This is a genomic window from Sphingobium cupriresistens (assembly GCF_004152865.1).
Lineage (GTDB): Bacteria > Pseudomonadota > Alphaproteobacteria > Sphingomonadales > Sphingomonadaceae > Sphingobium > Sphingobium cupriresistens.
In genome coordinates this window covers 1-55,637 of the sequence record NZ_SEOO01000015.1, presented here as the reverse complement: position 1 = coordinate 55,637, position 55,637 = coordinate 1, and the positions used below count along the sequence as shown (strand labels likewise).

The window sequence follows — 55,637 nt, the reverse complement described above, 5'->3', positions numbered from 1 at the left end:
CATGTGCCACAGCGATCTGCGGCTGGGCAATTTCATGTTCGAGGAGCCAAGCGGCAAGTTCACCGCCGTACTGGACTGGGAACTGGCGCATATCGGGGATTTCCACGAGGATATCGCCTGGGCCATCCAGCGCCTTTTTGGCACTTGGACGGACGATGGCACCTTCCTGGTGTGCGGGCTGATCGCGCGGGACGAGTTCCTGCGCGCCTATGAAGCAGCGTCCGGCAATCGCATCGATCCGGTGAAGCTGCGCTATTATGAGGTGCTCAACGCCTATAAATGCGCGGTGATCGACCTGGGCCAGGCGATGCGCGCCGCGACGCAGAGCAATAATCACCAGGATATCATCCTCACCTGGCTCGGCTCCGCCGGCGCCGTGTTCCTGGAACAACTCGTCATGCTCATTCGGGAGGCCTGATCCATGCTGCCCAATATCGACCTGCGCATCGCGAACATGATCAAGGCGCTGGAGCAGGTAGTCCTGCCCGCGCTGCCGCGCGACCAGCGCCTGGCCCGCGATCAGGCCATGCTGGTGGCCGGTCACTTGCGCATGATGGGCGAACAATGGAAGTCCGCGCTCCGTTACGAGCAGGTGGCGCTTGACGATTTGCAGGGACTCGCCCGGCAATTGCTGCCCGCTGCGTCGGCCTTGCTGGCGGACGATCTGAAAGCCGCGCTGGCCATGGCGCAGGCGTGCGATCGCGCCAGCGTGACCGCGATCGAACGGGCCAATATCGACCTTGGCCACGCCGTCGATGCGGTCATTCTGGGCGGAACGGATCATGCGCCGCTGCCGCCCGCCTCGATCGACGCGCTGCTCGACTATGCGCTGCGCCATGCCCGGCGGGAGCGAAGCTGGTTCAAGGCTAACCGGCTCGACCCCGACCAGAACGACCTGCCTGACCTGGAGACGATGCTGGCTGACGCTGACTGAAGGCGCAGCCGAAGAACAGAAAATACAAGGAGAAGCCGAAGATGCCTGAAACCACAGAGCCGTTCGCCGACTATCCCGTCAAAAACGCTTATCGCCATAAAATGGCGGACGATGGCCGGGAATCCGCTACCCACCAGTTCGTCTTGCCGCAATATGGCATTGCCGGCTTCTATTATCCCACGGTGCGCGCCAACGGCCATGCCAAGGGACGCCTTCACCTGTTCGGTCCCGGCCTAAGCGCGCCGATCGAGGAGGAAGTCGAGCAGATGGTGTCGGACGACATGGACTTTGACGATTGGCGCTTTGGTCCCTTGCTGATGGCTGTGCGCGAGCCGTTCAAAACGATCGATCTGGGCTGGGTGGGCGATCGCATCCAGTTCGAAGGGCAATGGAGCGCGATTCATCCGCCCTATGCCTTCAGTATGCATCCCAAAGGCAACCCGCCCTATTATGGTGATGATCGCACCGAGCAGCATGGCAGGATCAAGGGCAATCTGCGTATCGACGGAAAGGATTTCGCGCTCAACGATTTCATGATCCGCGATCATAGCTGGGGGCCGCGCGTCTGGGGCCTCAACCAGCATTATAAATGGTTTCACGCCACCACGCCGAGCGTGTCGGTGCATTTCTTCGAGATGATGTCGTTCGGCAAGGTCGAAACGCGCGGATATCTGTTCAAGGACGGCGTCATGCAGCATGTCCAGAACATCGACTATGACATCGATTATGACGACGACATGATGCAGGAGCGCTTCCGCGTCACCGTCACTGACAGCGACGGGCGGTCGGTCTTCGTCGATTGCCGGGCTTTCGCGAAATATCAGCTCGACCTGGACCCGGCCGTACTGTTGAACGAAGCCGTGGTTACGGCCACGGTCGACGGAGAACAGGGCACCGGCTGGTGCGAATTCTGCTGGAACCGCGACTATCTCACATTCGCCAGGCCCTATGTTCGGCGCTTCGCCTGGTGAAGGAGGATATCGCCATGCCGATGACGCTTGCCAGCCGCGAGGACGTGGACGTCTGGGACAGGTCCGAGATGGAACCGCGCATCCGCCATATATTGGAACGAACGGTTCGCTTGCGCGATACCGGTCCCTATCGACCCAAGTCCGACGCCGAAGTGATGGCGATGCTCACCGGATTCTTCGCGGCCAAGGGGCTGGAGGAAATTGCGATCAGCGACGTCGAACGCATGTCGGGCGGCGCATCGAAGGAGCAGTTCGCCTTCACGCTGAACCATCGCGAAGACCCGCAAGGCGAGCGGCTGGTGCTGCGGATGGACCCGCTTGAGGCGATCGCCCAGACCTGTCGCGGCCGGGAAGGGGAAATCCAGGCGATCATGGGCAACCACATGCCGGTCGCGCCGGTTCGGTGGTTCGATGCAGATGGCGATCTGTTGGGGCAGCCGGCCGTCATTCTGGGCTTTGTGCGCGGTGTGACGCAACCCAGCGAGGGCGGAAGCGGCGGTGTGTCCGGCATGGGGGGGCGGCTGGGCAGCCTGATCGACAGGTTGGCGCCGCAATATATCGACGCGCTCGCCACCACCCATCGTTTCGACTGGTCGCGGGCGCGGCTGCGCTTCTTCGACGCGCCGCGCGGTGGTGGCAATCAGGCGGCGATCTGGCAGGTCAACTGGTGGTCGCAGGTCTGGTGGGATTGTCTGGTGGAACCCGTGCCGGTCGTCGCGCTCGCCGAGCGGTGGCTGCGCGAAAATGCCCCGGTGTGCGATCGGCCGATGCTGGTGCATGGCGACCTGCGCATGGGCAATTTCATGTTTGAGGAACCGAGCGGCAAATTCACCGCCGTCCTCGACTGGGAACTCGCCCACATCGGCGATTTTCATGAGGATATCGCCTGGACCATGCAGAAACTGTTCGGCGCCTGGGGCGACGACGGCGTCTTTCTGGTCAGCGGCCTTCTGCCCCGTGACGATTTCGTCACGCAATATGAGGCTGCTTCCGGCAATCGGATCGACCCGGTCAGGTTGCATTATTATGAAGTGCTCAACGCCTATAAATGCGCGGTGATGGATCTGGGGCAGGCCATGCGCGCCTCGATCGCCAGCAACAATCACCAGGAAGTCGTGCTGACTTGGCTTGGCTCCGCTGGCGCCGTTTTCCTAAGCCATATCGTCCAACTCATTCGGAAGGGCTGACCCATGCTGCCGAGTATCGATTTGCGCATCTCGAACATCATCAAGGCGCTGGAACAGGTGGTCCTCCCGGCGCTGACCGGGCGCGAGCGACTCGCCAGGGACCAGGTCAATCTGTGCATCGGTCATTTGCGGATGATCGCGCAGCAATGGCGATGGGCGGCAGCATTCGAAGCCGGTTCCTTTCAAGCCATGATCGCGCTGGCGGAGGAGATGCAGCCTGTGGTCGATCCCGGCTATGCCGAGGAACTGGCGCAGGCGATCGCATCGGCCAAGGCGGTGGAAGGGCGAGATCTGGCAGAGGTCGAACATGCCATCGTTGCGCTGGGCGGCCTGATCGACCGCATCATCCTGGGCGAAGATGGCAAGGTGGCGCTGGCCCCCGCCGTCTGGGAAGCCGTGCTGGACTATGGCGAAAAACAGGCGTTGCGCGAACGCACATGGTTCGCCGCCACCGGCCTGGACCCCGACCGGCAGGAATTGCCGAGCATCGCGGGGATGATGGCGGGATGAAGCACGAAAACCCCGTCCTGCCAGAGCATGATCCCGCCGGCGCGCTGGCGCAGATGGTCGCGGATACGCGCTACGCCGACTTGCCGGCTGGCGTGATCGATCTCGCCAAGCGGGCAATCCTGGACACGCTGGCGGTGACGATCGCGGGTTCGGGCTGGGAGGTCAGCCCCGCCATCGCCGATCAGGTGGCGGAATGGGGCGGGGCGCCGCAGGCGACCGTGCTGGTCCATGGGCATAGGGCGCCAGCACCGATGGCGGCGTTCGCCAACGGGGTGATGGCCCGCGCCATCGACATGGGCGACGTGCATGAGACGGGCGGTCATGTCACCGAATGGAATGTGCCGGCCATGCTGTCCGTGCTGGGGATCGCGGACGGGCCGGTCAGCGGCCGGGATTTTCTGACCGCTTATATCACCGGCGCGGAAGTGGGCGTGCGCGCCAGCGCGGCGCTGAACCTTGTCCGCTATCATACGACCTGGGGTATGCCGGGCGAATGGAACGGGCCGCTATGCGCCGCCGCATCGGTCGCGCGCATCCTGGGTCTGAACGCCGACGAGACATGGAACGCGATGGGCATGGCCTATACCGTTCATGGCATGTCGGAATATAATAAATATTCCGAAGGCACGCAGATGGCTCGCGTCCAGCACAGCTTCGCCGGCGATACGGCGGTCAAGGCCGCGCTGTTGACGCGGCGTGGCGTGACGGCGCCGCGCGGCATATTTCAGGGCGTGCCGAGCGGCATATTGCGGCATGTCGCCTGGGACGACGTGCGGCCCGAATTGCTGACCGACGGTCTGGGCACCCGCTGGCAGCTGGCCGAAGGGCTGTCGATGAAGCCCTATTCCGCGTGCAAATTCACCCACAGCTTCATCGCCAGCACGGTCGCCATCATGCAGGGCGAGGGGCTGGACTGGCGCGACATCGAGCGGATCGACTGCGTCGGCAGCAACAGCGCGCGCATGACATTCGAGCCAGCGGCGGCGAAATGGAACCCGCGCAGCGTTCCCGAAGCGATGTTCAGCGCGCCCTATACGATCGCGACGGCGGCGATCACCGGCGGCTTTTTCCTGCAGGATCTGCATGTCGACCGGATCATGGACGAGGAGCGGCGCGCATTGATGCAGCGCGTCCACATCATCGCCGACCCCGCCCATGTCGATCAGTTTGAGGGCTTTTCCGTCACGATCGTGCTGACGGACGGCCGCCGTTTCACCCATGTCACCCCCTATGTGAAGGGCCATAGCCGCAATCCCATGGACTGGGACGATTTGGCCGACAAGCTGGGTCGGTGCGCGCCCTTCGCCGCCGTCGCGCTGCCGCAGGCGAAGCTCGACCGGCTGGTCGCGCTTTGCCGCGCCATGGAAGAGGTGGAGGATATGCGCGACGTCCTGACCTTGATGACCGCCTGACATTCCGACCTTTTCGCAACATTGGAGAACATCATGAAGGCCGCCATTCTCAATAGCCTCGACGGCTCATTCCAGATCGAGGAGATCGACATCGATGCGCCGCGCGGCCGCGAGGTGCTGGTGGAGGTGAAGGCGTCGGGGCTGTGCCATTCCGACCTGCATTTCGCCGAGCAGGACTTCGGCGTACCCTTGCCGGCTGTTCTGGGACATGAGCTGGCGGGCGTCGTCCTGGCGATCGGCCCGGAAGTGCGCGAGTTCGTGGTCGGCGATCATGTGGTGGGATCGCTGATCCAGTTTTGTGGTCATTGCCGCGCCTGCATCGGTGGGCGGACCTATCAATGCACCCATCCGGAAGAGACGCTGCGCGACGATCCCGACCATGCGCATCGCCTGACCCGCAATGGCGAGGGGGTCGCGCAGGTGTTCGGCACGGGCGCCTTTGCGGAACGCGCGCTGGTGCATGAAAACCAGCTTGCCAAGGTGCCCAAGGAACTGCCCTTCGCCCAGGCATCGCTGCTGGGTTGCGGGACGATCACCGGCGCCGGCGCGGCGATCAATACGGCGTCGGTCCGGCCGGGCGATACGGTCGCGGTGATCGGCATCGGCGGGGTCGGGCTGAACGTGATTTCCGGCGCGCAACTGGCGGGCGCGGCGCGGATCGTCGCGATCGACATGCAGCCGAAGAAGGAAGAGCTGGCGCGCAAGTTCGGCGCGACCGACTTCATCGATGCATCCGCAGGCGACAGCGTGGCCGCGGTGCAAGCGTTGATCGAGGGCGGCGTCGACCACGCATTCGAGGTGGTGGGCATCAAGGCGACGTCGGAACAGGCGATCAAGATGGTCCGCAAGGGCGGCGGCGCCTATCTGATCGGGGTGCATTCGCCTGCCAATACGATCGACGTCAATGTCACGATCGACCTGCTGACCAATCAGGTCGACCTGCGCGGCGTCTATATGGGGTCGTCCAACATCAAGCATGACATACCGATGTATGCCCAACTATATCTGGAGGGTAAGCTCAATCTGGACGACCTGATTTCGCGCGAGATTAACCTGGCCGACATCAACGACGCCTATAAGGAATTGAAGGGCGGCGCGATCGCGCGCAGCGTCATCACATCCTTCTAAAGCCTGCATGTTGGCGAGGCAAAGCGCGTAAAGTGACAAAGTCGCCGCAAATGGCACCGGACTATGTCACCTTATGTCGCCTTTGACAGCCGCCGCAGCCTTTGGCGTTACGAGAAGGACGTTGGGAATCGTCCTGACGCGAGGCGCAGTGTCGAGGCTGACGATGTCAAAGAAGCCGCGTTGGCTTCATTGCATAAGGGAGAGGCTGTAGGACAGCGGGAATTTGATCCGATTCGATCCCGCTCAAGAGGGACGATGGCGTTGACGACATTCGCATCGCAGCGCTGCTCGTTCATGGGCCGCCTCAGCCCGGAATTTCGAACAGGCCGGCGGACCCCATGCCGCCGGCCACGCACATGGACACGATCGCCCAACGCACGCCGCGCCGCCGCGCCTCGATCAGGGCATGGCCCGCGATGCGGCTGCCGGTCATGCCGAAGGGATGGCCGAGCGCGATGCCGCCGCCATTGACGTTGATCTTTTCTGGATCGATGCCCAGGAAATCGCGGCAATAGAGATATTGGCTGGCGAAAGCCTCGTTGATTTCCCACAGGCCGATATCCTCGACCTTGAGGCAGGCGCGATCCAGCAACTTGGGTATGGCGAAGATCGGGCCGATGCCCATCTCCTCCGGGGGGCAACCGGCCGACTGGAAGCCGCGATAGAGGCCGAGAATCTCGCGTCCCTCCGCCTTGGCCGTCGCATGGTCCATCACGATCTGGGCGGAGGCGCCGTCGGACAGCTGGCTGGCGTTGCCCGCGGTCACGAACCTGCCTTCCTTCACGATCTGGCCGTCGCGCCAGACCGGCTTCAGCCGGGCCAGCCCTTCCGCCGTGGTGTCGGCGCGGATGCCTTCGTCCACCGACAGCGTCAGCGTTTCGGTGCCCGACATGCTGCCGTCTTTCTCGACGATATTCTTGGTGACGGTGATCGGCGCGATCTCTTCCGTGAAGCGCCCGGCCGCAACGGCGGCGGCGGCGCGCTGATGGCTGATGGCGGCGATCTCGTCCTGCGCCTGGCGGCTGATGCCGTAGCGTTCGGCGACGATCTCCGCCGTTTCGATCATCGCCATATAGGCGTGCGGCTTGTGGTCCAGCACGGCCGCCGGGCGGGCGCGATGGGTGGGCGCATAGTCGCGCGTGTGGGTGATCGATTCGACGCCGCCAGCGACCGCGACATCCATGTCGCCCGCGATGATGCCGCGTGCGGCGAAGGCGAGCGCGGTGAGGCCGCCGGCGCATTTGCGATCGACCGACGCGCCGGGGATCGAATCCGGCAGGCCGGCGGCGAACACGGTGGTGCGGCCGATGTTGAAGCCCTGATCGCCCCATTGCGAGCCCGCGCCGAAGATGACGTCGTCGATCCGGGCGGGGTCGATGCCCGCGCGGGCGATGGCGGCGTTGACCGCATGACCGGCCAGCGCCGGGGCGTCGGTATCGTTGAAAGCGCCGCGCGCCGCCTTGGCGATGGGCGTGCGGGCGGTGGAGACGATGGCAGCTTCGCGCATGGACATTCTCTTTTCAGCGGATGGTTTCGAAGAAATCGGTGAGCGCGGTCAGGAAGGCGGCGCGCGATTGATGGTGCAGCCAGTGACTGGCGCCGGGGAAGCGGATCAGCCGGTGATCGGCGATGCGGGCGAGCCGGTCGGCCGAGGGTTCGGGAATCCAACTGTCCCCGCCATAGGCCAGCAAGGTGGGGCAGGCGATGGCCGCCAATATCTCGTCCAGATCGACGCCATGGGCGTCTTCGGGCGCGCGATTGCGGCAGGCGTCGTCATATTTCCAGCGCCAGCCGCCTTCGACGGTCCGGGTGACGCCATGTCGGGCGAGATGGGCGATGGTTTCTGCGTCCACACCCGGATTATGCGCCGCCATGCGCGCCGCCGCCTCTGCGACATCGGCATAGATGCGGGGCGTGCGTCGCCGGTCGCGGCGCTGGCCATCGATCCATTCGCGCAGGCGGACGGGGTAGGGTTTGGGCGCTTTCGCCTGATCGCGGATGATCGGCAATTCGACGCCCTCGATGCTGCAGAGCGATCGTACGTGTTCGGGGAAGGTGGCCGCGAAGCGCAGGGCGATGTGGCCGCCCATCGAATGGCCGACGAGATGGAGACGATCGAGGCCAAGCGCATGGACGCAGTCGGCCAGGTCGATCACATGGTTGGACAGGGCGTAGGAGCCGCGCCCGGTCCAGTCGCTGTCGCCATGGCCGCGCAGGTCGATGGCGACGACATGATGGCGGTCGGTCAAGGCGCTGGCGATCCAGTCCCAATTATATGCGTGGTCCAGCAGGCCATGCACCATGAGCACCGGAGCCGCCGCCGGATCGCCCCATGTCAGGACATGGCGGCGCGATCCGCGGATATCGACGAAGGCGGAACGGGGCGCGATCATGGGTCAGCCCGCGACCGGCTGGGGTCGCAGCGCGCGGCGCAGTATCTTGCCCGTCGGCCCCTTGGGCAGTTCGTCCAGAACGGTGACCGTGACGGGCACCTTGTAGGCGGCCAGGTGGGTGCGGCAATGGGCGAGCATTTGATCGGGCGTCGGGTGGCGGCCGGGCTGAAACGCGACAAAGGCGACCGGGACTTCGCCCAGCATCGCGTCCTCGCGCGCGATCACCGCCGCTTCCGCGACGCCGGGCACCTGATAGAGTATCTCCTCTATGTCGGCGGGGTAGATATTCTGGCCGCCGCGAATGATGACGTCCTTCTTGCGATCCACGATAAAGGCGTAGCCGTCCGCGTCGAGATGGCCGATGTCGCCGGTTCGCAGCCATCCGTCGCGCAGCGCCATCGCGCTGTCGATCGGCGCCCGATAATAGCCCGCCATCAGGTTCGGCCCGCGCACGACGATTTCGCCGTTGACGCCGGTTGGGCAAGGGGCGCCGCCATCGTCCATGATGACCAGATCCATGCCGTCCAGCACGCGGCCGATGGTGCGTTCCCGCTCCATCGCGCCGTCGGCGCCGAGCCGGACCTCAGTCAGGGTGACGAGCGCGGTCGCTTCGGTGAGGCCATAGCCGGTGAGCAGTCGAGCGTCCGGCGCGACTGCCAGCAGCCGTTGCAGCAGGGCGGACGGCACCGGCGCGCCGCCAGTCATGATCGTGCGGAGCGAACCGAGCGAATCACGGTTGGCGGAGGGATGATCGAGGATTTTCTGCAGCATCGTCGGCACGGCGGGCAGGAAGGTGCAGCGGTGCGCCGCGATGGCGTCGATGCAGGCGGTCGCGTCGAAGCGCGCGTGCAGGACCAGCGTGCAGCCGGTCACCAGCATTGCGTTGATGCACTGGTTAAGGCCGAACGTGTTGTAGAGCGGCAAGGCGCACAGGATGACGCTGTCTCCGTCCAGGCCCAGCCAGCCCGGCGTGCTGTCATAATTGGCGGCGAGATTGGCGGCGGACAGCATGACGCCTTTCGCCTTGCCCGTGGTGGCGCTGGTGAGAAGGAGCATGGCCATCTCCTCCGGCTGGAGCGGAACGGGCGCAGGAAGGGGTGTGGCCTGCTCGATCGCGCGCGGTAGCGACCGGCGGTTCGCGTGGTCCCCCGGCGCGTCCAGCAGGATCAGCGGGCAATCCATGTCGGCGTCCAGCGCATCGGCGAGGTCGCGGGTGGTGACGATATGGCCGAGCGCGCAGCAAGTTACGGCGTGGCGCACCTCGCCCGCGCGATAGAGGATGTTGATGGGAGTCACCACCGCGCCGAGCGCGAATAGCGCCTGTTGAGCCAGAATGAAGTCGGGCGAGGCGCGCAGCAGTAGCCCGACATGGTCGCCATGGCCAATACCCAGCGCGGCAAGGCCGCCGGCCATCGCCTGCACACCTTGCGCCAGCCTGGCGAAGCTGTGCGTCGCGCCCTCGAACACCAGTGCCGTCCGGTCGGGCGACTCGGCCGCGAGGCGAAAGAGGCGGGTGGCGCGATTAGCCATTGTGCGCATCGGCCAGAGCGGGCAGCGACAGGCCATAGCCGGCGGTCGCCGTGCCGGCGAACAGGGCGTGCTTTTCCGTGGCGCTGGCGCCGGCGGCCAGCCGCTTGAAGGCGTTCCAGAGCGTGGCGTAGGAATACATCGCCTTGTCGACGGGGAAATTGCTTTCGAACATGCAGCGGTCCGCGCCGAACAGGGCGATGCAGCGGTCGACATAGGGGCGCCATGCGTCGGCCAGTTCGATCGAAGATGGCGGCGCGTCGCGTTCATGCCAGCGCGCCCCGCAGATGATCATGCCGAAGCCGCCGATCTTGACGCGAACATTGGGGCAGCGGGCAAGATCGGCCATGTCCTGCGACCAGCGCTGGAAATTCTCGTCCGCGCGTCCTTCATAGGGGCCGACGCCGATGATGCAGCCGATATGGTCGAGGATGATGGTCAGGTCGGGCATGGCCCGCGCCAGCGCTATCAGTTCGGGGATCTGCCGGTGATAGAGCATCGCGTCATAGACGAGGCCCGCCGCCTGCACCCGCGCGAGTCCGGCGCGGTAGGCCGGGTCGGCCAGCATCCCTGCGGGAGAGGGGCGCAGCACGATGCCGTCGGGGAAGAGTTCGTCGCGGGACACCGAATGGCGGATGCCGCGCAGTCGGCCGTCGGCGGCGTCCATATGGGCGGCCAGCACCTCCTCCACCGCATCGCCCAGCATCAGGTCGGCATGGGCGACGATGCCCGCGGCGACCGCGGTGGCCGCGCCGCGTCGCGCCGCCTCCGCAGCGATGGCGGCGACCGCTTCGGTCTCGCCCACCGGCGCCAGATGGCGCGGCCCGCCTGCGCGATAGGCATAATGGGCCTGGACGAAGACGGTCGCATCGATCCGGTGGCCTTCGCCCAGATCGGCCAGCAATTGGTCGAGCAAATAGGGGATGCCCGCTTCCACCCACAGATGATGATGCGGGTCGATGATCGGCAGGTCGGGATCGATGGCCTCTTCGCGGGCGTGGGCCAGCCACGCCGGATTCGGCGCCGGATAGCGATAGCGGCCCGTTACGTCCAAACCCATATCCTACCTCTCCATTTTGCTTTGCCCGATAATGTTTCGGATAAAAGTAAAAAGCAATCTCCTTATTCCATCATCATAATCGCCAATTTCGCCGGGGAATAGGCCATTTTCATTCCCATCATTAAAATCCGACTAATCGTCGAATTATCTTGACTAGGGCATGGAGGGCGGCATAACCAGGGCTACAACGCCGTTCACCGCTTCAAGCATGGGAATGGTGCTGGGATGAGGAATGCACTGATGGCGCTAAGCAAGGTGGGGGTCGTGGCGACCGCCCAGACAGAATTTCGACCTGCCTGGAACAATGCCCAGCATATCGATCTGATCTCTTCGGTGGTCACGTCGGTATTCAAGGGTTCAGGCCTGACGATCGATGATGTGGACTTCATCATCGATTCCGGCAGCGACGTGCTCGATGGCCGGTCCATTTCCAACTGCGGTTTTCTCGGCGCGCTCGGCGCGCACCACAAGGAAGAAGCGCGCGTCGAGGAAGACGGTCTTTGGGCGGCGCTCTACGGCGTTAACAAAATCCGCTCCGGCTCGTCCTCGGTCGGTCTGATCGTGGCCTATAGCAAGCCGTCGGAATCCAATGTCGACCTCTATTGGAACGCGCAGGTGGAGCCGTTCTACCAGCGTCCCGTCGGCTTCGGCCAGCGCGCCGCCAACGGCATATTGGCGCAGCGTTATCTGGCAGAAAGCGGGCTTTCGCGCCGCGATCTGGCTGACCTTGTCGCCGAACGCTGGGCCGCTGCCGCAACGTCGGGCAAGGTGGCGATCGACGACCTGCCTGACGCAGATGCGGTGCTCGCCGCCGAGGAAGGCGCCGCCCCGCTCACCGAACTGATGTTCGCCCGACCCGTAGACGGCGCGGTCGCCGTGCTGATCGCGCGGGAAGATATTGCCCGGCGGGTCAGCCGCAATCCCGCCTTCATCACTGGTATGGGCACGTCGATGGACACGCACAGCCTCGCTGCGCGCGAGGCCGGCCGACTGTCGTCCGCCGCCACGGCCGCCGCCACGGCCGCCGCCATGGCCTACCGCAATGCCGGCTGGGCGTCGGCGGATGCGGACATTGCCGAAATCAGCGGATCGTCGGTGATCGGCGAATTGCTGGCGATCGAGGCGCTGGGCCTGGCGGAAGCGGGCAAGGGCCTGTCGGCAGCGCGCGACGGCAAGGTCGCGATCAACCGGTCGGGCGGCGCTTTGCCGGCCGATCCGATCATGGCGACCGGCCTCGTCCGACTGGCGGAAGCCAGCCGGCAATTGAGCCAGCCGGAACTGTTCGGCGGCGGCGCCCCCCGCCGCGCGATCGTCCACGGCGCTGGTGGCGTCGCTATGCAGAACAACTGCGTCTTCACTCTCGAGGTTTGATTATGGGCCGTCACGTTGGAATTGTCGGGGTCGGGCAGACCCATCATGCACGCCGCCGGACCGATGTCAGCCAGGCGGGCCTCGTCCGCGAGGCGGTGGACCGCGCGCTCGCGGACGCCAAGCTGAGCATGGAGGATATCGACACCGTCGTCGTCGCCACCGGTCCGGTGCTGTTCGCCGCGGTCAATCAGCCGGAAAAATGGGTGGTCGATGCGATCGGCGCGCAGGGCAAGTCGGTGGTCCGCCTGACCAGCGGCGGCGGTGCGGGCTTCGCCGGGGCGCTGGCCGGCTATTATCAGGTTGCGGGCGGCTTCTCCGAACGCACTTTGGTGGTCGCCTATGACAAGCTGTCCGAAGGGCAACTGCAATATTCGATCTCCACCCTCTACGATCCCTTCTGGGGCCGGGAGTTCGCAGTCGGCATCATGGGCTTTTCCGCCGCCTACTGGCGCGCCCGCATGGATGTGCTGGGCCATACGGAGGAAGCCGCCGCCATGGTCGCGGCCAAAAACCGCAAAAATGCGATCGCCAACCCCTATGCGCATGTGAAGAAGGAGGTGTCGGTCGAGGACGTCCTCAATTCCAAGCCGCTCTGCTGGCCGATCAAACTGCTCGACGTGCCGCCCATTTCGGATGGCGCCGCTGCGATCGTGCTGTCGTCGGAAAAGATGGCGCATCATTCGACCAGCCGCCCGGCCTGGATCAGGGGCATGGCCTATTGTTGCGAAGCGGATAATGCGCCCGAACGGTCGCTGATGCTGTCGGAGCCGTTGGCGATCGCCAGCCGCCAGGTCTATCGCGCCGCCGGCATCACCAATCCGCGCCGCCAATTCGACGTGGTCGAGGTGCAGGAGCCATATAGCTGCTTCGAACTCAATTATTATGAGAGCCTGGGGCTTTGCCCGCCCGGACAGGCGGCCGAGCTGATGGCGTCCGGCGCGACGCAACTGGACGGCGACATACCCGTGAATCCGTCGGGCGGCTGCATGGGCGCGAACCCCATCGGCGCGGTCGGCGTGATCCGCCTGATCGAGGCGGCGACGCAGGTCATGGGCAAGAATGAAAGCCACCAGATCAAGGACGCCAAGACCGCGCTTGTCCAATCGGGCGGCGGTTGGGCCAATCTGCGCGGTTGCGCCGTTCTGAGCGCATAAGGAGAGACACGATGTTTTCCGCACCGGACAGTTATCCGATCGACCTGCCGACTTTCCACAGCGAGATCAACCTGCCCTATACGCTGACGCCAGGCCGCGCGGCGGGCACTTTCCTGGCGGAGGTCAAGAACCGCAGGATCGTGGCGTCGCGCTTCGCGTCGGGGCAGGTCGTCGCACCCGCGCAGGATTTCTCCTCCACCGGCGGCGAAGAACCCGAAGCCTTTGTCGAAGCGCCCCATACAGGCGTGCTGACCGCCTTTACCCGCGTCGATGGCCAGGTGATCGGCTTCATCCGGCTCGATGGCTGCGACAATGATTTCCCGCACCGCATCCTCGCCGAACTGGACGACCTGTCGATCGGCCAGCGGGTCGAGGCGGCATGGGACGACAGCGTCGAACAGTCGATCCTGGCCGTCAAGGGTTTCAAACCCGCACCCGACGCCCCGCTCGGTACGGTCAAGCCGCTGGAGACGATGGAAGAGCCGCTGGGCGTCATCCCCTATGCTATGAAGCTGGACTATGAACATGCCTATGGTCCCTATTATGGCCGCATGTTCGATGAAATCCGGGAGAATGGCCGCTTCATGGGCGTGCGATCGCCCGGCAGCGACGTCGCTTTGCTGCCCCCGCGCGAGATTGACGATGTCGCGCACAGTCGCACCGGCACCTGGAAGGCGTGTGAGGACACCGGGACAATCCGCGGCTGTTCCATCATCAACATGGAAGTCTATGGCCAGACCCGCAAGGTGCCCTATGTCTATGCGGAGATCGTGCTGGACGGCGCATCGACCCGCATGATCCATGTGATCGAGATCGACAGCCTGGAAGAGGCCAAGGAGAAGATCAAGCCGGGCACCCGTGTCCGCGCCGTGTGGACGCAGGGCGAGCGCAAGGGCCGCGTGTCCGACATCGAACGCTTCGAGGTTATCGAGGAGTGAGCCACTATCGCATCACTTCCCTCCGGCTGGGCGAGCTGTATCTGCCGCATGGCGGATCGGTTATGCGCGATCCGGTGCATTGCTGGCTGGTCCGGGGGGAGGGCCGCACTATCCTGGTGGATAGCGGGATGGCGGACATCCCGACCATCCACAAGCGGTTGCGAGTGCAGGGCACAGGCGGCGGTCATCCGGCGCTGATCGCGGCGCTCGCGGCGGAGGGGCTGACGCCGACCGACATCAGCCATGTCGTCCTGACCCATATGCATTTCGATCATGCCGACAATCTCGACCTGTTCCCCGATGCTTGCGTCGTCGTGCAGCGGGCCGAGTTGCTGGCGGCGGTCGATCCGGTGCCATCGCAGCGGATATTCTATTGGAAATCGACGCTCGACAATCTGATGGCGCGCAAACGCCCGGCGCAATTGATGCTGCTGGACGGCGACCATCAGTTGTTTCCCGGCATCCGCCTGCTGTCCCTGCCCAGCCATACCGAAGGGATGCAGGTCGTCATCGTCGATACGGCGAAGGGCAGGGCGGCGATCGTATCGGACCTTGGCGACCATTATCGCTACTGGTTCCCCGCCGACGCCCGCGCCACCAGCCATCCGCAACGGTCGCTGACCGGCGCCTATCTGACCGGCAACATCCGCAGCGAGAGCGAGCGCGACTGGCAGCGAGCGATGCGCCGCGTGCAGGACAATAGCGACATCGTCATTCCCGCCCATGATTTCCGTATTCCGCGCAACATTCCCGAACAATGGTTCGCGATCCCCGATTCCACCGACGGCGACCTGGCGCATGAACCGCCTGAGCCGGCCGCTTCCGCATGAGGATGCCCCATGGTCTATAATAATCTGCTCTACGACGTCAGCGACCGGATCGCGACGATCACGCTGAACCGGCCCGACGCGATGAATGCGACGACCGACGAACTCTATCAGGAATTGCAGGATTTGCTGGGCAAGGTCGCGGCCGACCGGGACGTTGGCTGCATCATCCTGACCGGCGCGGGGCGCGGTTTCTGCGCCGGCGCGGACCTCAAGGCGCGCAAGGACGACATGACGCCGCTGCAACGGCGGACCCGGCATCGCTGGATATTGAAGGATATATTGGAGCCGCTGTTCCGCATCGAAAAGCCGGTGATCGCGGCGGTCAACGGTGCGGCGGCCGGGGCGGGGTTCAACATCGCGCTCGCCTGCGACTTCATCGTGGCGAGCGAGAATGCGAGCTTCATCCAGGCCTTCGCCCGCGTTGGGCTGGTCCCGGACCTGGGCGGGCTCTACCTGCTGGGCCGGGTGATCGGCATCAACAAGGCCAAGGAGCTTTGCTATACCGCCCGCAAGGTGTCGGCGCAGGAAGCGGCGGCGCTGGGCATCGTCAATCATGTGGTGCCGCATGACGAACTGCTGGAGCGCGCCCGCGCCATCGCGGCCAAGATCACCGCCGGATCGCCGACTGCGATCGGCATGACCAAGACGCTGCTGAACAAGGCCAGCAACGCCACGCTCGATCAGATGCTGGAATATGAAAGCTATGCCCAGACAGTCGCCTATCTGACGCCGGAATATGAGGAAGGCGTGCAGGCGTTCCGTGAAAAGCGCGCGCCCGATTTCGCCGCGGCCGCCTTGAGGGGCTAGAATCATGGATTTCAGCTATAGCCCGCAGGAAGAGGGGTTCCGCGCAGACCTGCGCGCCTGGCTGGCCGATGCGCTGCCGTCGGGCTGGGGCGAGACGGTGTTCGAACCGGAGGATGAGGACGAACGGGCGATGTTCCGCCTCGCCTGGGAGAAAAAGCTCCATGCGGGCGGGTGGAGCGGGATCAACTGGCCAGTGGAATATGGCGGGCGCGGCGCCACGCTGGTCGAGCGCGCGATCTTTGCCGAGGAGATGGCGCGGGTAGGCGCGCCCGAAGGGCTGAACATCATCGGCCATAATCTTGCCGGGTCCACCATCCTGCGGCACGGCACCGAAGCGCAGAAGCAATATTTCCTGCCCCGCATCCTGTCGTCGGACGATGTATGGTGCCAGGGTTTTTCGGAACCCAATGCCGGGTCCGACCTGGCGTCGGTGCGCACGCGGGCCGAGCGACGGGGCGACAGGTTCATCGTCAACGGCCAGAAAATCTGGACCAGCTTTGCGCAATATTCGCAATGGTGCTTCGCGCTGGTGCGCACGGACCCCGACGCGCCCAAGCATAAGGGGCTGAGCTTCCTGCTGATCGACATGAAAAGCCCTGGCGTCTCGATCCGCCCCTTGCGCCAGATTTCGGGCGAATGCGAATTCAACGAAACCTTTTTCGACGATGTCGAAGTGCCGGTCGCCAATATTGTTGGCGACATCAACGACGGGTGGCGCATCGCGATGACGACGCTGGCCTATGAACGCGGCCCGGAAGATGCGCTGGGGCGTCAAATTCGGTTCAGCCAGGAACTGGACAAGCTGATCGGCACGGTCGCCGCGACGCCACGGGGCGACGCCATGCTGATCGACGATCCGATCGTGCGGCAGAAACTGGCGCGTGCGGTGACACAGGTCGAAGTCATGCGCCTGAATGCGGTGCGGACATTCAGCAAATATCTGAACGGCGATGATCGCGGGCCGGACGCCTCCGTCATCAAACTCTATTGGAGCCATGCGGCGCAGAATATGTATGAGGCCGCGATGGACATATTGGGACCGACGGCCCCCATCGCCGCGCCCGATCCGCTGAGCGCGGGCGGCGGGCGGTTCCAGCTGAGCTATCTCCAGTCCAAAGCCTTCACCATCTATTCCGGCTCCTCGGAAATCCAGCGTAACATCATCGGCGAGCGTATGCTCGGCCTGCCGCGTTAGGGGGACGGCGCCATGAATTTTGGCTTCAACGAAGAACAGAAGAGCCTGGGCGAAACCGTCGCCGCGCTGCTTGCTGACTTCCCCGCGCTGACCGGGCCTGACCCGGCGCAGGCGCGCGATCCGGCGGTCTGGCGGGCGCTTGCCGACCTTGGCCTGTTCGCGCTGCTGGTGCCCGAAGCGCAGGGCGGCGTAGGGCTGACGCTGGTCGATGTTGCGTTGGCGATCGAGGCGCTGGGCGCGGGGCTTGCGCCACCGATCGCGGCGTCCACGCTGATCGCGACCGACATCATCGCGCGCGAAGGCACGGCGGCGCAGCGCGAAACGCTCTTGCCGCGCATCGCGACCGGAGACGTGCGGATCGCGCTGGCCGTGATGGAGGACGGGCAGGGGTACGACCCGGCGCAGGTGCGCACCATGATGGGCGGCAATGGCGTGACCGGTGTCAAGATATTGGTGCCGGACGCCGACATTGCCGACATGATCCTGGTCGTGGCGCGCGTCGATGACCGTGTCGGGCTGGTCATGCTTTCGCGCGATGCGCGGGGAGTGGCCATCCGCCATCATGCTGACATTGATCCGTCCAGCGGCCTGTGCGAAGTGACGCTGAACGGCGCGGCGGTAATGGACGGGGCGTTGATCGGCCATGCTGGGTCGGGCGATGTCATATCCCGACTGATGGACGCCGCCGCGATCGTCTATGCCGGCATGGCGATGGGCATCGCCGCGCGGATGCTGGACGCATCGGTCGACTATGCGAAGACGCGGGTGCAGTTCGGCCAGCCGATCGGCGCGTTCCAGTCGATCAAGCATCGCTGCGCCGACATGGCCGTTGCGGTAGAGGCGGGGCGCTCGGCGGCCTATTACGCTTTCTGGACCGCAGCGGAAAATGATCCCGATCGCAGCCGCGCCGCATCCATGGCCAAGGCCTATTGCGGGGAAATCGCGCGCGACGTCTGCAACGAAACGGTGCAGATCCATGGCGGCATGGGTTTCACATGGGAATTGGGGCTGCACCGCTTCCTGCGCCGGGCCAAGGTGATGGAGCATGGCTTTGGCAACCATGTCTGGCATTATGAGCGCATCATGGCGCAAACGCTGGCCGCGCGTGCCGTCGTTGCGGATGCGCGTGCGGCCTGACGATGGACCTTTCATCAAATGGTGCCGACCCGATGAGCGAACAATTGCTGCGTGACATTGAGATATTGGCCGACCTGTTCAAGGCCGGTGGATGGACCGAATTGCGGGTCGAAAGCGACGCGATCAGCCTGCTGCTGTCGCAGGACAGGGCAGCGCCGTCGCTGGATGGCGCGCAACCGGCGAGCGTGCCCGTCGCCGCCCCGCCGCTTGCCGGCGCACAATCGCAGATCATGACAGATGCGCCTGGCGCGCAAGCCAGCGCAGGCCCGATCGATCCGGCATGGACAGCGGTAAAGGCGCCCAATCTGGGGACTTTCTATCGCGCGCCCAAGCCCGGATCGCCGCCCTTCGTGGAGGTCGGGCAGCGGGTCGAGGCGCACAGCGAACTGTGCCTGATCGAGGTGATGAAGCTCTTTACGTCGGTGAAGGCAGGCATCGCCGGGACGGTTCGGCACGTCGCGGTCGCCGACGCCGATCTGGTCGAGGGTGGACAGCCGCTCTTCTACATCGCGTGCGATTGAACCTTCAGAAAAAAGCGCCTTGTGGCCGCGGGAGAGTATAGGCAAATGGCTCATATCGAATTTCTCGACGAAACGATGCGCGACGGACAGCAAAGCCTGTGGGGTTTGCGGATGCGCGCGGGCATGGCGCTGCCGGTGTCGTCGCTGATCGACAGGACCGGGTTCAGGACCATCGACCTGACCGGCGGCGGGATGCTCGACGTGCTGACGCGCTATTGTCAGGAAAATTACTGGGAAGGGCTGGACCTGCTGGTCGCCTCCATGCCCAATACGCCGCTGCGCGCGGGCCTGCGCGCCAACGCCAACGTCACGTTCAGCGTCAGCCCGCGCGCATTGATGGACCTGTGGGTCCGCCGCCTCTGTGCGCATGGCGTGCGGTCCTTCTGGATATACGACGTGTTGTTCGGCTTCGACAACATGCTGCGCCTGGCCAAGGTCGCCAAGGAAAGCGACGCCTGGGTGGCGGCCGCCATCATGTTCGCGCTCTCGCCTGTTCATACCGATGCCTATTATGCGGAAAAGGTGCGTGTGCTGGCGGCCAGCCCGGATGTGGACAGCATCCTGCTGTACGACACGGCCGGCGTGCTGGAGAAGGAGCGGCTCCAGACCCTGATGCCTGGCATCGTCGCGGCAGCCAATGGCAAGCCGATCGAATTCCACGCCAACAATCTGCTGGGCCAGACCGCCAAGGCCTATCTGGATGCGGTGGACCTGGGCGTGTCCGTCCTCCACACCGCCAGCAAGCCGATGGCGAACGGCCCGTCCGTGCCCGCGACCGAGACGATGGTGCGCAATATCGAGTTGAAGGGCCATACGCATAATCTGGACACCAGCCTGTTTCAGCCAGTTGCCGATCATTTCCGCGCCGTCGGCAAGGCGGCGGGCTTCCTGGTCGACCAATATGCCGAATATGATATTTTCTCGATCGAGCATCAGATCCCCGGCGGGATGATGGGCACGTTCAAGGCGCAACTGGCCATGCACAATATGACCGACCGGATCGGCGATGTGCTGGCGGAGGTCGCGGCGGTGCGCCGGGAACTGGGCTATCCCGGCATGGCGACGCCGTTCAGCCAACTGGTCGGCATCCAGGCAGTGCTCAATATCGTCACCGGCCAGCGTTATGGCACGGTGCCGGACGAAGTCGTGCAATATGCCGCCGGCTTCTATGGCGACACAGTCGCGCCGATCGACGCCAATGTGCTGGACCGGATCATGGGCAGCGCACGGGCGAAGGAAGTGCTCGACAATCCCCCGCCAGATCCCGACCTGGCCGAATTGATGAAACAATATGGCACGCAGGACGAGGATGAACTGATCCTGCGCGCGACCGTGCCGCAGGCGGACATCGACAAGATGCGCGCAGCAGGACCGGTGCGCCGCGACTATCCGTTGCTGTCGTCGCCGGAGTTGGAACAGATGCGCAAGCTGATGCAGGTCGCCACCATGCCGGTGGTGGAACTGAAGTCTGCGGGGCTGACCCTCAGCCTGCGGAGGGACGGCTGATGCGGCACAGACGTCGCTGACGCGCCTTTTCAATCCCCTTGGCATGTTCGGTAAGGAGCAGGAAATGACCTCCGAAAAAATGGATGACATTCGCGACAGGAACCTGTCCAAGGACGAGTTGAAGGCACTGCCCGATCTCGTGAAAGAGGAACTGGAAAAGCATCGGCAACTCTATTTGTCCGATCCGGTCGCCGCGCATTATTGGGATCCCATCGTCATTGGGACGCCGGGAGGTCCGGTATCCTGTCTCTTGCTGCATCATATGGGGCGCAAAAGCGGGAATTGGCTCAGCACGGCGTTGCAATATTATCGGTTCAACGGCGACATATTGATCGTCGCATCACGCGGCGGGACCGAAGAGCCGCCAAGCTGGTATCTCAACCTGATGGCCAATCCCCAGTGTCGCGTGCAAGTCGGCGGAAACGGCGCAACCGCCCACGCCCGCGTGATTACGGGCGAGGGCCGTGGCGCCTATTGGGATCATATCACGCGCGAACAACCTGCCCAGATCGAGTATCAGCAGCGTTGCCGACGGGAAATACCGATCATCGCCCTTGATGTTGCGGCAGGCGTCATTTTGTGAGTTTCTGGCGCTTCATCGCGCCAGATAACCCCCATCGACCGGATGATAGGCGCCGGTCATGAAGCTGGCGAGCGGGGACACCAGAAAGCAGACGGCAGCGGCGATTTCCTCTGGCTGGGCGATGCGGCCCAGCGCGTGCAGGGCGGCAATCTCTCCCATCTTCTCGCGCGTGGCTTGCTGGAGCAGCGGCGTTTCGACATAGCCCGGCCCAACCGCATTGACGCGAATACCCATCGGCGCGCCCTCCAGTGCGGCCGCCTTGGTCAGGCCGACGATGGCGTGCTTGCAGGTCGTATAGGCCGATGCGCCCGGCGCCGCCACGGCGGACATGACCGACCCGATGTTGACGACCGCACCGCCGCCCGCATCGCGCATCGCCGGAATTTCGGCTTTCAGGCTCAGGAACACGCCATCCATGTTCACCGCCGCCACCCGCCGCCATTCGGCAAAGGACAGTTCGCTGATCGGCGTGTGGGTGCTGGTGACGCCGGCATTGTTGATCGCGATGTGGAGTGCGCCGAACTGCGCTTTCGCAAAGGCCACCATGGCGAAGCAGGACGCCTCGTCGGTCGTGTCCGCCGCCGTGCCCGCCGCATTGGGGCCGAGTGTGGCGGCCAGCGCCCGCGCCGCATCGCCGTTCAGGTCAGCGATGACCACCTTGGCGCCGGCGGCCAGCAGCGCTTCGACACAGGCCTTGCCGATGCCCGATGCGCCGCCCGTGACCAGGGCTATCTTGTTCGTCAGGTCGATTGCGGTCATGTCTTTTGCCTTATCGTTGGATCTTCGCTTGCCAGTTCGAGGATGAAGTCCTCGATCGCCCGGTTCACCCGGCGCGGATTGCTGATGTTCACGGCATGGGGACCGCCCGGCACCAATGTCACCACACGCGGATCGGGAACGCCCTGCGCCGTCAACAGCCCCAGTTCGTGCGAGGTGGCGACGTCGGCAAGGCCATGGATGACCGCCACCGGCATCGTGACTTCGTGGAGCCTGTTGAACAGCGGGTCGATCGAGCCAAGCGCGCCGGTAGCGTCGCGCACCTGCGCCTTCGTCACGCGCGCCCAGGCGTCGTGCCAGTGGCGGTGGTCGACACCTGGTCCCAGGATGAAGCTGCTCAAAAACCCCAGCTTTTCCGGGTCAGGGCCGTTGGCGATCCAGTCGCTGATGTGGCGCGCGAAACTGTTATCGTCGCTCTTGGGCGCTTCGCCCGCCTGGGTCGAAAGCTGGACGAGGCCATGAAAACGCTCTGGCGCGAGCAGCGCCGCGCGCATACCGACCAGCCCGCCCTGGCTCATGCCGATATGGATCACTTTTTCGAGGCCCAGCGCGTCCATCATCGCCAGCATGTCGCGCGCCGAATCCCAATAATCGAACGGCCCTTCCCAGACCGTATCGCCATGCGCCCGCGCGTCCCACGCGATACAGCGCCAGCGGTCGGCGAAATGGGCGATCTGCGGGGCGAACATCGACCGGTTCATCATATAGCCATGGCTGAACAGTATCGCCGTGCCCCCGTCGCCGCCGCTATCGTCCAGCGCGATCGTCGCGCCGGTGGGCAGGGATATACTTTGCAAGTCGCTTCCTCCCGTTCGCATCATATTGCCGATATGCCGCCATCGACCATGTGGCAGGCTCCGTTGACATAGGCCGACGCATCCGACAGCAGATAGGCCGCCGCCTGCGCCACCTCCGCCATCGCGCCGAAGCGACGGCTGGGGATCGCCGCCATGCGCGCCTTCGCGCGGTCGGACGGTTCGCCGGGGCGGCTGCCCATGATCGCGTCGATCATCCGGCCTTCCAGTGGGCCGGGGCACAGCGCATTGACGCGCAGACCCACCGGGCCATAATCAATCGCCGCGCAGCGGGTCAGGCCGATGACCGCATGTTTGCTCGCGACATAGGCGCTCATGCCCGCCGCGCCCTTGACCCCCGCAGTGCTGGCGATGTTGACGATCGATCCGCCGGGCCTGCGCATCCTGGGCACGCCATATTTCATGCCCAGGAACATGCCGGTCACATTGACGTCCATCACCCGGCGAAACAGCGTGGTGTCGAGCGCGTCTAGCAGGGTCGCCGCATTTTCGATCCCCGCGCCGTTGACCAACCCGTCGAGCGGGGCGTCCAGTCCGTCAAAGGCGCGCGCCATCGCCGCTTCGTCCACGACATCGGCGACGATGGCACGCAGCCGCGACGGACCGGCCATGGCGTCCAGCGCGGCTGCATCCCGGTCGATCGCCAGCACATGCGCGCCAAGGTCCAGCAACAGCGCCGTCATGGCCGCGCCCAGTTCACCCGCCGCGCCGACAATCGCGACATGGCGTCCGTCCATGTCGATCAAGGGGCGGGCGCTCATGCGGCAAAGCTCGCCAGATAGCGCCGGGTCAGCGCCGCGTCATAGGCGCTGTGCTGATCCAGTTGCGCCTGCCAGTCTATGTCCATTTCAATCGGTTCTCCAGCCGCCAGATGGCGAATCTGGTTGAAATAATAGGCGATGGTCGCCTGCGCCTGCGTCCCCGGTTGGTCGTCGGGCGATGGCAGTCGGTCGATCCGCCGATCGAGCAGCGCGTCGATCAACCCTGCGTCCAGGCAGAGCGGGCGGGCGATGCCGACGGCGTCGAGCGCGCCCGCTTCCAGCGCCTGCGCCATGGCGGCGCGGCTGCGAAAGCCGCCCGTAACCGCGAGCGGGACGGAAACATGCGGGCGCAGCCGTGCCGCAAAATCCAGGAAATAGGCCTCGCGCGCAACGGTGGAGGCCTTTTTTAACAGCGTGCCATCCTGTTCGCGGCCCACCATGACCTGCGATTCATAGCTGCCGCCGGAAATTTCCAGCAGGTCGATGCCCGCCGCGCAGAGCCAGTGGACGACCTGGATCGATTCCTCCTCGGTCAGGCCACCTTTCTGGAAATCGGCGCTGTTGAGCTTGACGGAAATCGGAAAATCCGCGCCTGTGGCCGAACGGATGGCTCCGACCACGTCCAGCAGCAATCGCGCCCGATTTTCCAGGCTGCCGCCCCAGTCGTCGTCGCGCTTGTTGGTCAGGGGGCTGAGGAACTGGGACAGCAGATAGCCATGCGCCGCATGGACCTGTACGCCGGTAAAACCGGCGTCGCGCGCGGTAACGGCGACATGGACGAACCGGCGCAGAATGTCGTGAATTTCCGCAGCGGTGAGCGCGCGACACATGCCCGCGCCGCCGACCAGCGGCATGGCCGAAGGCGCGACGAAGATTTCGGGTGACGCGCCCGCCTGACGGCCCGGATGATTGATCTGCATCCAGATATGTGCATCATTTTCGCGCCCCGCGGCGGCGTAGGCGGCGAGTTGCTCCAGTCCGCCATTCCCGTCGATCGCGACATTGCCCGGTCGCTCAACGAAGCGGCGATCTATCTGGACATTGCCGGTCAGCAACAGCCCCGCGCCGCCCCGCGCCCAACGGCCATAAAGCGCAGCATGATCGGCGGTCGCGCGATTGTCGGGCGTGGCGATGCCTTCGGTCATCGCGCCTTTGACGATGCGGTTCTTGAGCGTCGCGCCGCACGGCAGCGTCAACGGATCGGTCAGGGCGGTCATTACGGATTGTCCCCTAGCGGATATAGCGACGGACATAGTCGCGGCCCAGGCCGACTTTCTCGAAATGGGCGGCGCTCTGTTCGATACGGGTGAAGACGTTGGACTGGCCGACGGGCCGGTCGTCATCATCCAGTTCGATCAGCGATCCTGCGATCCAGAATAATGTTTCCGATCCGCCGGGCAGGCCGATCAGCGTGTGAGTGTCGCCCGCCGGCTCCAGCAGATACTGGCCGGCGGTGGCGATCCAGTCGCGCTCGCGATAGCGCCACTGGCCCGACAGCACATAGGCCTGGACCGGGCAGGCATGGGCGTGGCGGCTGATCTTGCCTTCGCTACGGATGCGGGTGACATTCACCCAGGCGCCCGACACGGTGTCGAACATCAGCGGGCGCATCCATACGCCCTCCATCGCGGCAGGCACCCATTCGCGTTCGTCATGGCTGCTGGTTTCCAGCAGCAATTCGCTGTGCCGGAACGATCCGGCGGCATGGTCATGCGTCATTTGCCCTCCTGTGGCAGTGCATAGGCGTGGAAGGTGCGGCCCAGCGGAAAGGATTGCGACGTGACATGGCCGGTGGCGGCGATGACCACGAACTGCCGTCCGCTGCGCGGCCCCAAATAGGTCATGGGATTGGCGTTGCCGCTGGCGGGCATCCGCACCGACCAAAGCATCTTGCCCGTATCCGTCGCAAAGGCCCGGAAGGCGCGTTCCTTCACGCCCCCGAAGAAGGTGAGGCCGCTGCGCGTGACCAGCGTGCCGCCGAAACCGGGCATCCCCATGCGGATCGGCAGGCCGACCTTCAGCCCCAACGGGCCGCTGTCGCGCACGGTGCCGACGGGGCGCTGCCAGGCGATTTTGCGCGTCGTCATGTCGATCGCGGTCATACGGCCATAGGGCGGCGCGAGGCAGAGCGTGCCGAGCGGGCTGGTGAAGCCGCGCAGCCGCGCGCCATAGGGAGTGCCCGCCATGGGCAGCGGCGCGGCGAAATCGGTGGCGTTATGGCTCGCCCCCGGCCCTTTGCCGCCGCCTGCGGCAGCGCGCGGGACCAGCTGCATCAGCGTGGGATAAGAGATGCTGTTGACCATCAGCAGCCGTCGTTCGGGATCATAGGACACCCCGCTCCAGTTCATGCCCCCGCCCAGGCTGGGGTAGAGCAGGGATTCGGTGAGTCCCGGCGGCGTGTTCGGACCGTCATAGCGCAGCTTGCGGAACTGGATGCGGCACCACAATTGGTCGATCGGGGTAATGCCCCACATATCGCGTTCCGTGATCCGCCCGCCCGCCAATGACGGCATCCCAATGGAAAAGGGCTGGGTGGGAGAAAGCCGTTCTTCGGGCGCCTTGCCTGCCTGCGGCGCGGCTTGTTCGCGGACTTGGGCCAAGGGTTTGCCGGTGCGGCGATCGAGCAGGAACAATTCGCCGCGCTTGGTCGGCTGGACCAGCGCAGGGATTGTGCCGCCGGAAGCGGGCAAGTCGATCAGGGTCGGCTGCGACGCGACGTCATAGTCCCACAGGTCGTGATGCGCCGTCTGGAACGACCAGCGCACCGCGCCGGTCGCGGCATCCAGGGCGACGACGGAGCTGCCATATTTCTCCGACTGGGGGGAGCGATAGGCGCCGAAATGATCCGGCGTCGCATTGCCTGTGGGAACGAATACCAGGCCGAGCTTCGTGTCAGCGCTCATCGGCGCCCAGCTGTTCGGTGTGGATCGGGTATAGGCTTCGCCCGGCGCCGGGCCGTGCGCATTGTTCGGATTGCCCATATCCCACGCCCAGCGCAACGCGCCGGTCGTGACGTCGAACCCGCGTATCACGCCCGACGGTTCGTCCGTGCTGACATTGTCGGCAACCCATCCGCCCAGCACGATCACGTCGCCAACGATCACCGGCGCGGAACTGATATAATAGAGGCCGGGCGCGGTGCGGCCCATCCCGGCGTTCAGATCGACGAAACCGCTCTTGCCAAAGCCGGGGCAGGGGCGTCCGCTGGCGCTGTCCAGCGCGATCAGTTGCGCGCCATAGGTCGCGGTGATGACGCGGCGCGGGCAGGCTGTGGAGGCTGCCGCACCATTGTCATGATAGGCGACGCCGCGACAGGTGCGCACCGCCGATCCGCCCTTGGGATCGACCTTCGGATCGAAACGCCAGAGCGGCTTGCCGTTTTCGGGATCGAGCGCGAAGACGATATTGGTCTGGGTGCACAGCAACAGCTTGCCGTCCACCATCAGCGGCGTGGATTGCAGCGGGCTTGGGACGGGTGCGTTCATGGGGTCGTGACCAGTGTCGAAGGTCCAGGCCAGTTGGAGCTTCTCGACATTTGTCGGCGTGATTTGCGTTAGCGGTGAAAAACGGGTGCCCGCTTCGTCGCGGCCCCATACGGGCCATAGTCCCGGATCGCCGGGGATGGTGATCTGGGTGGCGGTTCGGCCGGGGATCGCCGCAATCTCCATCGGCGACCGGAGCGCGCAGCCAAGGATCAGCAGCAAGCCCGCCATGCCCGCCAGCCCTGCCGCCACCGCGCCCTTGCCGATCCGGCGGCGGATGTAGGGCAGCAGGAAAGGAACGCCGAACAGCGCCGGGCCGACGATCCGCGCGGTCAGTTGCCAGCCATCGAAACCGACTTCGCACAGCGCCCAGACGATCGTGATCGTCAGGAACAGCGCATAAAGCCATCCCGCCCGGCGGTCGCCGCGCCACAGCCACCAGCCGCTCAAGGCCACAACGATACCGCCCGGCAGATAATAGGGCGATCCGCCCAGCCAGATCAGATAAGCCCCGCCCACGGCGACGGCCAGCCCGACGAGCAGCAACAGCGCGGCGACAAGGCGGGTCAGCCGGATCATGACCTGGGCGATCGCTCCGAAATGGCCGCCGCCCTCATGCGTTGAAGCCTTTTTGCAATATCTCCATGAACGGCGCGAGATCGGGGAAGCCGGACGTGGCGGTGATGCCGCCATCGACCGGGACCACCGCGCCGGTCATATAGGACGCCTTGTCCGACGCCAGGAAGGCGACGACCTCGGCTATTTCCTCGGCCTGGCCGATCCGCGCCATGGGCACCGCGCGAATGAAATTATCAAACACGCTTTGGGCGGCCTTCAGCCCCGCAAATAGCGGCGTGTCGACGCAACCGGGGCAGACGGCGTTCACGCGGATGCCCGACTTGGCCATGTCCATCGCCAGCGCGCGGGTGTAGTTGACCACGCCGCCCTTGGCCGTGTTGTAGGCGGTCATGCCGAAATCGCCCAGCATCCCGGCGATGGAGGCATTGTTGACGATCGCCCCCGATCCGTTGCGCAACATGTGCGGTAACGCGGCCTTGCATCCGTAGAATACCGAAAAGAGATCGACCTCTATCACCCGGCGGAAAGTCTCTGCGTCCAGGTCCAGCGTCGTGCCCATGCCGCCGATGCCGGCATTGTTGAACAATATGTCGATCCGCCCGAATTGCACCGCCGCCCCGTCGACAAAAGCGATGACATCCTCCTGCCGCGATACGTCGGTGCGGGTGAAGCTGGCCTTGTCGGCGCCCAGTTCGGCGACCAGCGCCTGCCCCATATCCTCGTTGAGATCGGCGATCGCGATCCGGCCGCCATCGCGCACGATGGTGCGCGCGAACGCCGCGCCGATGCCCGAAGCGCCGCCGGTCACCAACGCGACCTTGCCGTCAAATATCCGTGTCATATGCCTCTCCCTTGTCGTTGCGGCTGTGGCTCAGGCGGTGAAGGACAGGCCCATGCAGACCACCGCCCCGGCAAGCCAGACGAGCTTCATCGACGACGGGCTGTCGCCATAGACGGTAATGCCAACGACAACCGATCCGATGATGATCGCGAGCGTGATGATCGGGATCAGCAGGCTCAGGTTCACCCCCGACACGACCAGTCGCGCCATGCAGACCAGACCGATCGCATAGCAGGCGAACACGGCGAAGCTGGGCAGCGGCGCGGTCATTCCACGGGTTGCTGGCAGGATCGACGCGCCGGCAAGTTGGAAGAGGGTGGCGGCGATGAACAGCGCCAGCGTTCCGGCGGTCATGCCGCCTGTTCCTGCGTGCGGGCAATGCCTGTCATCGCCGCATCGGCGGGGCGTATGGCGATGCCCAACCCTTCCTCCGCCGTGCGCAGGTCCAGATAGTCGCGCCAGGCCACGATCTTGCCATCGCGCACTTCCATGACGCCGGTGACCGGCAGCGGCACGACGACGGACGGGTCGGCATTGGATTGCAGATAATCCACCCGTTCGGTGAAGATGACAGAGTCGCGCGAAGCGATGTTGAGCGTTTCGATCCGTACCGAAAAGGCGGAAAATACGGTATCCAGATAAATGCGGATCTGGTCCTTTCCGTGGCGCGGCGGCAGGGGCATGTCGATATAGCTGGCGCCTTCCGCGAAATAGCCGAGCAGGACGTCGATATTGCAGCCTTCCCAATGGTCCAGAAACTCCAGCACCATGGTTTCGTCGTCGCTATAGGCTATCGGCATGTCGCTCATCCTCTCTTGCGCGCCGGGCCGATCGTGCGGCCAGCATTCTGCTGTCGGTCGCGATAACGCGCGTCTTCAGACCGATCCGCGTTTATATTTCTGGATCATGGACGCCTGCGCTTCGGCGGTCAGTTGCGCCCCGGCATAGCCGGTCGCCATGACCTCCTCGAAACTCTTGCGCAGCGGATCGCCCAGCCCGTTGAAATAGGGCATCACTTCCTCGGCGAACAGTTGATGGCTGCGCACCGTCGCGGGATAGCGCGCCCAATCGACCCCCATCAGCAGATAGGTGCCGAAACCGCCGGACTTTTCGATCAGGCGATTGATCTGCGCCCGCGCCATTTCAGGCGTGCCGATGACGGCTGCGCCGCTTTCGTTCAGCATGTCGACGATTTTGTCGATGTCCCACCAGTCGATGTCGGGCGCGGGATTGATATGCGCGCGATAATCTTCCAGCAGCGACAGGCCGTAACGGACATCTTCCTTGGCCTGCTCCATGGTTTCGGCCAGGTGCATCGGTCCCATCAGGCGCCAATCCTTGCGCGACGGCTTTGGCTGGCCGTGGCTTGCGGCCTCCTGCTCCATGATCTCCCAATGGCCCAGCAGCTTTTCGATCCCGTCCGGGTCGGTCGCCGCGACCGACAACATCCCCATGCCGTGCCGCCCGGCGAGCAGCGGGCCGGATGGGGACAGGACGCTGACCGTCGCCATGTCGAAATTGGAGTAGGGCAGCATCTGGAGCCGCGCATCCTGCAAGTCGAACCAGTCGGTCTTGCGCGTCACCCGTTCGCCCTTGAACAGCGGGATGATGACTTCCAGCGCTTCCTGCAACCGCTGGCGGTTCTGCGAGGGGTGCAGGCCCATCATCTGCGCGTCCTGCACCAACTGGCCCGGCGCGACGCCGAACATCATCCGGCCGCGCGTCTGATAGTCGAGCTGCACGATCCGGTCGGCGACCCATAAAGGGTTGTGATAGGGCAGGGTGATCGCGCCGGTGCCCAGCTTGATGCGCTTGGTGCGTTCCGCCGCCGCGGCTATGAACAGTTCGGGGCTGCCGATCGTCTCGATCCCGCCCGAATGATGCTCGCCGATCCACGCTTCGTCGAACCCCAGTTCGTCCAGGTTGATGACGGTCTGCATATCCTGCTGGAAGGCCACGAGCGGATTGAGCGTGGGCCGGTGATATGGTCCCATGAAAATCCCGAACCGCATCCTGTCTTCAAAAAATTTCATCTCTCTCTCCGGCGATATGGGCGGCGGGGCTGATCGACATGCCGCCCCGGCTTCTGGCTATCAGGGAATTACGGCGTTCCGGGTCGGCATGGCCATGCGGGGCAGGCGTGACGAAGGGACGCAGGACATGCGCGGCGGAGGGGCTTGTTATCTGACGGCATATGCGGCTTTCCTCTCCCCGCTCCGATATGTCGGATGCTTCGTGCCTATGGCCGTTTCTGCCGATCAATCTGTCTATTGTCAATCCGACATATTATCGGAAAATATTGACGAGATTGGCGGGAAATCTCTATATCCGGACAGCATAACGGAAAAATCCAGAAAATTTCCGATAAAAATGACAGTTTTTCTGGCGTCTGGCTTAGAAGTTGAGGAGAGGACTGACATGCTCAAGGACAAGATCATCATCGTGACCGGCGGAGCTTCCGGCATCGGCCGGGCCGCAGCGAACCTGTTTGCCCAGGATGGCGCGCGGGTCATGATCGCCGACCGCAGCGCCGATGCGGGGGCTGCGGCTGCCGAAGCGATCTGCGCCGATGGCGGGGAAGCGGCTTTTGTCGCGTGCGACGTCGCCGACGACGAATCGGTCGCCGCCATGGTCGCGGCGACGGTGGCGCACTTTGGCGGGCTGGACGGCGCGTTCAACAATGCCGGCATCGAATTCGCCAGCAAGATCGTGCCGGACCTTAACTATGCCGAATGGCGCCGCGTGATCGACATCAACCTGAACGGCGTATTCCTGTGCATGAAGCATGAAATCGCGCAGATGCGGCGGACTGGCGGCGGCGCCATCGTCAACACCGCGTCCGGTGCGGCGGTGGCGGCATCACCCAACATGGCCGAATATGCCACGTCCAAAGCGGGCGTGACCGGCCTGACCCGCGCGGCGTCGTGCGAATTTGGGGAAACGCAGGTGCGCGTCAACGCGGTATTGCCGGGCCTGATCCTCACGCCGATGACGGAAGAACGGCTGTTCAACGATGCGGGGTTCGCCGCCGCGCTCGAACCGCTGCTGGTGCGCCATTCCGTCGGTCGCTTCGGCCAGCCCGACGATGTGGCGCAGGCGGCGCGCTGGCTGCTGTCAGACCTTTGCCCCTTCGTCAACGGGATCAGCCTGCCCGTGGATGGCGGCCTGCTCGCCCGTTAAATGCCGCGCTGTCGCGGGTCAGCGTCGGCTGACCTGCGGCAGGGCATATGCGACCAGCACATTGCGTTCGTTGCTCGCCAATGCGGCGCTGCCACCCGCCGCGATCACCAGATATTGCCGCCCGTCATCCCCCACATAGGTCATCGGAGTCGCGTTGGCGCTGGCGGGCAGGCGGGTCTGCCACAACAGCCGCCCGGTCGCCGTCTCTACCGCGCGCAGCCGATGGTCTGGTGTCGATGCGATGAAGGTCAAGCCGCTGGCCGTCGTGATTGATCCGCCCAGCGTCGGCAGCCCGATGGTGAAGGGCAGGCGCGAGGGTATGCCCATTGGTCCCATGCTGTCGGCCATGCCAATCGGCTGGCTCCACAATAATTTTCGACTGTCCAGATCGACTGCGCTCAATGTCCCGAAGGGCGGCTGGATGCACGGCACCCCAAGCGGCGAGAGGAACATATGGTTCTGCGCGCCATAGGGCGCGCCCGTCTGCGGCACGCCCAGGCGAAATCGCTCCAGCGACGGCTTTTGTCCGGGCGTCCCCATCGGCGCCAGCCCCAGCGCCTGCACCTCCTTCGCGCTGATGAGATGATTGAGCGAGGGCATATTGGTACTGTTGACGATCATGATGCGCCGTTGCCGGTCGATCGATATGCTGCCCCAGTTCACGCCGCCGGCCGATCCCGGATATTGGATCGACCAGTCCTGCCGCGGCGGCGTGAACGGCCCGTCATAGCGCATCTTGCGAAACGCGATGCGGCACCATAGCTGGTCGATCGGAGTGAGGCCCCACATCGTCGCTTCGGTCAGCGGCGGCGCGCCAAAGGCGGGCATGGCGACGGAAAAAGGTTGCGTCGGCGCGGTCCAGTCGCCTGGCGCTGCGCCTTGCGGCACGGGCTTTTCCACCACCGGGGACAGGGGCTGGCCGGTCGCACGGTCCAGAATGAAGCTTTGCCCGGTCTTGCTGACGCTGACCAGCGCAGGAACCATCCGGTTGCCGACGCGAATGTCGGTCAGCACCGGCTGCGCCGCGACATCATAATCCCACAGGTCGTGATGCACCGTCTGGAACGTCCAGCGCGGGCGCCCGGTGCGGTTGTCGACAGCGACGATCGCGTTGGAGAAGCGCTCCGCGCCGGGTGAACGGTGTCCGCCGAAGAAATCCGGCGTGGCGACGCCAAAAGGCAGGTAGACTAGGCCCAATTTCTCGTCGCTGCTCGCGACGCTCCACATATTCGGGGTGCCGGGCGCATAGCGGGCCTTGGGCGTGCCCCGTTCCGGGTCGGCCGGGTCGAACGCCCAGACCGGCTTGCCGCTGGCCAAGTCATAGCCCCGCACGACGCCGGACGGCTGGTCCATCTTCTGCCCGTCCAGCCCATAGGAGCCAGTGATCACGACATTGCCCGACACGACTGGGGTCGAGGTCACATAATAGAGGACGGAGGCATAATTGCCGATCCCGTCGGCCAGTGCCACTTCGCCATCACGGCCGAAATCGCGACAAGGCGCGCCGGTGCGGGCGTCGATCGCGATCAGCCGGGCGTCGATCGTCGCGCTGTATATGCGCTCGCCGCAGGGTGCGGCGGCGTCAGCGAAGGCATGATAGGCGACGCCTCGGCAATTGGCGAAGGCATGGCCCATATCCTTCGTCTGCGGGTCGAACCGCCAGAGTTGACGCCCTGTCGTCGCGTCGAGCGCGAAGATGACATTATGCGGCGAACATAGGAACAGCCGGTTGCCGACCTTGACCGGCGTCGCCTCGAACGCGAGCGCGCCTGCGCCGCCGGGACGCGGCTTCGCGCCGGTTTCGAAAGACCAGGCGGGTTGCAGCCGGGCGACATTGGCAGGGGAAATCTGCGTGGCGGCGGCGAAGCGGTCGCCCCCTGCACCATTGCCCCATTGTCGCCATTCGCTGGCCGGGGCGGCGGCGGGCCAGGCAGCGGCATGGTCGGTCGCGACCGGTTGTGACAGCCAGGCGCCGCCGGCGAACAGCAGGAGCATCAGCACGCCGCCGCCTAGGAACCATCCCCTATGGATCGGCGGCGCGCCATAACCCCTGCGGACGGCAGGCAATAGCAGCAGCAGACCGACGACCGCCGGGCCGATGATGCGCGGCGCGAGCGCCCAGGGATCGCCGCCTGTTTCCCAACACGCCCAGACCAGCGTCGCCGCCAGCATCGCGCTATAGACCCAGGCGCCCCGTCGGTCGCCGCGCCACAAGAATATGGCGGCGGCGGCTATCATCAGGCCGGCCAAGAGATAATAGGCCGAGCCGCCCAGAAGGACGAGCAGGCCGCCGCCGATCGTCAATATAAGAGCGATGGGCGCGATCAGGCCCGCGACGATGCGGACGGCGAGGCGGGACAGGCGAACGCCATCGTTTCGATCGCTGTTCGCCACAGCAGGGCCAAGCAAGTGCTGGGGCATGGTCGTCCTCTCCCTATCATGTCGATTTTCGCGCACATGTTTTTGCGACTCGATAATAACCGAAAATAATTCGGATTGAAGCAGCTTCTTGGTGCGAGCGGGGGTCGCCGTTCGGTAGCGCCCAAAAGCGTTTCGTCATCCGATCGCAGGGTGAATGCGCTGGATCAAAAGCCTTGCGGGTTGAATGGCTTGGACGACTCCACGCAGAAGTCCGGCAGAATGTTGTTCCTGCGAAAATGGAGGCGTTGCGGAAGATTTTTGTTGGTAAGGGGCTTTGTCTTCCGTCATCGCGGAAAGCTGTATCATCAAGAATAATCGATCCATATAGCGAGTCATTCATCGATCATGTGTCGGATTTGTCGCATCAGCTGCGGGACGCGGCGGCCGCGCCCGGATATGCCGACTTAAATAACTGAAATATAACCAATATTAAATTGGTAGGACCATATCTCATTTTGGTTGACAGAATGCCGTCTAAAACCCGATACTAATTCGGCTTCGTAAAAAGCGAAGAACATGGGAGGATGCCGAAATGAACGCTGCAAAGGCGCTTTTATTGTCGGGTGTTGCGGGGCTGGTCATGGGAACCGCCGCGCAGGCTCAGGAAGCACAGGATTCAACTGCGCAACCCTCGCAATATGCGGATATCATCGTGACCGCGAACAAGCGGCAGGAGAATATCAACAAGGTCGGGCTGACCATCACCGCCCTGAGCGCGGAACAGTTGCAAGATCGCAAGATCGTATCCCTTTCCGACGTTGCGTCCGCCGTTCCGGGCCTGACCTTCACGCCATCGGTCACCAACACGCCCATCTTCACGCTGCGCGGCGTCGGCTTCAACGAAAGCTCGCTGGGCGTCTATCCCGCCGTGTCGGTCTATATCGACCAGGCGCCATTGCCTTTCCCGGTCATGGCGTCCCATGCCGCCTTCGATTTGGAGCGGATCGAAGTGCTGAAAGGCCCGCAGGGCACCTTGTTCGGTCAGAATGCGACCGGCGGCGCGATCAACTATATCGCCGCCAAGCCGACCGACACGTTCGAGGCCGGCGGCGACATCACCTATGGTCGCTTCAACCAGATCGATGGCAATGCCTATGTCAGCGGGCCGCTGACGGAAAATCTCAATGGCCGCATCGCCATGACGGCGCACCATCTCAACGACTGGCAATATAGCCTCACGCGCCCGACCGACACCAACGGATCGCAAGACTATATCGCCGGCCGCATTCTGTTGGACTGGCAGGCGTCGGAGCGGTTGAAGTTGGCGTTCAACCTGAACGGGTCGCGCGACACGTCCGATCCGCAGGCGATCCAATATGTGGCGATGAGTCCTACCGATTTTACCAATGTAAAGCCCATCTACGCCAACCAACCCTTTGCTTTCGGCAATGCGCGCGTCGCCGACTGGACCCATTTCTCGGTCGATCCCTATGGCGGTCCTGCCGGCACGCCGACGGACGAACTCGCCGATTTCTCGCCCAAGTCGAAGCGCACCTTCATCCAGGCTTCGGTCCGGGCGGATTATGACCTGACCGACGACATGACCCTGACGTCGATCACCACCTATGATCATTTCAAGCAAAATCAGCGCACGGATGGCGAAGGCGTGGTCGCGGTCGGTTTCGATCTCCAAAAGTCGGACGGCAAGCTGACGTCGTTCAATCAGGAATTGCGGATCGCCAATGCCAGCACGTCGGCGCTACGCTATATCATTGGCGGCAATTATGAGCGCAGCACGACGAGTGAGCTTCAGCACCTGCGCTATTATGACAATGACACCAACAATGCCGGGTTGATGTTCATCAATTTCAGCGGCGATTTGATGAAGCAGAAGATCACCAATTATGCCGCGTTCGGTAATCTCGAATTTGATATCAGCTCACAACTGACGCTCAAGGGCGGCATTCGCTACACCCAGTCCAAGAACAAAGCCTATAATTGCGGTTTCACGGACGCTAATGGCTATGTCAACGACCTGTTCAATTTCCTGGGCGGTCTGCTGGGCACTGTGCCGTTCACGCCGATCGGGCCGGAGGGCTGTTATACGCTCAACGACAATAATGTGCCGGGCGAACCCTTCCGCAAGACGCTGAAGGAGGACAATGTCTCCTGGCGGGTGGGCGTCGATTACAAGGTGACCGACACGACGCTGCTCTATGCGAACGTCTCGCGCGGCTACAAGGCGGGCAGCTTCCCGGCGCTCGCCGCATCGGGCTATGTCGGCCTGCAGCCGGTCGTGCAGGAATCCGTGACGGCCTATGAAGCAGGTTTGAAGGCCCAGTTGTTCGACCGTGCGGTGCAGTTCAACGCGGCCGGCTTCTATTATGATTACCGGAACAAGCAGATCCGCGGCAAGCTGCTTGATCCGCTGTTCGGCGTGCTCGACATCCTCATCAACATCCCCAAGTCGCGCATCTATGGCGGCGAAGCGGATGTCACGATCCGTCCGGCCGCGGGCCTGACACTGTCGGGCGGCGTCACCTATCTGAACTCCAAGCTGCAGAAAGGGCCGGTGTCGCCACGCGATTACAATATCATTGGCGAGGTCAACGACTTCGGCGCCTTCGGCGATGCGCTGCCCTACACACCCGAATGGTCGGGCACGGCGTCGATCGATTATCGCGCACCGGGCGATGGTGGTCCGTTCGTCGGGGTGTCGACCAATTTCCGCAGTTCGCAGGACGCTGCGCTGGGCGGCAGCCGGATCGTGTGGCCCGACAATCCCGCCGAGTTCCGCAAGCAGGCGCCGATCGGACTGGTCTACAAGATTCCCGGCTATGCGACCGTGGACGCACGGCTTGGCTATGAGGCGCCCGGCGGCGCCTGGAAGGTCATGCTGTGGGGCAAGAATGTCTTCAACAAATATTACATCGCCGCAGTCGTGCCGGCGAGCGCATCGGCAGGCCGTTTGGCGGGGATGCCGGCGACCTATGGCGTGACCATGTCGTTTAAGATCAAATAAGGGGGGCGACTGGCGCCGTTCCCGCGTCGGGAGCGGCGCCGTTTTTGCGTCCGGTCGCACCAGGCGCGCGCTCGACCAGGGTCGATGAAGGCTATAAATCCGATAATATATCGGATATTATAATGAACGATATTGGCGGCTCATGCAGCGGCCCGGCGAAAACGAGGGAGAGGTTCATGGACATTATCTACACGCCCGTTTGGCAGAATCCCGGCAATATCCGCAGCCCGCTCCAGTTCGTCCAGGACGAATTGTCCTTGATGGAAAAGGTGGAGGGATTGGGCTTCGATATCTGCTGCTCTCCCGAACATCATTTCGATATCGACTATTCCGCCTGTCCCGACAATTTCCTGCCGCTCAGCTATCTCGCGGCGAAGACGACGACGCTTAAGCTCTGTCTGGGCGCGGTGATCCTGCCGTGGAACGACCCGCTGCGCGTGGTCGAGAAACTGGCGTTCCTCGACCATCTGAGCGGCGGCCGCTGCATCGCCGGGTTCGGCCGTGGCCTCGCCAAGATGGAATATAGCCATATGGGCATCCCCATGGATGAATCGCGCGAGCGGTTCGATGAGGCACTCGAAATGGTGCTCAGCGCGCTGCGCAGCGGCGTGATCGAAGGCACGGGCAAATATTATCCGCAGACCCCGACCCCGGTGCATCCCGCCCCGCGCGCGTCATTGGCGGACAGTTTCTGCGCCGTCGGCATGTCGCCCGAATCCTCCCGCACCGCCGGTGAGATTGGCGGTCGCCTGCTGACTTTCGTCACCAAGCCGCTGGACGGCATGTTGCCGCTGCTGAACGAATATCGCGATGCTTTCCGCGCCCATCATCCCAATCGCCAGCCGCATATCATCATGGATGATTTCTATCTGATCCGCGAGGATGCCGACGAAGCGCGCGAACTGGCCTACACCTACGCCGGCAATTATTATCAGACGGTCGTCCGCCACTATGAGATGACCGGCGACCATTTCGCCAAATCATCCGCTTATCAATCCTATGCCGAAGGCGCCGCCGCGCTGCGCGAAATGGGCGTGGACGCGGCGGCCAGGGCCTATGTCGATGCGCAGGTGGGCGTGGGCACGCCGGCGCAGGTGCTGGCCCGCGTCGAGGAGCGCCTGCGCGTTCTGGGACCGGAAATCAGCCTGGCCGGCTGTTTCTTCTATGGCGGGATGAGCCGTGACGAGGCGATGGTGTCGCTCCAGCTATTCGGCGACAAGGTCATCCCGGACGCCAGGGCGATGGCGCGGGATTACGCGACGGCCGCGGTCTGACGCGCGCCATGGCCGGGGTGTCCACCCGCGCTGACCACCAGCGCGCGATCGATCTGTTTCGGGCCGCGACGCCTGAACCGACCGCGCCGATCGGTGCGTGGCGGGACGGTTTCGAAGCGCTCTGCGCGAACTTTCCGATCCCGAACGACGCCCGGATCGAGGCGATCGATTTGGACGGGGTCGCCGCGCTCAAGGTGACGGCGGCCGGCGTGGGCGACGTCGATGGCCGCGCCGTGCTGCATTTCCACAGCGGCGGCTATGTCATGGGCAGCGCCAGGGCCTATCGCAACTTCGCCGAGCGGCTGTCGCGCGTCTGCGGCGCGCCGGTGGTCGTGCCCGATTACCGGCTGGCGCCCGACCACGTCTATCCGGCTGCGGTGAACGATGCGATGACCGCCTATCGCGCCATGCTCGACCATCACGGCGCCGATCGAATGGTCGTGAGCGGCGATTCTGCTGGCGGAGGATTGGCGATCGCGGTCCTGATGGCGGCGCGGGACGCGGGCCTGCCGATGCCGCTGGCGGCATTCGCGATATCGCCGCTGCTCGACCTGGCGGGGGAAGGGGAGTCGGCCGTCACGCTGGATGGCGTCGATCCCCTGATCAACCGGATGATGATCGTGGAAATGGGCAAGGTCTATATCGAGGATCGCGATCCGCGCGCTCATGTTCTGGCATCCCCCGTCTGGGGCCAGCATCATGGTTTGCCGCCGCTCTTCCTGACCGCCAGCGATGCCGAAGCGCTACGCGATGACGCCGTGCGACTGGCGGCCGGCGTACGGAAAGAGGGCGGAGAAGTCGAACTGGTGCTGGCTGAAGGCATGGTGCATATCTGGACGCTCTTTCCCTTTCTGGCGGAAGCGGATCGATCGCTGGACCAGATCGGCCGGTTCGTGCGCGGGCATTTCGGCGCGGCCTGACGAGCCGATTGCGCCGCCGTCGGTCCGCCTTATCGCGTCGCCCCCGCCTCTATCTCCAGCATGGCGATCAGCCGTTCGGCCATTTCGGTGCCGGCCTTGGTCAGGTTTCTGGGCTTGCGATAGAGGAGCCAGGTAATGATGATCTGGTTGATACCGCCGGTCAGCAGCGCGACGGTTTCATAAAGGTTGCGATCGCGCGCGATCCACCCTTCCGCAATCGCGTCATTGACCAGGAACAGCAGGACGCGCGTGAAATCATTGATGCTATGGCGCAGGTCCGTATCGGTCACGAATATGCTGGGCCAGATTTCCAGATAGAAAAGGCGCGCCCATTCGGCATGTTCGCGCGCATAGTCAGCGGACATGACGAGGTAGAGCAACAGCCGTTCGCGGGTCGTCTTGTTTGCGGCCGCCGCATGATAGCCTTCGAAAAATTCGGCGAGGTGGGATAGCGGCACGTCATAGGCCAAATCCTCCTTGCTCTTATAATATTCGTAGAGGGTCGAGGCGGAAATGCCGGCCTCCGCCGCGATGTCGGCGATGCGCGATCGCGAGATGCCATCGCGTGCGAACACGCGCAATGCGCCGGTCAATATCTGTTGTTCCGTCCGCTTGCTGCGATCCTGCTTGCGCTCAGTGGCGCGTTTGGGCCGGTGCGATATTTCCTGCAACAAGCTGTCCCAGCCATTGTCGGACTGCGGCGCCGCCGACGGCTGGGCCGTAATCACGTCTTTTGCTGGCACTATGATCTCCATGATGATGCCGTGGGGCAGGGAAGCCGATCGAATAGGCAGCAATGCCCTTATATTCCATGCAGCATATGAGCGTTTATGGGAATATTCACGAAGAAATTTCGGTTTGGATCGATTGGCGGCGCCGCGATCAGGCCGCTTTTGCATCGACGGGATCGCGCCGATGGCGGCCGAGCAGCCGCGTGGACAGGTCGAAAGCGACAATCGCGACTGCGTAAAAGGTCATACGGCACGCTATATTTACAACCAGGCCGCCGATCGTCGGCAGCGACGGCGCGGTGGGCGTGCGCCCCCGATGTCTAATTTGGGCATTGCGCATCCTTCCATTCTTGGGATGATGCACCATCAAATGCCGGGACTAAACATCTTGTGGTCCGACAAGATTCTGACGTTTGAGCCTCCTTATCGGCGGACTTCATTTTCCAGCATCGCGATCAGCCGTTCGGCCATTTCGGTGCCCGCGCGCGTCAGATTTTTGGGCTTGCGATAGAGCAGCCAGGTGATGATGAGCTGGTTGACGCCGCCGATCAGCAGCGCCACCGTCTCATAGGGATTGCGGTCTGGCGCGACCCAACCCTCGGCGACGCCTTCCTTCACCAAGAACAGGATCACGCGGGTAAAATCGTCGATGCTGTGGCGCAACTCGGTATCGCTGACGAAGACGCTGGGCCAGATTTCCAGATAGAGCAATCGCGCCCATTCGGCATGTTCGCGCGCATAATCGGCCGACATCACCAGATAGAGCAGCAATCGCTCGCGCGCAGACGTGCGGCTGGCCGCATTCGCATGATAGCTTTCGAAAAAATCGGCGAGGTGGGACAATGGCACGTCATAGGCCAAATCCTCCTTGCTCTTATAATATTCGTAGAGGGTGGAGGTGGAGATGCCGGCCTCCGCCGCGATGTCCGCGATCCGCGATCGTGAAATGCCGTCGCGCGCAAACACTCGCAACGCTGCGTTCAATATCTGCTGTTCGGTACGCTTGGCGCGATCCTGCTTGCGCTCCGTCGCCCGTTTGGGCCGGTGGGCGATTTCCTCCAGCAGGTTGTCCCATGCGCTCGCGGTGTCCGATGCGATCTGCTCCGATTCTACCACGACCTCTTTTGTCGCCACGAAGGCCTCCAAGTCCATGCGGCGCCCGGACCATGAACGCCGCCCCATATATGCTTCTGTCTACACTCTACTGCCTTGGCTTGGCATACTCCGCAACCCCAAAGCCTGACAGGTGCGGGAAATAAGCCCGAAGGGCAATCGCGGTGCGCAGCGAAAATGGCGAAAAGCGGGGATTTGCGACCGTTTGACTTTCAAATATTCAATATTTTCCGATAAAACGTCGATTTTATAATTGACGTGGCGGGGGGCGGGATATAGCTAGATCGGCATAAGAGATCAGATCGCTGAGCCGGATGGCGCAGAATGAAGGAGAGGAAGATGGGTCATTATCCCTTTATTTCCCTATACCTTTCCAGAATTGAAGGCCGATCGCCATGTGTTTCCGCGTGCGGCGTGAATGGCAGCGGCAGGCGCGGGCGCGCGAGCATCTATGGGCGTGATGTCACGAACCAATCCTATGTGACCGCCTTTTCGACCTGTCTCGACATGCTTGTTCGCTATCGCGGCAAGCCGACCGTTCATCGTCTCTCGCTTTCCTGCAAATATTAAACGCTCCTGCTGGGCGCGGCGGCCGATCCGGTCGCAGCGCTCTTCTTTTTCGGAAGGTGCCGATGACCGGACATGATTTTCCTGATGCGCTGAAACAGTTGCTCGACGAGTTTTCGCGATCGGGAATAAGAGAATTGCATATCCGCAAGCCGGATTTCGAACTCTATCTATCGACCGACGCTTCGGCTGCGCGTCCGCAGGCGGCGACGCCCGTCGCTGCGCCGGCATCTGTGCCGATCGCCCAGCCCGCCGCGCCTTCCAGACCGATCGTGGCGCCTCCTGCGCCCATATCGTCGCTGCCCGACGACGCCGTCATCATCAAGGCGCCGAACCTGGGCACCTTCTACCGCGCCCCCAAGCCCGGCGCCGCCAACTATGTCGAGGTCGGATCGACAGTGCAGGCCGGCGATGAACTATGCCTGATCGAGGTGATGAAGCTCTTCACCGCCGTCCGCGCGGGCGCGTCGGGGACGGTCCATGCCGTGCTGGTAGAAGACGGCGCCATGGTCGAGGGCGGCCAACCCCTGTTTGCGCTGGTGAGGGACTGATGCCGATCAACAGATTATTCGTGGCGAACCGGGGCGAAATCGCGCTGCGCATCGTCCGCGCGGCGCAGGCGCTCAATATCGAAACGGTGGTGGCCGTGTCGGATGCCGACCGCGACAGTGCTGCCGCGCGGGTGGCCGACCGGTCGATCGTGCTCGGCCCGGCCGCCGCCGCCAAATCCTATCTCGACCCGCGTCTGATCGTCCATGCCGCCAGGGAAAGCGGCTGCGACGGCCTGCATCCGGGCTATGGTTTCCTGTCCGAACGCGCCATCCTGCCGCGCCTGTGCGCGCAACATGGCATCGCCTTCGTCGGGCCGGAACCCGATGTCATCGACGCGCTGGGCGACAAATTGCGCGCGCGCGCGATGGCGGGGGCGGCTGGCGTGCCGCTGGTGCCGGGCAGCGAATGTGTTGCCTCCGCCGCCGATGCGCGGCGGGAAGGGGACCGGATCGGCTATCCTGTATTGCTCAAGGCATCGGCAGGCGGCGGCGGGCGCGGCATGGTGATCGCCCACAATGGCGACGAGGCGGAGGCCGGTTTTCACAAGGCCAGCGCGGAGGCGGTCGCCGCCTTTGGCGACGGCACTCTGTTCATGGAACGCTTCGTGCCCGAAGCGCGCCATGTCGAGGTGCAGTTGATGGGCGATGGCAGGGGCAATGTGCTGCATTTTGGCGAGCGCGACTGTTCGGTCCAGCGCCGCTACCAGAAATTGATCGAGGAAGCGCCCTGCGCCGCGATGCCCGATCATCTGCGCCGCCAATTGCATGAATCCGCCGTCGCGCTGGCCGCCAGCGTCCATTATCGCAATGCCGGAACCGCCGAATTTCTGTTCGACGTCCAGCGGCAGGAATTCTACTTCATCGAAGTCAACGCCCGCATCCAGGTGGAACATCCGGTGTCCGAAGCGATCACCGGCTTCGACCTGGTGCAGGAACAGATCCGTATCGCGGGCGGCGCGGGCCTGTCCGTCAGCCAGCAGGACGTCGAGATCAGCGGCCACGCCATAGAATGTCGCATCAATGCGGAGGATGCGGCGCGCGACTTCCTGCCCAGCCCCGGCCGTATCACCCGCTGGGAACCGCCGCAGGGACAGGGCATCCGGCTGGACAGCCATATGTCCGCCGGCGCGATGATCCCGCCCTTTTACGACAGCATGGTGGGCAAGCTGATCGTCCATGGGCGCGACCGGGCGGACGCGATCGCCCGGCTGGCCGACGCGATCGACAATTTCGTGGTCGAAGGCGTACCGACCACGCTGCCGCTTCACCGCGCGATCATCGCCCACCCCGATTTTATCGAAAACCGCATCCACACCCGCTGGCTCGAACAGACCCTCCTCCCCGGCTATGGAAAGAAAGCGGCATGACGGCGGGTAAGAATCCGGCAATCGCGGCGATCGACGACGCCCGCGCGCTGCTCGACACGCTGCTGACGCATGGCTGGCAGCAATTGCATGTCGTGTCCGGCGATACGGAGATTTTCCTGGCGCGCGACGGAGGCTGCGCCAACCCGATGCGGGTTGCTGCGCTGCCCGATGCCGTTGTCATCCCGACACCGCAGGCCGGTCCCGAAACGCTGGTTTCCGCTCCCCATGTCGCGACGCTGGAACAGGCGCTTGCCGCCGGTACGCAAGTAACCGTTGGTCAGACCGTCGCGACCGTGCGTGTGCTGGACGAGCAGGAGGACATAGCCGCGCCGGTTTCGGGCACGATCGTCCGGGTGGACGCGGCGCCGGGCGCGTTGCTGGAATATGGCGCTCCCCTGCTGTCGATCGCGGGCTTGGCGTGATGGTCGCCCCTGTTGGAAAAGTCGCGGTTTGCGGCGCAGGTGCAATGGGATCGGGCATCGCCCAGGTCGCGGCGCAGGCGGGCGCATCGGTCCTCATCTTCGACGTCAACGCGCAGGCGCTGGAAACGAGCGAAAGGCGCACGCGCGCGGACCTGGACAAGCTGGCCGCGCGCGGCAAGCTGACGGCGGACGATGCGCGGGCGATCGGCGACCGGATGCAATGGGTATCGACGCTCGACGCGCTGGCCGACCGCGAACTGGTGATCGAAGCGATCATCGAGGATGCGGGCATCAAGGAACAGTTGTTCGAACGGATCGAAACGATCGTCGCCCCGGACGCGATCATCGCCACCAACACGTCTTCGCTCCCGATCTCCCGGCTGGCGCGGGGGTTGAAGCAGCCCGAACGGTTCGTGGGAATGCACTTCTTCAATCCCGCCACAGTCATGAAGCTGGTCGAGGTGATTTCCGGCGCGGCGACCTACCCGGCAGTGGCCGCGCGGATCGTGGCGACGGCGGAAAGCTGGGGCAAGGTCGCCATCCCCGTCGCCGACGTGCCGGGCTTCATCGTCAATCGCGTGGCGCGCCCCTTCTATGGCGAAGCCTTCACCGCGCTGAACGAGGGCGCGGCGGACGCCCCGGCCATCGACGCCCTGTTCCGCGCGGCGGGCTTCCGCATGGGACCGCTGGAACTTACCGACCTGATCGGCCAGGACGTAAACTTCGCTGTCGCCCGTTCAGTGTTCGATTCCTATTTCGGGCGCACCCGCTTCGTGCCGCAACTGCGCCAAGCGGCGCTGGTCGATGCCGGCTGGTACGGGCGCAAGACGGGCCGGGGTGTTTATGACTATCGCGACGGCGCGCAGAAGGCCGCCGATCCGCAGGTGCCCGACGCCATGATTGCCGATGCGCATCGCCAGGCGGCGCAGGCGCTCAGGGATGCCGCGCCCGGCACCTTCACCCGCTGTGGCGGACTGTTCGTCGGCATGACCCAGGGGCGGACCGCGCGGCAGGAAAGCGACAGCATGGGTGCGCCGGTCATCCTGTTCGATTGGTCCCCGGCGGACGCCATCGGCCCGGTCGGCTTCACCCTCTCCGACCAAAGCGCCCGGCCCGACGCGCTCGGCCTGCTTGCGGCGCAATCGCGCGCTGGCGTCGAAATCGCCGACCGACCGGGCATGATCGTCGCACGGACGCTGGCGCAACTCGCCAATGCCGCCGCCGACGCCGTGCTGGAACAGGTGGCCGACGAACAGGGCGTCGACGCGGCGCTGCGTTACGGCGCCAACTATCCCTATGGTCCCTTCGCCTGGGCCGACCGCTACGGACGCGGGGCGCTTATCCGCCTGCTCGATGACATTGCGGATGGTACTGGCGAGGCACTCTACCGGCCATCCCATTATCTAAGGAACCGCGCATGAGCGAAGCGCAGAATATCTTGCTGGTCGAACCGCTGGGCGCTCACATCCTGCTCCTGCGCCTCAACCGGCCCGAAAAGCGCAACGCGCTGGCCACCGACCTGCTCGGCCGGATCGCCGATGCGCTGGACGCTGCTGCCGGCGATCCCGCGATCCGCGCGGTGGTCATCACCGGCGCGGACCGTTTCTTTGCGGCCGGCGCGGACATAGCCGAACTGGCGTCCCGCGACACCGGCGGCGCGCTCGCCGATCCCCGCCCGGCGATCTGGACACGGATCCGCGGCTTTGCCAAGCCGCTGATCGCGGCGGTGGAAGGCTGGTCGCTGGGCGCCGGGAATGAACTGGTGATGTGCTGCGATCTGGTCGTGGCGGGGGAAAGCGCGAAATTCGGCCAGCCCGAAACCAATCTGGGTATCATACCGGGGGCCGGAGGGACGGCAATCCTGCCCCGGCTGGTCGGGCGCAGCCGGGCGATGCGGATGGTGCTGCTGGGCGATCCGCTGTCCGCCGCCGAAGCGCTACAAGCGGGCCTGATCGCGCAGATGGTCGAAGACGGGCAGGCATTGTCCGTCGCGACTGAACTCGCCACCCGCATCGCCGGGCGCGCGCCGCTGGCGATGCAGCAGGGCAAGGCGATGGTCCGCGCGACCTTCGAAACGCACCAGTCCGCGCATCTTCTGCTGGAACGTCAGGCTTTTTCCGCCCTGTTCGGCACCGCCGACAAGCGGGAAGGCACCAGCGCCTTCTTCGAGAAGCGCGACCCGCAATGGAGCGGCACATGAACCATCTGTCTCCGTTCGACGCCGCGTCTGCGCGATCCGTGCCTGACCCTGTCCTGTTCGACATATCGCGCGAATCCATTGCCGCGCTGTTCGATCTGCCATTCCTCGATCTGGTGGCGCGTGCCCAGGCGGTGCATATCCGGCACCATCCCCGCAACGCGGTTCAACTGTCCACCTTGCTGTCCATCAAGACGGGGGGCTGCGCGGAAGATTGCGGCTATTGCAGCCAGTCCGCCTTCGCCAAGAGCGGGGTAAAGGCGCAAAAGCTGATCGACGCCGACACGGTGGTCGCTGCCGCGCGACAGGCGAAGGCGGACGGTTCCAGCCGTTTCTGCATGGGGGCGGCCTGGCGCGAACCCAAGGCGCGCGACATGCCCGCGCTGCTCGACATGGTGCGGCAGGTGAAGGCGCTCGGCCTGGAAACCTGCATGACGCTGGGCATGTTGAACAGCGATCAGGCTGACGCGCTGGCACAGGCCGGTCTCGACTATTACAATCATAATATCGACACCAGTCCCGAATATTATGCCAATGTCATCACCACGCGCAGCTTTCAGGACCGGCTCGATACGCTGGACCATGTGCGCCGGGCGGGCATGGCGGTGTGCTGCGGTGGCATATTGGGGATGGGCGAAACCCGCGATGATCGCATCGGTTTTCTTCACGCGCTCGCCACCCTGCCCGAACCGCCCGACAGCGTGCCGCTGAACGCGCTGGTGCCCATTCCCGGCACAGTGTTGGGCGATATGCTGGCCGACACGCCGCTGGCGCGGATTGATGAGATCGAATTTGTGCGCACCGTCGCGGCGGCGCGGATCATCATGCCGCGCAGCGTCGTGCGCCTGTCGGCCGGTCGCGAAAGCATGAGTGAAGCAGGGCAGGCGCTTTGCTTCATGGCCGGCGCCAATTCCATCTTCACGGGCGATCGTCTGCTGACGACCGGCAATAATGGTGGCGATGCAGACACGGCGCTGTTTGCGAAACTGGGTCTGCAACCATTGGCCTGACGGCGTAGCCCCGGTGCGCAGGGTGCGACCGTTGGAGCGCGACCCTGCCACAAACGGCAAAGCATGTCACAATGGCGCGTTCAGCGCTGCGTACGCCGCCGGCCCCGTTCGAGCGCGGCCAGCACCGCCGCCTCGCTTTCAGGATTTTCCACCAGCGCCGACGATACCTCCTGCGCTTCCAGATAGGCGTCCATCCATTCGGACCCTTCCCAGGTCAGTGACGCCAGCTTGCGTGCGCGCAGGGTCGACATGCTCTTGCGCGCCATCTGGTTGGCCAGGTCCATCGCGATCGGCAGCACCGCAGGTGCGGGGACGACATAGTTGAAGAAGCCGGTCGATTCCAGCTCCCGCGCGGTAAAGGTGCGCCCGGTATACAGCATTTCGCGGACCTTGGCTTCGGGCATCCGCAGGCTGGCGAACAGCCCTGCGCTACCGCCCACCAGTCCATAATCCACTTCGGGGCAGGCAAAGCGTGCATCCTCCGCCGCGATGCGCAGGTCGCACATCCCGGCCAGCATCACGCCCACGCCCACCGTCGCGCCCCGGATCGCGGCGATCATCGGTCGGTCGATATGGTGGAACCGGGGCAGTTGCGCGTTGATGAACTGATAGCGTTCCTTGCGCTTTTCGGCCGTCATCCCCTTGAATTCATGCAGGTCCGCACCCCCGCACCAGGCGCGCGCATCGTCTGGCGCGGTGATGACGATGACGCGGATCGTCCGGTCAGCCGCGACATGATCGGCAAAGCGGCCTATCTCCTCATAGACGGAGAGAGACACCGCATTGACCGGCGGGCGGGAGAAGGTGAGCAACCCCACGCCATTGTCCTGCACGTCCAGCGTGAAGGCGCCGAAAACATGACTGACGCGCATGATGCTCTCCCCGCTCAAACGCCTTCCAGCGCCAGTTGCAGGTCCACCCCGGTCATGTCGCGCAACTGGTCGATCGTCATGCCCGGCACCATTTCGACGACATGCGCGCCTGCCGGGCCGACGTCGAACACCGCCACATCGGTATAGACGCGCGATACGCATGACAGGCCGGTCAGCGGATAGCTGCACTGCGCCACCAGCTTGCTCTGCCCGCGTTTGGTCATCAGGTCCATCATCACGAACACCTGCTTGGCGCCCACCGCCAGGTCCATCGCCCCACCCACGGCGGGAATGGCATCGGGCGCGCCGGTATGCCAATTGGCCAGGTCGCCGTTGACCGACACCTGAAATGCGCCCAGCACGCAAATGTCGATGTGCCCGCCGCGCATCATCGAAAATGAATCGCCATGGTGGAAGAAGGAGCCGCCCGCCAGCAGCGTCACCGGCTGCTTGCCCGCGTTGATCAGTTCCCAGTCGACATCCTCCTCGGCCGGCGCCGGTCCCATGCCCAGCAGGCCGTTTTCGCTTTGCAGGAATATGTCGCGCTCCTGCGGCAGGAAATTGGCCACCATTGTGGGCAGGCCGATGCCCAGATTGACATAGGCGCCTTCGGGAATGTCCCGCGCCACCCGCGCGGCCATTTCTTCACGGTTCATCCGCTGCATGATGCTTGTCTCCTTCATGCCGCAGCCGCGACGGATAGCGGGGCGACCTGCACCACCCGATTGACGAAGATGCCGGGCGTCACGACCGTTTCGGGATCGAGCGCGCCTAGTTCCACGACCTCCGCTACCTGAGCGATCGTGGTCTTGGCCGCCATCGCCATGATTGGACCGAAATTGCGCGCCACCTTGCGATAGACCAGATTGCCCCAGCGATCGCCCGCGCGCGCTTTTATCAAGGCGAAATCGGCATGAATGGGATATTCCAGCACATAGTTGCGCCCGTCGATCTCGCGCGTTTCCTTGCCCTGCGCCAACAGCGTGCCATAGCCGGTCGGCGTGAAGATCGCGCCCAGCCCGGATCCCGCAGCCTGGATGCGCGCGGCCAGATTGCCCTGCGGCACCAGTTCCAGTTCAACTTCGCCCGCGCGATAACGCGCATCAAAATGGTGGGACGCTGCCTGTCGCGGGAAGGAGCAGATGACCTTGCGCACGCGATTGGCCTTGATGAGCGCAGCGATGCCGCTCTCGCCAGCGCCGGCATTATTGCTGATGATCGTCAGGTCGCTCGCGCCATGTGCGATCACGGCCTCCATCAGTTCATGGGGTGCGCCGGCGTCGCCAAAGCCGCTGATCATGATGGATGCACCATCATGGAGATCGGCGACCGCCTGTCGCAGGGACGGACTGATCTTGTCTATCATGCAAAAAGCCTCTCAATCTCATATCATATCTGCTTATATCCGATAATATTTCGGATATTGCTTAATCACGTCTCGTAGACTTGTTCGGCTTCCAAGGCATTTGAACGCCGCAGCGGTGGTGGGCGGAACATAAGGCGACGATTTTGGCAACGCTGGCAGTTACGACATTCACGCTAAAGACGGCCGCCTGCACGATCAATGCATCGGCGCACGCCGTGCGGTTGACGCAGGCCAGGAGTATGAGCGGGTCTGCGGTCAATGCGTCATCGGCGATCGTGGCCAGGCCGGTCCTGTCATCGCGCTGCGCGCGCGCGACGATGGCCACGGTGCCGGTCATATGGCGCATGACCTGAACAAAGTCGGCGCGATAAGTGGAAGGCTGCATCAAATTGCAATCCGATTAAACGTCGGATATTGATAGAGGCGATATGCGATGGTGGCAAGCGTCAATTGAAGAGACTGGCAGGGTATCGCCTCAGGCTGCAAATGGCGCATCCCTCAACGCCTTCATTGCTGCATATCGGCTTCAGGGCCATCTATGTGCGGCGGGCGAACAGGCCCGCCAATGAACGCGAAGATATGGCGGTGATCGGCCTAACCAGTATGAACATATCCGACGATCGGTCAGCCGAGAGCGGCCTTGACCGCCTCATCCAGCGCAATCATGCGCGCCAGCGCGCGGCGGACATTGCCGCCACGGTGCTTCTCCCGGCTTCCCAACTGAGTGATCCGGCACGGGGCATATCGGCCAGCGAGAGCGCGCCGCCTCCGTCCTTCGTTCGATCTATCCGGTTTAACGCATCAACGCGGCAGCAATTCGATATTTTTGCAATTGTAGAAATATAATTGACGCTGGGTGATCGACGCCATAATTCGACCGTCATCGAAGCGAGGATGGATGATGGAGCAAACCAAGGCTGTAGCGGCGCTCGCCGCGCTCGCACAGGATACAAGACTGTCGGTATTCAGGCTGCTGATGCAGACTGGTCCTGATGGTATGATCGCCGGCGCCGTCGCTGAGGCAATGGACGTTCCACCCTCCACCATGTCGCATCATCTGGCGAAACTGGAACAGGCTGGTCTCGTAATGTCGTGGCGGACAAGCCGCCTCATTCATTATGCCGCCGATTATGCCGGGATTCATGCGCTGCTCAACTTCCTCATGGCCGATTGCTGCCGGGGCGACCCGAACGCCTGCGCCGACCTTCTATCCGCCATCACTTGCAGTGCCAGTCCTGAGGGAGCCGGAGTGTGACCGATAAAATCTATAACGTCCTGTTCTTGTGCACGGGAAACAGCGCACGCTCGATCCTGGGCGAGGCGATAATGAACAAGCTGGGCGAAGGTCGTTTCAAGGCTTACAGCGCCGGAAGTCAGCCAACGGGCCAAGTCCATCCGATGGCGCTTTCGGTGCTGAACAACCTTAGCTTTGACACCGCCGACATGCGGTCCAAAAGCTGGGACGAATTCGCCACCCCCGACGCCCCCAGTTTCGATTTCATCTTTACCGTATGCGACAATGCCGCAGGCGAGACATGCCCCGTGTGGATCGGCCATCCAATGACCGCGCATTGGGGTATCGAAGATCCAGCGGCGATCGAAGGGGAGGGCCAGCGGGACGCCTTTCTTCAGGCGTTGCGCTATCTCCAGAACCGTATCGCCCTGTTTCTGGCGCTGCCGCTGACCAGCCTCGATGAAATGGCCACCCGCCGTAAACTCAAGGAAATCGGCCAAGGCGAAGGCGCCAGCGGCAAGGCGGGAGAAGCCCCATGACCTTGGACATCATCATCTACCATAATCCTGAATGCGGCACGTCGCGCAATACGCTTGCCATGATCCGCAATGCGGGCATCGAGCCGCACGTTGTCGAATATTTGAAGACGCCGCCATCGCGCGCGCTGCTCGTCCAGCTTGTCGATCGGGCAGATATTACGCCGCGCGATCTGCTGCGCGAGAAAGGCGCCCCCTACGCCGAATTGGGCTTAGGTGACACATCGATGGCCGACGAAGCGCTGTTCGACGCCATGATGGCTCATCCCATCCTCATCAACCGTCCACTGGTCGTTTCGCCGCTAGGGGTAAAGCTGTGCCGCCCCTCCGAAGCCGTCCTTGATCTGCTGCCCGATACTCAACTAGGTGCGTTCACCAAGGAAGATGGCGACAAGGTGGTGGACGCATCCGGTCAGCGCATCGCTTCATGATTCTCGCGCTCTCCATCTTCGTCGCCACGATTGCGCTCGTCATATGGCAACCCAGGGGGCTTGGCATCGGTTGGAGCGCCCTGGGTGGCGCGGCCGTCGCGCTGTTTGTCGGGGTGGTGTCTTTCTCCGACATTCCGGTGGTGTGGAGCATCGTCTGGAATGCGACGGCGACATTCGTGGCGATCATCATCGTCAGCCTGTTGCTGGACGAAGCCGGGTTCTTTGAATGGGCGGCGTTGCATGTCGCCCGCTGGGGCCGGGGCCATGGCCACAGGCTGTTCGTCCTGATCGTGCTTCTGGGTGCAGCCGTGTCGGCGTTGTTCGCCAATGATGGAGCCGCTCTGATCCTGACGCCGATCGTCATCGCCATGCTGCGCGCGCTGGGATACCGCGACAAGGCGACGCTGGCGTTCGTCATGGCAGCGGGGTTCATCGCCGATACCGCCAGCCTGCCGCTGATCGTCTCCAACCTCGTCAACATCGTGTCGGCTGACTTTTTCGGGATCGGTTTTGCCGACTATGCCTCGGTAATGGTGCCGGTCGATCTGGCGTCGATCGCGGCGACATTGATCGTGCTGCTGCTGTTCTTCCGGCGCGAGATACCGGCCAGCTATGATGTGGCCCATCTCCGCGCGCCTGGCGAGGCCATCCGCGATTCCGCTACCTTCAGGGGAGGCTGGGTCGTTCTTGCCCTGCTGCTGGCGGGCTTCTTCCTGCTCGAACCTGTCGGCGTGCCGGTCAGCGCCGTCGCCGCTGCCGGTGCGGCTCTGCTGCTCGTCATCGCCGCGCGGGGTCATGCAATCGAAACACGCAAGGTTTTGCGCGGAGCGCCGTGGCAGGTCGTGATTTTCTCACTCGGCATGTATCTGGTCGTCTATGGACTGCGAAATGCGGGGCTGATCGATCATCTCGCCAGCCTGCTCGATCGCACGGCGCAAGGCGGCGTTTGGGGCGCGGCGTTCGGCGCCGGGATCATCGCTGCGTTGCTATCGTCGGTGATGAACAATATGCCGACCGTGCTGGTGGGCGCGCTGTCGATCGATGCCACCCACGCCACGGGGGCGGTCAAGGAAGCCATGATCTACGCCAATGTGATTGGCTGCGACCTTGGCCCGAAAATCACGCCGATCGGGTCGCTTGCGACGCTGCTCTGGCTGCACGTCCTTGGACAAAAGGGCATTCGCATCGGCTGGGGCTATTATTTCAAGCTGGGTGCAACCCTGACTGTCCCGGTCTTGTTGGTGACGCTCGCCGCGCTTGCAATCAGGATCGGGGCGGGGTGATCCAACCGCTTTCGGCCCCCTGTCTCAATCGGACACCTGGCCTGCTGTCGTCGCCGCGCATTTCATCGTGGCCGGCAAAGCTAAAGGTGTTGATGTGGTCGATGGTCTTCACTCGCTGCTCCTGTGTTCAATCGCCTCCTATACAAGGTGCGTCGCGCCCAATGTGGAACGCATGAAGTGAACAAACGCGCACCGCGCTACAATTTACGATCTGCCTACGAAAAAAACCGTAAGCAGTTTCTGAGCGCATTGCGCTCTGTGTAACTAATTGCTTTTACTATGAATATGGTGGACGCACTTGGGCTCGAACCAAGGACCCGCTGATTAAGAGCTGGCTTAAGCTCTTGTTATAGCTTGTCATTCTGCGTCATATCGCGTCTTGGGGAACACGAAGCCGTATCTTCGACCCGCTGATTCCAAGGCGTATTGCTTCAGGTCCATTCATGCAAGTTCGGGCGCCCGGGACCCCCTTGATACCCACACGGAAGATCGTCGATTTTCTGGGTATCAGAGCGATGGAGGGTAAAGGCGGCGTGATCCATCCGCTGGCCTAGCCGCAGCGTGATATCGATCGCAGTTGCGTGCGTCAGGAAAAATCCCACCTCGTCGCCATAACCCCATCGGCGTTAATAACGGATAGTTGACTTTTATGCGCAATAAGTCACGATATCGTTATTAGTGATTGGGGATAGGCACAGTGTCGTTCCTATCTCCATACCGAATTGCGAGTGCCATGACCAAACGAACGACGGGTGAATATGAGAACGTGATAGCGGGCGGGGAGGATGTCCCGGCCTTTTTGCCATACGCATTGCCGCCACGCGCTCCTGCTTTTGCCATTTCCGACCCCCTCAGCAGGCGTTTACGTGCTGCGGAGCAGGCCTTGGTGCGGCTCGATCTGGCAACAGAGATGGTGCCGTCGCTTGACTGGTTTCTCTATGGGTTCGTCCGCAAGGAAGCCGTGATCTCGTCACAGATAGAAGGGACGCAGGCAACGCTTCTCGATCTGCTGAGCTTCGAGGCAGATGACGTAAATGCGCCGGACGCCGACGTAGAAGAGGTCTGCAATTATCTGGACGCCCTCAACCACGTTCAACAGGAATTGGCGAACCCCTCGGGTATCCCGATTTCCATGCGCCTCCTGAACGATGCACATCGCAGATTGATGGACGGCGTGAGGGGGGCAACGAAGCAGCCCGGCGAAATCCGGCGCAGTCAAAACTGGATTGGAGGTAGCAGGCCCGGCAATGCGGTGTTCGTTCCGCCGCCGCCCACGCGCGTACCGGAGTTATTGAGCGCGCTCGAAAAATACATTCACGCGGATGATGACTTGCCCCCGCTCATTCGCGCCGGCCTCGTTCATGTTCAGTTTGAAACGATCCACCCCTATCTTGACGGCAACGGGCGCATAGGCCGGTTGCTGATTTCGTTGCTCCTCCAGCATTGGGGGCTGCTCCGTGCGCCATCGCTTTACCTCAGTCTGTTCTTCAAGCGTCATCGAGCCGAATATTACCGGCGGCTGGATGCTGTGCGGACACAAGGCGATTGGGAAGGCTGGGCCGACTTCTTTCTCGACGGGGTCGCGACGATCGCCGACGAGGCGGTGACATCAGCACGCGACATCTTCGCTATTGTCGGCCAAGATCGCGCTCGGCTGTTGGCGAGTGATGCCGCTTCCGTGTCCGCTGTCAGACTGTTTGAGGAACTGCCCAACCATCCGATCGTCACGGTCGCGTCCGCCATGACCTTGCTTGGGATCAGCAAGCCAACTGCGATCCGGGCGATCGAAGCGCTAGTTTCTGTTGGGGTTTTGACAGAAACAACCGGCAGGCGTCGGGATCGCAGCTTTGCATATGCAGCTTATGTCGATCTGCTTCGGATCGGTACGGAACTTGGAGATGATCGATAGGAAGCCGGTTTATCGATCACCGCCACGCCAAACGTAATCACGTGAGGCCGCAAAACCCAGAATCAGTGTCGCGGCACTTGGTCCGAAGATCGTCATGACGGCTTGGTCTAAAGCACCCCCCGGTCATGTGCGGTATGGTCAAATCGCGTCACGCTGAACTTTCCCAATTCAGGTTCTTCGGGCGCTGGGAATTTCTTTGAGATTGGCTGATTTCCGTGATTATTGAAGTGTCATCGAAAGGATGACACATGCAGAAGGCCCTGACCAACAAGACGCTCGAAGCCCTGAAACCGCAGGCGAAACGCTATGAAGTGCATGATCTTCATTGCCCCGGCATGAGTGTTCGGGTGTCGGCGCAAGGGCAAAAGGTCTTTTCGGTCAAGTTCCGTTACGGGCTCGATCAGAAGCGGATGAAGCTGGGCGTTTTCCCGCGCATCACATTGGCCACGGCCCGCGAGAAGGCGATGGATATCCTACGCCAGGTCGATGAGGGCATTGATCCGACTAAGCGCCGCCGCACTCCCAATATGAAGGTCGAAGCCGTTTGCCGGGAGTTTATCTCGCCTGCGGCGTCACTGACATGCGCAAAGGGATTTCGGGTCTTGCAATGCTGGCCCAGACCGTGCTGCGACAGAAGCCGGCCAGTGGTGCCGTATTCGCCTTTCGGGGACGGCGCGGCGACAGGCTGAAGCTGCTTTACTGGGATGGTCAGGGATTTTGCCTCTATTACAAGATCCTGGAGCGCGTGAGAACGGCGGAGCAATATTCGACCACGGTAGCGGCGGGATAGTCCTGCTGCGGGCGGCGTAAAAGTCGTCCACCTTGAAGCCTTTCTGCCGAGTCAGGGAGGTGTGGGGATCTACAGCGTGGAA

The 55,637-nt window shown here is 63.4% G+C and carries 59 protein-coding genes (1 of these 59 running past the window's edge); 36 read left to right on the top strand and 23 right to left on the bottom strand.

The window, feature by feature from the left end:
- The 7 genes in view from EWH12_RS10760 to EWH12_RS10730 are tightly spaced (at most 41 nt apart) and all read left to right on the top strand, a layout consistent with a single transcriptional unit that may run on beyond the window.
- Positions 1-418, top strand: partial view of a phosphotransferase family protein gene (locus tag EWH12_RS10760; protein WP_242496015.1) — the 3' portion only. 764 nt of this gene lie to the left of the window's left edge; only the last 418 of its 1,182 coding nucleotides appear in the window; its start codon lies off the left edge, out of view; its stop codon occupies positions 416-418.
- Positions 419-421: 3 nt separating this feature from the next.
- A complete protein-coding gene (locus tag EWH12_RS10755) occupies positions 422-934 on the top strand; it encodes a hypothetical protein (protein ID WP_066601348.1) in 513 nt (170 codons plus the stop codon).
- 41 nt (positions 935-975) lie between these two features.
- Positions 976-1,905 (top strand): DUF7064 domain-containing protein, encoded by a 930-nt coding sequence (locus EWH12_RS10750; protein WP_066601349.1) that lies wholly within the window; start codon positions 976-978, stop codon positions 1,903-1,905.
- A 14-nt stretch (positions 1,906-1,919) separates the two neighbouring features.
- Entirely contained in the window at positions 1,920-3,092 is a 1,173-nt protein-coding gene (locus EWH12_RS10745; RefSeq protein WP_066605142.1) for a phosphotransferase family protein, read from the top strand.
- A 3-nt stretch (positions 3,093-3,095) separates the two neighbouring features.
- A complete protein-coding gene (locus tag EWH12_RS10740) occupies positions 3,096-3,602 on the top strand; it encodes a hypothetical protein (RefSeq protein WP_066601350.1) in 507 nt (168 codons plus the stop codon).
- A complete protein-coding gene (locus EWH12_RS10735) occupies positions 3,599-5,014 on the top strand; it encodes an MmgE/PrpD family protein (protein ID WP_129926554.1) in 1,416 nt (471 codons plus the stop codon). Before EWH12_RS10740 ends, EWH12_RS10735 begins: the two co-directional genes overlap by 4 nt.
- A gap of 33 nt (positions 5,015-5,047) precedes the next feature.
- Positions 5,048-6,142: an alcohol dehydrogenase catalytic domain-containing protein gene (locus tag EWH12_RS10730; RefSeq protein WP_066601353.1), complete on the top strand. Its 1,095-nt coding sequence runs from the start codon at positions 5,048-5,050 to the stop codon at positions 6,140-6,142.
- Positions 6,143-6,446: 304 nt separating this feature from the next.
- Here EWH12_RS10730 and EWH12_RS10725 read toward each other — a convergent pair whose 3' ends face one another.
- Genes EWH12_RS10725 through EWH12_RS10710 form a run of 4 tightly spaced genes read right to left on the bottom strand, consistent with a single transcriptional unit; the run spans position 6,447 to position 11,122 of the window.
- Positions 6,447-7,649 carry an acetyl-CoA C-acyltransferase gene (locus EWH12_RS10725; RefSeq protein ID WP_129926553.1) on the bottom strand — a complete coding sequence of 401 codons (1,203 nt, stop codon included), beginning with the start codon at positions 7,647-7,649 and terminating at the stop codon, positions 6,447-6,449.
- A gap of 13 nt (positions 7,650-7,662) precedes the next feature.
- Positions 7,663-8,535: an alpha/beta fold hydrolase gene (locus tag EWH12_RS10720; protein WP_201785478.1), complete on the bottom strand. Its 873-nt coding sequence runs from the start codon at positions 8,533-8,535 to the stop codon at positions 7,663-7,665.
- A gap of 3 nt (positions 8,536-8,538) precedes the next feature.
- Positions 8,539-10,065 (bottom strand): class I adenylate-forming enzyme family protein, encoded by a 1,527-nt coding sequence (locus EWH12_RS10715; protein WP_129926552.1) that lies wholly within the window; start codon positions 10,063-10,065, stop codon positions 8,539-8,541.
- Positions 10,058-11,122 carry an amidohydrolase family protein gene (locus EWH12_RS10710; RefSeq protein WP_129926551.1) on the bottom strand — a complete coding sequence of 355 codons (1,065 nt, stop codon included), beginning with the start codon at positions 11,120-11,122 and terminating at the stop codon, positions 10,058-10,060. The genes EWH12_RS10715 and EWH12_RS10710 overlap by 8 nt, the downstream gene beginning before the upstream one ends.
- Before the next feature lie 240 nt (positions 11,123-11,362).
- Between EWH12_RS10710 and EWH12_RS10705 the strand changes: the two genes are divergently transcribed.
- The 10 genes from EWH12_RS10705 (at position 11,363) to EWH12_RS10660 (ending at position 21,164) form a co-directional block, all read left to right on the top strand.
- Positions 11,363-12,493, top strand: a complete 1,131-nt coding sequence (locus EWH12_RS10705) for a thiolase C-terminal domain-containing protein (protein WP_129926550.1) — start codon at positions 11,363-11,365, stop codon at positions 12,491-12,493.
- A 2-nt stretch (positions 12,494-12,495) separates the two neighbouring features.
- The gene (locus EWH12_RS10700; protein ID WP_129926549.1) at positions 12,496-13,647 is read left to right on the top strand and encodes a thiolase C-terminal domain-containing protein; all 1,152 of its coding nucleotides are present in this window, start codon (positions 12,496-12,498) and stop codon (positions 13,645-13,647) included.
- 11 nt (positions 13,648-13,658) lie between these two features.
- Complete coding sequence (locus tag EWH12_RS10695; protein WP_066601365.1) at positions 13,659-14,585, top strand: OB-fold nucleic acid binding domain-containing protein; 927 nt, start codon at positions 13,659-13,661, stop codon at positions 14,583-14,585.
- Entirely contained in the window at positions 14,582-15,415 is an 834-nt protein-coding gene (locus EWH12_RS10690; RefSeq protein ID WP_129926548.1) for an N-acyl homoserine lactonase family protein, read from the top strand. Before EWH12_RS10695 ends, EWH12_RS10690 begins: the two co-directional genes overlap by 4 nt.
- 9 nt (positions 15,416-15,424) lie before the next feature.
- Positions 15,425-16,222: an enoyl-CoA hydratase/isomerase family protein gene (locus tag EWH12_RS10685; RefSeq protein WP_066601369.1), complete on the top strand. Its 798-nt coding sequence runs from the start codon at positions 15,425-15,427 to the stop codon at positions 16,220-16,222.
- Between the two features lie 4 nt (positions 16,223-16,226).
- Positions 16,227-17,417 (top strand): acyl-CoA dehydrogenase, encoded by a 1,191-nt coding sequence (locus EWH12_RS10680; protein ID WP_066601370.1) that lies wholly within the window; start codon positions 16,227-16,229, stop codon positions 17,415-17,417.
- A 12-nt stretch (positions 17,418-17,429) separates the two neighbouring features.
- Positions 17,430-18,554 (top strand): acyl-CoA dehydrogenase family protein, encoded by a 1,125-nt coding sequence (locus EWH12_RS10675; RefSeq protein ID WP_129926547.1) that lies wholly within the window; start codon positions 17,430-17,432, stop codon positions 18,552-18,554.
- Between the two features lie 32 nt (positions 18,555-18,586).
- Entirely contained in the window at positions 18,587-19,075 is a 489-nt protein-coding gene (locus tag EWH12_RS10670) for an acetyl-CoA carboxylase biotin carboxyl carrier protein (RefSeq protein ID WP_082679104.1), read from the top strand.
- Positions 19,076-19,120: 45 nt separating this feature from the next.
- Positions 19,121-20,581, top strand: coding sequence for a pyruvate carboxylase (locus EWH12_RS10665; RefSeq protein WP_129926546.1), 1,461 nt, complete (start codon positions 19,121-19,123; stop codon positions 20,579-20,581).
- A 64-nt stretch (positions 20,582-20,645) separates the two neighbouring features.
- Positions 20,646-21,164: a nitroreductase family deazaflavin-dependent oxidoreductase gene (locus tag EWH12_RS10660; RefSeq protein WP_165363607.1), complete on the top strand. Its 519-nt coding sequence runs from the start codon at positions 20,646-20,648 to the stop codon at positions 21,162-21,164.
- A 12-nt stretch (positions 21,165-21,176) separates the two neighbouring features.
- Here EWH12_RS10660 and EWH12_RS10655 read toward each other — a convergent pair whose 3' ends face one another.
- The 10 genes from EWH12_RS10655 to EWH12_RS10610 all read right to left on the bottom strand — a co-directional run bounded on the left by EWH12_RS10655 (position 21,177) and on the right by EWH12_RS10610 (position 30,452).
- Positions 21,177-21,923: an SDR family NAD(P)-dependent oxidoreductase gene (locus EWH12_RS10655; protein ID WP_066601382.1), complete on the bottom strand. Its 747-nt coding sequence runs from the start codon at positions 21,921-21,923 to the stop codon at positions 21,177-21,179.
- On the bottom strand, positions 21,920-22,738 hold the full coding sequence (locus EWH12_RS10650) for an alpha/beta fold hydrolase (RefSeq protein WP_165363606.1): 819 nt from the start codon (positions 22,736-22,738) through the stop codon (positions 21,920-21,922). The genes EWH12_RS10655 and EWH12_RS10650 overlap by 4 nt, the downstream gene beginning before the upstream one ends.
- Positions 22,739-22,758: 20 nt before the next feature.
- On the bottom strand, positions 22,759-23,517 hold the full coding sequence (locus EWH12_RS10645; protein WP_129926544.1) for an SDR family NAD(P)-dependent oxidoreductase: 759 nt from the start codon (positions 23,515-23,517) through the stop codon (positions 22,759-22,761).
- Positions 23,514-24,734: an NADH:flavin oxidoreductase/NADH oxidase family protein gene (locus EWH12_RS10640; RefSeq protein WP_066601387.1), complete on the bottom strand. Its 1,221-nt coding sequence runs from the start codon at positions 24,732-24,734 to the stop codon at positions 23,514-23,516. Before EWH12_RS10640 ends, EWH12_RS10645 begins: the two co-directional genes overlap by 4 nt.
- A 13-nt stretch (positions 24,735-24,747) precedes the next feature.
- Positions 24,748-25,236 (bottom strand): 2,4'-dihydroxyacetophenone dioxygenase family protein, encoded by a 489-nt coding sequence (locus tag EWH12_RS10635; protein ID WP_066601389.1) that lies wholly within the window; start codon positions 25,234-25,236, stop codon positions 24,748-24,750.
- On the bottom strand, positions 25,233-27,578 hold the full coding sequence (locus EWH12_RS10630; RefSeq protein ID WP_129926543.1) for a membrane-bound PQQ-dependent dehydrogenase, glucose/quinate/shikimate family: 2,346 nt from the start codon (positions 27,576-27,578) through the stop codon (positions 25,233-25,235). Before EWH12_RS10630 ends, EWH12_RS10635 begins: the two co-directional genes overlap by 4 nt.
- Before the next feature lie 34 nt (positions 27,579-27,612).
- Positions 27,613-28,419, bottom strand: a complete 807-nt coding sequence (budC, locus tag EWH12_RS10625; RefSeq protein ID WP_129926542.1) for a meso-2,3-butanediol dehydrogenase — start codon at positions 28,417-28,419, stop codon at positions 27,613-27,615.
- A gap of 30 nt (positions 28,420-28,449) precedes the next feature.
- The gene (locus EWH12_RS10620; protein WP_066601394.1) at positions 28,450-28,773 is read right to left on the bottom strand and encodes a hypothetical protein; all 324 of its coding nucleotides are present in this window, start codon (positions 28,771-28,773) and stop codon (positions 28,450-28,452) included.
- A complete protein-coding gene (locus tag EWH12_RS10615) occupies positions 28,770-29,219 on the bottom strand; it encodes a nuclear transport factor 2 family protein (RefSeq protein ID WP_165363605.1) in 450 nt (149 codons plus the stop codon). The genes EWH12_RS10620 and EWH12_RS10615 overlap by 4 nt, the downstream gene beginning before the upstream one ends.
- Before the next feature lie 75 nt (positions 29,220-29,294).
- A complete protein-coding gene (locus tag EWH12_RS10610) occupies positions 29,295-30,452 on the bottom strand; it encodes an LLM class flavin-dependent oxidoreductase (protein WP_129926540.1) in 1,158 nt (385 codons plus the stop codon).
- Between the two features lie 385 nt (positions 30,453-30,837).
- On the opposite strand from EWH12_RS10610, the gene EWH12_RS10605 reads away from it, so the two are divergent.
- Positions 30,838-31,599, top strand: coding sequence for an SDR family NAD(P)-dependent oxidoreductase (locus EWH12_RS10605; protein ID WP_129926539.1), 762 nt, complete (start codon positions 30,838-30,840; stop codon positions 31,597-31,599).
- An 18-nt stretch (positions 31,600-31,617) separates the two neighbouring features.
- On the opposite strand, the gene EWH12_RS10600 is transcribed toward EWH12_RS10605, so the two are convergent.
- Both EWH12_RS10600 and EWH12_RS10595 read right to left on the bottom strand, forming a co-directional pair.
- Positions 31,618-34,020 (bottom strand): membrane-bound PQQ-dependent dehydrogenase, glucose/quinate/shikimate family, encoded by a 2,403-nt coding sequence (locus EWH12_RS10600; protein ID WP_129926538.1) that lies wholly within the window; start codon positions 34,018-34,020, stop codon positions 31,618-31,620.
- 135 nt (positions 34,021-34,155) lie between these two features.
- Positions 34,156-34,356, bottom strand: coding sequence for a hypothetical protein (locus tag EWH12_RS10595; RefSeq protein WP_148648328.1), 201 nt, complete (start codon positions 34,354-34,356; stop codon positions 34,156-34,158).
- 196 nt (positions 34,357-34,552) lie between these two features.
- On the opposite strand from EWH12_RS10595, the gene EWH12_RS10590 reads away from it, so the two are divergent.
- The 3 genes from EWH12_RS10590 to EWH12_RS10580 all read left to right on the top strand — a co-directional run bounded on the left by EWH12_RS10590 (position 34,553) and on the right by EWH12_RS10580 (position 39,176).
- Positions 34,553-36,982 (top strand): TonB-dependent receptor, encoded by a 2,430-nt coding sequence (locus EWH12_RS10590; RefSeq protein WP_082678982.1) that lies wholly within the window; start codon positions 34,553-34,555, stop codon positions 36,980-36,982.
- Between the two features lie 176 nt (positions 36,983-37,158).
- Positions 37,159-38,256 (top strand): LLM class flavin-dependent oxidoreductase, encoded by a 1,098-nt coding sequence (locus EWH12_RS10585; protein WP_165363604.1) that lies wholly within the window; start codon positions 37,159-37,161, stop codon positions 38,254-38,256.
- A gap of 8 nt (positions 38,257-38,264) precedes the next feature.
- Positions 38,265-39,176, top strand: a complete 912-nt coding sequence (locus tag EWH12_RS10580) for an alpha/beta hydrolase (protein WP_066601403.1) — start codon at positions 38,265-38,267, stop codon at positions 39,174-39,176.
- 29 nt (positions 39,177-39,205) lie between these two features.
- Here EWH12_RS10580 and EWH12_RS10575 read toward each other — a convergent pair whose 3' ends face one another.
- A complete protein-coding gene (locus EWH12_RS10575) occupies positions 39,206-39,919 on the bottom strand; it encodes a TetR/AcrR family transcriptional regulator (protein WP_242496014.1) in 714 nt (237 codons plus the stop codon).
- A 411-nt stretch (positions 39,920-40,330) separates the two neighbouring features.
- Positions 40,331-41,041 carry a TetR/AcrR family transcriptional regulator gene (locus tag EWH12_RS10570; RefSeq protein WP_242496013.1) on the bottom strand — a complete coding sequence of 237 codons (711 nt, stop codon included), beginning with the start codon at positions 41,039-41,041 and terminating at the stop codon, positions 40,331-40,333.
- Positions 41,042-41,359: 318 nt separating this feature from the next.
- On the opposite strand from EWH12_RS10570, the gene EWH12_RS10565 reads away from it, so the two are divergent.
- From EWH12_RS10565 to bioB, 7 genes are all read left to right on the top strand, one after another.
- On the top strand, positions 41,360-41,590 hold the full coding sequence (locus EWH12_RS10565; protein ID WP_129926534.1) for a hypothetical protein: 231 nt from the start codon (positions 41,360-41,362) through the stop codon (positions 41,588-41,590).
- 62 nt (positions 41,591-41,652) lie between these two features.
- Positions 41,653-42,138 (top strand): acetyl-CoA carboxylase biotin carboxyl carrier protein, encoded by a 486-nt coding sequence (accB, locus tag EWH12_RS10560; RefSeq protein WP_066601411.1) that lies wholly within the window; start codon positions 41,653-41,655, stop codon positions 42,136-42,138.
- Positions 42,138-43,505: an acetyl-CoA carboxylase biotin carboxylase subunit gene (locus EWH12_RS10555; RefSeq protein ID WP_066601412.1), complete on the top strand. Its 1,368-nt coding sequence runs from the start codon at positions 42,138-42,140 to the stop codon at positions 43,503-43,505. Before accB ends, EWH12_RS10555 begins: the two co-directional genes overlap by 1 nt.
- Positions 43,502-43,927, top strand: coding sequence for a biotin/lipoyl-containing protein (locus tag EWH12_RS10550; protein ID WP_129926533.1), 426 nt, complete (start codon positions 43,502-43,504; stop codon positions 43,925-43,927). The genes EWH12_RS10555 and EWH12_RS10550 overlap by 4 nt, the downstream gene beginning before the upstream one ends.
- Positions 43,927-45,348, top strand: a complete 1,422-nt coding sequence (locus tag EWH12_RS10545; RefSeq protein WP_129926532.1) for a 3-hydroxyacyl-CoA dehydrogenase NAD-binding domain-containing protein — start codon at positions 43,927-43,929, stop codon at positions 45,346-45,348. The genes EWH12_RS10550 and EWH12_RS10545 overlap by 1 nt, the downstream gene beginning before the upstream one ends.
- Entirely contained in the window at positions 45,345-46,127 is a 783-nt protein-coding gene (locus tag EWH12_RS10540; protein WP_129926531.1) for an enoyl-CoA hydratase-related protein, read from the top strand. The genes EWH12_RS10545 and EWH12_RS10540 overlap by 4 nt, the downstream gene beginning before the upstream one ends.
- Positions 46,124-47,134, top strand: a complete 1,011-nt coding sequence (gene bioB, locus EWH12_RS10535) for a biotin synthase BioB (protein ID WP_129926530.1) — start codon at positions 46,124-46,126, stop codon at positions 47,132-47,134. The genes EWH12_RS10540 and bioB overlap by 4 nt, the downstream gene beginning before the upstream one ends.
- Before the next feature lie 80 nt (positions 47,135-47,214).
- Here bioB and EWH12_RS10530 read toward each other — a convergent pair whose 3' ends face one another.
- The 4 genes from EWH12_RS10530 to EWH12_RS10515 form a co-directional block, all read right to left on the bottom strand.
- A complete protein-coding gene (locus tag EWH12_RS10530; RefSeq protein ID WP_066601424.1) occupies positions 47,215-48,006 on the bottom strand; it encodes an enoyl-CoA hydratase/isomerase family protein in 792 nt (263 codons plus the stop codon).
- 14 nt (positions 48,007-48,020) lie between these two features.
- Complete coding sequence (locus EWH12_RS10525; RefSeq protein ID WP_066605148.1) at positions 48,021-48,671, bottom strand: 3-oxoacid CoA-transferase subunit B; 651 nt, start codon at positions 48,669-48,671, stop codon at positions 48,021-48,023.
- A gap of 14 nt (positions 48,672-48,685) precedes the next feature.
- The gene (locus EWH12_RS10520) at positions 48,686-49,372 is read right to left on the bottom strand and encodes a 3-oxoacid CoA-transferase subunit A (protein WP_066601425.1); all 687 of its coding nucleotides are present in this window, start codon (positions 49,370-49,372) and stop codon (positions 48,686-48,688) included.
- 61 nt (positions 49,373-49,433) lie between these two features.
- Positions 49,434-49,757, bottom strand: coding sequence for a flavin reductase (locus EWH12_RS10515; RefSeq protein WP_129926529.1), 324 nt, complete (start codon positions 49,755-49,757; stop codon positions 49,434-49,436).
- A gap of 29 nt (positions 49,758-49,786) precedes the next feature.
- On the opposite strand from EWH12_RS10515, the gene EWH12_RS10510 reads away from it, so the two are divergent.
- Genes EWH12_RS10510 through EWH12_RS10490 form a run of 5 tightly spaced genes read left to right on the top strand, consistent with a single transcriptional unit; the run spans position 49,787 to position 52,856 of the window.
- A complete protein-coding gene (locus EWH12_RS10510; protein WP_129926528.1) occupies positions 49,787-50,218 on the top strand; it encodes a hypothetical protein in 432 nt (143 codons plus the stop codon).
- A 52-nt stretch (positions 50,219-50,270) separates the two neighbouring features.
- Positions 50,271-50,627 carry an ArsR/SmtB family transcription factor gene (locus tag EWH12_RS10505; RefSeq protein ID WP_422917725.1) on the top strand — a complete coding sequence of 119 codons (357 nt, stop codon included), beginning with the start codon at positions 50,271-50,273 and terminating at the stop codon, positions 50,625-50,627.
- Complete coding sequence (locus tag EWH12_RS10500) at positions 50,624-51,145, top strand: arsenate reductase ArsC (RefSeq protein WP_129926527.1); 522 nt, start codon at positions 50,624-50,626, stop codon at positions 51,143-51,145. The genes EWH12_RS10505 and EWH12_RS10500 overlap by 4 nt, the downstream gene beginning before the upstream one ends.
- On the top strand, positions 51,142-51,573 hold the full coding sequence (gene arsC / locus EWH12_RS10495; RefSeq protein WP_066601432.1) for an arsenate reductase (glutaredoxin): 432 nt from the start codon (positions 51,142-51,144) through the stop codon (positions 51,571-51,573). Before EWH12_RS10500 ends, arsC begins: the two co-directional genes overlap by 4 nt.
- Positions 51,570-52,856, top strand: a complete 1,287-nt coding sequence (locus EWH12_RS10490; protein WP_129926526.1) for an arsenic transporter — start codon at positions 51,570-51,572, stop codon at positions 52,854-52,856. The genes arsC and EWH12_RS10490 overlap by 4 nt, the downstream gene beginning before the upstream one ends.
- Here EWH12_RS10490 and EWH12_RS22900 read toward each other — a convergent pair.
- Positions 52,837-52,968: a hypothetical protein gene (locus tag EWH12_RS22900; protein ID WP_277986023.1), complete on the bottom strand. Its 132-nt coding sequence runs from the start codon at positions 52,966-52,968 to the stop codon at positions 52,837-52,839. The two genes, EWH12_RS10490 and EWH12_RS22900, sit on opposite strands and share 20 nt — an antisense overlap.
- A 621-nt stretch (positions 52,969-53,589) precedes the next feature.
- On the opposite strand from EWH12_RS22900, the gene EWH12_RS10485 reads away from it, so the two are divergent.
- The 3 genes from EWH12_RS10485 (at position 53,590) to tnpB (ending at position 55,555) form a co-directional block, all read left to right on the top strand.
- Entirely contained in the window at positions 53,590-54,765 is a 1,176-nt protein-coding gene (locus tag EWH12_RS10485) for a Fic family protein (RefSeq protein WP_129926525.1), read from the top strand.
- A 248-nt stretch (positions 54,766-55,013) separates the two neighbouring features.
- Positions 55,014-55,454 carry an Arm DNA-binding domain-containing protein gene (locus tag EWH12_RS22650; RefSeq protein ID WP_129926524.1) on the top strand — a complete coding sequence of 147 codons (441 nt, stop codon included), beginning with the start codon at positions 55,014-55,016 and terminating at the stop codon, positions 55,452-55,454.
- Positions 55,373-55,555, top strand: coding sequence for an IS66 family insertion sequence element accessory protein TnpB (tnpB, locus tag EWH12_RS10475; RefSeq protein ID WP_242496012.1), 183 nt, complete (start codon positions 55,373-55,375; stop codon positions 55,553-55,555). Before EWH12_RS22650 ends, tnpB begins: the two co-directional genes overlap by 82 nt.
- The last annotated feature ends 82 nt before the right edge of the window (positions 55,556-55,637 follow it).

Excerpts from the sequence above, each read along its gene's own strand:
- EWH12_RS10755 (WP_066601348.1), top strand. The coding sequence starts at position 422 with ATGCTGCCCAATATCGACCTGCGCATCGCGAACATGATCAAGGCGCTG.
- EWH12_RS10750 (WP_066601349.1), top strand. The coding sequence starts at position 976 with ATGCCTGAAACCACAGAGCCGTTCGCCGACTATCCCGTCAAAAACGCT.
- EWH12_RS10745 (WP_066605142.1), top strand. The coding sequence starts at position 1,920 with ATGCCGATGACGCTTGCCAGCCGCGAGGACGTGGACGTCTGGGACAGG.
- EWH12_RS10740 (WP_066601350.1), top strand. The coding sequence starts at position 3,096 with ATGCTGCCGAGTATCGATTTGCGCATCTCGAACATCATCAAGGCGCTG.
- EWH12_RS10735 (WP_129926554.1), top strand. The coding sequence starts at position 3,599 with ATGAAGCACGAAAACCCCGTCCTGCCAGAGCATGATCCCGCCGGCGCG.
- EWH12_RS10730 (WP_066601353.1), top strand. The coding sequence starts at position 5,048 with ATGAAGGCCGCCATTCTCAATAGCCTCGACGGCTCATTCCAGATCGAG.
- EWH12_RS10725 (WP_129926553.1), bottom strand. The coding sequence starts at position 7,649 with ATGCGCGAAGCTGCCATCGTCTCCACCGCCCGCACGCCCATCGCCAAG.
- EWH12_RS10720 (WP_201785478.1), bottom strand. The coding sequence starts at position 8,535 with ATGATCGCGCCCCGTTCCGCCTTCGTCGATATCCGCGGATCGCGCCGC.
- EWH12_RS10715 (WP_129926552.1), bottom strand. The coding sequence starts at position 10,065 with ATGGCTAATCGCGCCACCCGCCTCTTTCGCCTCGCGGCCGAGTCGCCC.
- EWH12_RS10710 (WP_129926551.1), bottom strand. The coding sequence starts at position 11,122 with ATGGGTTTGGACGTAACGGGCCGCTATCGCTATCCGGCGCCGAATCCG.
- EWH12_RS10705 (WP_129926550.1), top strand. The coding sequence starts at position 11,363 with ATGGCGCTAAGCAAGGTGGGGGTCGTGGCGACCGCCCAGACAGAATTT.
- EWH12_RS10700 (WP_129926549.1), top strand. The coding sequence starts at position 12,496 with ATGGGCCGTCACGTTGGAATTGTCGGGGTCGGGCAGACCCATCATGCA.
- EWH12_RS10695 (WP_066601365.1), top strand. The coding sequence starts at position 13,659 with ATGTTTTCCGCACCGGACAGTTATCCGATCGACCTGCCGACTTTCCAC.
- EWH12_RS10685 (WP_066601369.1), top strand. The coding sequence starts at position 15,425 with ATGGTCTATAATAATCTGCTCTACGACGTCAGCGACCGGATCGCGACG.
- EWH12_RS10680 (WP_066601370.1), top strand. The coding sequence starts at position 16,227 with ATGGATTTCAGCTATAGCCCGCAGGAAGAGGGGTTCCGCGCAGACCTG.
- EWH12_RS10675 (WP_129926547.1), top strand. The coding sequence starts at position 17,430 with ATGAATTTTGGCTTCAACGAAGAACAGAAGAGCCTGGGCGAAACCGTC.
- EWH12_RS10670 (WP_082679104.1), top strand. The coding sequence starts at position 18,587 with ATGAGCGAACAATTGCTGCGTGACATTGAGATATTGGCCGACCTGTTC.
- EWH12_RS10665 (WP_129926546.1), top strand. The coding sequence starts at position 19,121 with ATGGCTCATATCGAATTTCTCGACGAAACGATGCGCGACGGACAGCAA.
- EWH12_RS10660 (WP_165363607.1), top strand. The coding sequence starts at position 20,646 with ATGACCTCCGAAAAAATGGATGACATTCGCGACAGGAACCTGTCCAAG.
- EWH12_RS10655 (WP_066601382.1), bottom strand. The coding sequence starts at position 21,923 with ATGACCGCAATCGACCTGACGAACAAGATAGCCCTGGTCACGGGCGGC.
- EWH12_RS10645 (WP_129926544.1), bottom strand. The coding sequence starts at position 23,517 with ATGAGCGCCCGCCCCTTGATCGACATGGACGGACGCCATGTCGCGATT.
- EWH12_RS10640 (WP_066601387.1), bottom strand. The coding sequence starts at position 24,734 with ATGACCGCCCTGACCGATCCGTTGACGCTGCCGTGCGGCGCGACGCTC.
- EWH12_RS10635 (WP_066601389.1), bottom strand. The coding sequence starts at position 25,236 with ATGACGCATGACCATGCCGCCGGATCGTTCCGGCACAGCGAATTGCTG.
- EWH12_RS10630 (WP_129926543.1), bottom strand. The coding sequence starts at position 27,578 with ATGATCCGGCTGACCCGCCTTGTCGCCGCGCTGTTGCTGCTCGTCGGG.
- budC (WP_129926542.1), bottom strand. The coding sequence starts at position 28,419 with ATGACACGGATATTTGACGGCAAGGTCGCGTTGGTGACCGGCGGCGCT.
- EWH12_RS10620 (WP_066601394.1), bottom strand. The coding sequence starts at position 28,773 with ATGACCGCCGGAACGCTGGCGCTGTTCATCGCCGCCACCCTCTTCCAA.
- EWH12_RS10615 (WP_165363605.1), bottom strand. The coding sequence starts at position 29,219 with ATGCCGATAGCCTATAGCGACGACGAAACCATGGTGCTGGAGTTTCTG.
- EWH12_RS10610 (WP_129926540.1), bottom strand. The coding sequence starts at position 30,452 with ATGAAATTTTTTGAAGACAGGATGCGGTTCGGGATTTTCATGGGACCA.
- EWH12_RS10605 (WP_129926539.1), top strand. The coding sequence starts at position 30,838 with ATGCTCAAGGACAAGATCATCATCGTGACCGGCGGAGCTTCCGGCATC.
- EWH12_RS10600 (WP_129926538.1), bottom strand. The coding sequence starts at position 34,020 with ATGCCCCAGCACTTGCTTGGCCCTGCTGTGGCGAACAGCGATCGAAAC.
- EWH12_RS10595 (WP_148648328.1), bottom strand. The coding sequence starts at position 34,356 with ATGACTCGCTATATGGATCGATTATTCTTGATGATACAGCTTTCCGCG.
- EWH12_RS10590 (WP_082678982.1), top strand. The coding sequence starts at position 34,553 with ATGAACGCTGCAAAGGCGCTTTTATTGTCGGGTGTTGCGGGGCTGGTC.
- EWH12_RS10585 (WP_165363604.1), top strand. The coding sequence starts at position 37,159 with ATGGACATTATCTACACGCCCGTTTGGCAGAATCCCGGCAATATCCGC.
- EWH12_RS10580 (WP_066601403.1), top strand. The coding sequence starts at position 38,265 with ATGGCCGGGGTGTCCACCCGCGCTGACCACCAGCGCGCGATCGATCTG.
- EWH12_RS10565 (WP_129926534.1), top strand. The coding sequence starts at position 41,360 with ATGGGTCATTATCCCTTTATTTCCCTATACCTTTCCAGAATTGAAGGC.
- accB (WP_066601411.1), top strand. The coding sequence starts at position 41,653 with ATGACCGGACATGATTTTCCTGATGCGCTGAAACAGTTGCTCGACGAG.
- EWH12_RS10555 (WP_066601412.1), top strand. The coding sequence starts at position 42,138 with ATGCCGATCAACAGATTATTCGTGGCGAACCGGGGCGAAATCGCGCTG.
- EWH12_RS10550 (WP_129926533.1), top strand. The coding sequence starts at position 43,502 with ATGACGGCGGGTAAGAATCCGGCAATCGCGGCGATCGACGACGCCCGC.
- EWH12_RS10545 (WP_129926532.1), top strand. The coding sequence starts at position 43,927 with ATGGTCGCCCCTGTTGGAAAAGTCGCGGTTTGCGGCGCAGGTGCAATG.
- EWH12_RS10540 (WP_129926531.1), top strand. The coding sequence starts at position 45,345 with ATGAGCGAAGCGCAGAATATCTTGCTGGTCGAACCGCTGGGCGCTCAC.
- bioB (WP_129926530.1), top strand. The coding sequence starts at position 46,124 with ATGAACCATCTGTCTCCGTTCGACGCCGCGTCTGCGCGATCCGTGCCT.
- EWH12_RS10530 (WP_066601424.1), bottom strand. The coding sequence starts at position 48,006 with ATGCGCGTCAGTCATGTTTTCGGCGCCTTCACGCTGGACGTGCAGGAC.
- EWH12_RS10525 (WP_066605148.1), bottom strand. The coding sequence starts at position 48,671 with ATGCAGCGGATGAACCGTGAAGAAATGGCCGCGCGGGTGGCGCGGGAC.
- EWH12_RS10520 (WP_066601425.1), bottom strand. The coding sequence starts at position 49,372 with ATGATAGACAAGATCAGTCCGTCCCTGCGACAGGCGGTCGCCGATCTC.
- EWH12_RS10515 (WP_129926529.1), bottom strand. The coding sequence starts at position 49,757 with ATGCAGCCTTCCACTTATCGCGCCGACTTTGTTCAGGTCATGCGCCAT.
- EWH12_RS10505 (WP_422917725.1), top strand. The coding sequence starts at position 50,271 with ATGATGGAGCAAACCAAGGCTGTAGCGGCGCTCGCCGCGCTCGCACAG.
- arsC (WP_066601432.1), top strand. The coding sequence starts at position 51,142 with ATGACCTTGGACATCATCATCTACCATAATCCTGAATGCGGCACGTCG.
- EWH12_RS10490 (WP_129926526.1), top strand. The coding sequence starts at position 51,570 with ATGATTCTCGCGCTCTCCATCTTCGTCGCCACGATTGCGCTCGTCATA.
- EWH12_RS10485 (WP_129926525.1), top strand. The coding sequence starts at position 53,590 with ATGACCAAACGAACGACGGGTGAATATGAGAACGTGATAGCGGGCGGG.
- EWH12_RS22650 (WP_129926524.1), top strand. The coding sequence starts at position 55,014 with ATGCAGAAGGCCCTGACCAACAAGACGCTCGAAGCCCTGAAACCGCAG.
- tnpB (WP_242496012.1), top strand. The coding sequence starts at position 55,373 with ATGCTGGCCCAGACCGTGCTGCGACAGAAGCCGGCCAGTGGTGCCGTA.